47 protein-coding genes, 1 tRNA gene and 4 pseudogenes (2 of these 52 running past the window's edge) are annotated in these 57210 nt (G+C 72.3%); 25 read left to right on the forward strand and 27 right to left on the reverse strand.

Annotation, left to right across the window (positions count from 1 at the left end):
• Positions 1–939, forward strand: partial view of an MBL fold metallo-hydrolase gene (locus AB0950_RS06955; RefSeq protein ID WP_366777982.1) — the 3' portion only. It extends 282 nt beyond the left edge of the window; the window shows 939 of its 1221 coding nt (coding positions 283–1221); the start codon falls outside the window, past its left edge; the stop codon is at positions 937–939.
• A gap of 8 nt (positions 940–947) precedes the next feature.
• Here the strand turns inward: AB0950_RS06955 and AB0950_RS06960 are convergent, their stop codons facing one another.
• On the reverse strand, positions 948–1559 hold the full coding sequence (locus AB0950_RS06960; RefSeq protein WP_366777983.1) for a VTT domain-containing protein: 612 nt from the start codon (positions 1557–1559) through the stop codon (positions 948–950).
• The gene (locus AB0950_RS06965; protein ID WP_366778173.1) at positions 1556–2329 is read right to left on the reverse strand and encodes an MBL fold metallo-hydrolase; all 774 of its coding nucleotides are present in this window, start codon (positions 2327–2329) and stop codon (positions 1556–1558) included. Before AB0950_RS06965 ends, AB0950_RS06960 begins: the two co-directional genes overlap by 4 nt.
• An 84-nt stretch (positions 2330–2413) precedes the next feature.
• Here AB0950_RS06965 and AB0950_RS06970 point away from each other — a divergent pair, with 84 nt between their 5' ends.
• The 3 genes from AB0950_RS06970 to AB0950_RS06980 all read left to right on the forward strand — a co-directional run bounded on the left by AB0950_RS06970 (position 2414) and on the right by AB0950_RS06980 (position 5882).
• A complete protein-coding gene (locus AB0950_RS06970; RefSeq protein ID WP_330336916.1) occupies positions 2414–2851 on the forward strand; it encodes a hypothetical protein in 438 nt (145 codons plus the stop codon).
• A gap of 163 nt (positions 2852–3014) precedes the next feature.
• Positions 3015–5288: a phage holin family protein gene (locus AB0950_RS06975; RefSeq protein ID WP_366777984.1), complete on the forward strand. Its 2274-nt coding sequence runs from the start codon at positions 3015–3017 to the stop codon at positions 5286–5288.
• A 168-nt stretch (positions 5289–5456) separates the two neighbouring features.
• Positions 5457–5882 carry an OsmC family protein gene (locus AB0950_RS06980; RefSeq protein WP_360155733.1) on the forward strand — a complete coding sequence of 142 codons (426 nt, stop codon included), beginning with the start codon at positions 5457–5459 and terminating at the stop codon, positions 5880–5882.
• A 719-nt stretch (positions 5883–6601) separates the two neighbouring features.
• Here the strand turns inward: AB0950_RS06980 and AB0950_RS06985 are convergent.
• From AB0950_RS06985 to AB0950_RS07005, 5 genes are all read right to left on the reverse strand, one after another.
• The gene (locus tag AB0950_RS06985; protein WP_360155736.1) at positions 6602–7006 is read right to left on the reverse strand and encodes a hypothetical protein; all 405 of its coding nucleotides are present in this window, start codon (positions 7004–7006) and stop codon (positions 6602–6604) included.
• Positions 7003–8709 carry a right-handed parallel beta-helix repeat-containing protein gene (locus AB0950_RS06990; RefSeq protein WP_366777985.1) on the reverse strand — a complete coding sequence of 569 codons (1707 nt, stop codon included), beginning with the start codon at positions 8707–8709 and terminating at the stop codon, positions 7003–7005. Before AB0950_RS06990 ends, AB0950_RS06985 begins: the two co-directional genes overlap by 4 nt.
• Before the next feature lie 108 nt (positions 8710–8817).
• On the reverse strand, positions 8818–9627 hold the full coding sequence (locus AB0950_RS06995; RefSeq protein WP_366777986.1) for an SAM-dependent methyltransferase: 810 nt from the start codon (positions 9625–9627) through the stop codon (positions 8818–8820).
• 118 nt (positions 9628–9745) lie between these two features.
• Positions 9746–10609: a helix-turn-helix transcriptional regulator gene (locus AB0950_RS07000; RefSeq protein WP_360155745.1), complete on the reverse strand. Its 864-nt coding sequence runs from the start codon at positions 10607–10609 to the stop codon at positions 9746–9748.
• Between the two features lie 122 nt (positions 10610–10731).
• Positions 10732–11559 (reverse strand): helix-turn-helix transcriptional regulator, encoded by an 828-nt coding sequence (locus AB0950_RS07005; RefSeq protein ID WP_360155748.1) that lies wholly within the window; start codon positions 11557–11559, stop codon positions 10732–10734.
• A gap of 77 nt (positions 11560–11636) precedes the next feature.
• Here AB0950_RS07005 and AB0950_RS07010 point away from each other — a divergent pair.
• The 3 genes and pseudogenes from AB0950_RS07010 to AB0950_RS07020 form a co-directional block, all read left to right on the forward strand.
• Positions 11637–11723 (forward strand): annotated as a pseudogene (locus tag AB0950_RS07010) (ADP-ribosylglycohydrolase family protein); the annotation flags it as partial.
• 182 nt (positions 11724–11905) lie between these two features.
• On the forward strand, positions 11906–12214 hold the full coding sequence (locus AB0950_RS07015) for a 4a-hydroxytetrahydrobiopterin dehydratase (RefSeq protein WP_360155751.1): 309 nt from the start codon (positions 11906–11908) through the stop codon (positions 12212–12214).
• 5 nt (positions 12215–12219) lie between these two features.
• Positions 12220–12984, forward strand: coding sequence for a class I SAM-dependent methyltransferase (locus tag AB0950_RS07020; protein WP_366777987.1), 765 nt, complete (start codon positions 12220–12222; stop codon positions 12982–12984).
• 89 nt (positions 12985–13073) lie between these two features.
• Here the strand turns inward: AB0950_RS07020 and AB0950_RS07025 are convergent, their stop codons facing one another.
• Positions 13074–15992, reverse strand: a complete 2919-nt coding sequence (locus AB0950_RS07025) for a glycoside hydrolase family 48 protein (RefSeq protein ID WP_366777988.1) — start codon at positions 15990–15992, stop codon at positions 13074–13076.
• A 275-nt stretch (positions 15993–16267) separates the two neighbouring features.
• Between AB0950_RS07025 and AB0950_RS07030 the strand changes: the two genes are divergently transcribed.
• Positions 16268–17743 (forward strand): cellulase family glycosylhydrolase, encoded by a 1476-nt coding sequence (locus tag AB0950_RS07030; protein ID WP_366777989.1) that lies wholly within the window; start codon positions 16268–16270, stop codon positions 17741–17743.
• Between the two features lie 31 nt (positions 17744–17774).
• On the forward strand, positions 17775–19520 hold the full coding sequence (locus AB0950_RS07035; protein ID WP_360155764.1) for a glycoside hydrolase family 6 protein: 1746 nt from the start codon (positions 17775–17777) through the stop codon (positions 19518–19520).
• Between the two features lie 37 nt (positions 19521–19557).
• On the opposite strand, the gene AB0950_RS07040 is transcribed toward AB0950_RS07035, so the two are convergent.
• Positions 19558–20322, reverse strand: a complete 765-nt coding sequence (locus AB0950_RS07040; RefSeq protein WP_360573305.1) for a phytanoyl-CoA dioxygenase family protein — start codon at positions 20320–20322, stop codon at positions 19558–19560.
• Between the two features lie 126 nt (positions 20323–20448).
• Between AB0950_RS07040 and AB0950_RS07045 the strand changes: the two genes are divergently transcribed.
• Together AB0950_RS07045 and AB0950_RS07050 are read left to right on the forward strand one after the other, a co-directional pair.
• Positions 20449–21351, forward strand: a complete 903-nt coding sequence (locus tag AB0950_RS07045) for a class I SAM-dependent methyltransferase (protein ID WP_366777990.1) — start codon at positions 20449–20451, stop codon at positions 21349–21351.
• Positions 21352–21462: 111 nt separating this feature from the next.
• Positions 21463–22164 (forward strand): SDR family oxidoreductase, encoded by a 702-nt coding sequence (locus tag AB0950_RS07050; RefSeq protein WP_366777991.1) that lies wholly within the window; start codon positions 21463–21465, stop codon positions 22162–22164.
• A gap of 13 nt (positions 22165–22177) precedes the next feature.
• Here the strand turns inward: AB0950_RS07050 and AB0950_RS07055 are convergent, their stop codons facing one another.
• Entirely contained in the window at positions 22178–22885 is a 708-nt protein-coding gene (locus AB0950_RS07055) for a glycoside hydrolase family 75 protein (RefSeq protein ID WP_360155776.1), read from the reverse strand.
• A gap of 210 nt (positions 22886–23095) precedes the next feature.
• On the opposite strand from AB0950_RS07055, the gene AB0950_RS07060 reads away from it, so the two are divergent.
• Positions 23096–23707 (forward strand): hypothetical protein, encoded by a 612-nt coding sequence (locus tag AB0950_RS07060; protein WP_360155779.1) that lies wholly within the window; start codon positions 23096–23098, stop codon positions 23705–23707.
• 75 nt (positions 23708–23782) lie between these two features.
• Here AB0950_RS07060 and AB0950_RS07065 read toward each other — a convergent pair whose 3' ends face one another.
• Positions 23783–24619, reverse strand: a complete 837-nt coding sequence (locus AB0950_RS07065) for an aldo/keto reductase (RefSeq protein WP_360155782.1) — start codon at positions 24617–24619, stop codon at positions 23783–23785.
• 92 nt (positions 24620–24711) lie between these two features.
• Entirely contained in the window at positions 24712–26538 is a 1827-nt protein-coding gene (locus AB0950_RS07070; RefSeq protein ID WP_360155785.1) for a long-chain fatty acid--CoA ligase, read from the reverse strand.
• A 504-nt stretch (positions 26539–27042) separates the two neighbouring features.
• Between AB0950_RS07070 and AB0950_RS07075 the strand changes: the two are divergent.
• A pseudogene (locus AB0950_RS07075) lies at positions 27043–27218 on the forward strand (AsnC family protein); the annotation flags it as partial.
• A 98-nt stretch (positions 27219–27316) separates the two neighbouring features.
• Here AB0950_RS07075 and AB0950_RS07080 read toward each other — a convergent pair.
• Positions 27317–28186 (reverse strand): LysR substrate-binding domain-containing protein, encoded by an 870-nt coding sequence (locus tag AB0950_RS07080; protein WP_360573297.1) that lies wholly within the window; start codon positions 28184–28186, stop codon positions 27317–27319.
• A 139-nt stretch (positions 28187–28325) separates the two neighbouring features.
• On the opposite strand from AB0950_RS07080, the gene AB0950_RS07085 reads away from it, so the two are divergent.
• Positions 28326–29369, forward strand: a complete 1044-nt coding sequence (locus AB0950_RS07085; RefSeq protein WP_366777993.1) for a bile acid:sodium symporter family protein — start codon at positions 28326–28328, stop codon at positions 29367–29369.
• Here AB0950_RS07085 and AB0950_RS07090 read toward each other — a convergent pair.
• Together AB0950_RS07090 and AB0950_RS07095 are read right to left on the reverse strand one after the other, a co-directional pair.
• Positions 29319–31196: a sialidase family protein gene (locus tag AB0950_RS07090; protein ID WP_366777994.1), complete on the reverse strand. Its 1878-nt coding sequence runs from the start codon at positions 31194–31196 to the stop codon at positions 29319–29321. The genes AB0950_RS07085 and AB0950_RS07090 overlap by 51 nt on opposite strands.
• 133 nt (positions 31197–31329) lie before the next feature.
• A complete protein-coding gene (locus AB0950_RS07095; protein ID WP_366777996.1) occupies positions 31330–32247 on the reverse strand; it encodes a zinc-binding dehydrogenase in 918 nt (305 codons plus the stop codon).
• A 182-nt stretch (positions 32248–32429) separates the two neighbouring features.
• On the opposite strand from AB0950_RS07095, the gene AB0950_RS07100 reads away from it, so the two are divergent.
• On the forward strand, positions 32430–32867 hold the full coding sequence (locus tag AB0950_RS07100) for a MarR family transcriptional regulator (protein ID WP_360155800.1): 438 nt from the start codon (positions 32430–32432) through the stop codon (positions 32865–32867).
• A gap of 19 nt (positions 32868–32886) precedes the next feature.
• The gene (locus AB0950_RS07105) at positions 32887–33414 is read left to right on the forward strand and encodes an isochorismatase family protein (protein WP_366777997.1); all 528 of its coding nucleotides are present in this window, start codon (positions 32887–32889) and stop codon (positions 33412–33414) included.
• A 4-nt stretch (positions 33415–33418) separates the two neighbouring features.
• Here the strand turns inward: AB0950_RS07105 and AB0950_RS07110 are convergent, their stop codons facing one another.
• Positions 33419–34138, reverse strand: coding sequence for an SDR family oxidoreductase (locus AB0950_RS07110; RefSeq protein WP_360155806.1), 720 nt, complete (start codon positions 34136–34138; stop codon positions 33419–33421).
• 123 nt (positions 34139–34261) lie between these two features.
• On the opposite strand from AB0950_RS07110, the gene AB0950_RS07115 reads away from it, so the two are divergent.
• Positions 34262–35077 carry a LysR substrate-binding domain-containing protein gene (locus tag AB0950_RS07115; protein ID WP_366777998.1) on the forward strand — a complete coding sequence of 272 codons (816 nt, stop codon included), beginning with the start codon at positions 34262–34264 and terminating at the stop codon, positions 35075–35077.
• A 72-nt stretch (positions 35078–35149) separates the two neighbouring features.
• On the opposite strand, the gene fdhD is transcribed toward AB0950_RS07115, so the two are convergent.
• From fdhD to AB0950_RS07140, 5 genes are read right to left on the reverse strand one after another with little or no spacing between them, the layout of a single operon-like run.
• A complete protein-coding gene (gene fdhD, locus AB0950_RS07120) occupies positions 35150–35998 on the reverse strand; it encodes a formate dehydrogenase accessory sulfurtransferase FdhD (RefSeq protein ID WP_366777999.1) in 849 nt (282 codons plus the stop codon).
• A gap of 7 nt (positions 35999–36005) precedes the next feature.
• Entirely contained in the window at positions 36006–36866 is an 861-nt protein-coding gene (locus tag AB0950_RS07125; RefSeq protein WP_360155815.1) for a 2Fe-2S iron-sulfur cluster-binding protein, read from the reverse strand.
• The gene (locus AB0950_RS07130; RefSeq protein WP_360155958.1) at positions 36863–38680 is read right to left on the reverse strand and encodes an NADH-ubiquinone oxidoreductase-F iron-sulfur binding region domain-containing protein; all 1818 of its coding nucleotides are present in this window, start codon (positions 38678–38680) and stop codon (positions 36863–36865) included. The genes AB0950_RS07125 and AB0950_RS07130 overlap by 4 nt, the downstream gene beginning before the upstream one ends.
• A gap of 5 nt (positions 38681–38685) precedes the next feature.
• Positions 38686–40605 carry a molybdopterin-dependent oxidoreductase gene (locus tag AB0950_RS07135; protein ID WP_366778174.1) on the reverse strand — a complete coding sequence of 640 codons (1920 nt, stop codon included), beginning with the start codon at positions 40603–40605 and terminating at the stop codon, positions 38686–38688.
• A gap of 23 nt (positions 40606–40628) precedes the next feature.
• Positions 40629–41600: a 2-dehydropantoate 2-reductase gene (locus AB0950_RS07140; protein WP_360155818.1), complete on the reverse strand. Its 972-nt coding sequence runs from the start codon at positions 41598–41600 to the stop codon at positions 40629–40631.
• Between the two features lie 308 nt (positions 41601–41908).
• Here AB0950_RS07140 and AB0950_RS07145 point away from each other — a divergent pair, with 308 nt between their 5' ends.
• Both AB0950_RS07145 and AB0950_RS07150 read left to right on the forward strand, forming a co-directional pair.
• Positions 41909–42856: a beta-ketoacyl-ACP synthase III gene (locus AB0950_RS07145; protein ID WP_360155821.1), complete on the forward strand. Its 948-nt coding sequence runs from the start codon at positions 41909–41911 to the stop codon at positions 42854–42856.
• A 186-nt stretch (positions 42857–43042) separates the two neighbouring features.
• Positions 43043–43720 (forward strand): GntR family transcriptional regulator, encoded by a 678-nt coding sequence (locus AB0950_RS07150; RefSeq protein WP_366778000.1) that lies wholly within the window; start codon positions 43043–43045, stop codon positions 43718–43720.
• Positions 43721–43825: 105 nt separating this feature from the next.
• Here the strand turns inward: AB0950_RS07150 and AB0950_RS07155 are convergent, their stop codons facing one another.
• From AB0950_RS07155 to AB0950_RS07175, 5 genes are all read right to left on the reverse strand, one after another.
• Positions 43826–45238, reverse strand: coding sequence for an OFA family MFS transporter (locus tag AB0950_RS07155; protein WP_360155827.1), 1413 nt, complete (start codon positions 45236–45238; stop codon positions 43826–43828).
• A 1-nt stretch (position 45239) separates the two neighbouring features.
• Positions 45240–46604: an MFS transporter gene (locus AB0950_RS07160; protein ID WP_360155830.1), complete on the reverse strand. Its 1365-nt coding sequence runs from the start codon at positions 46602–46604 to the stop codon at positions 45240–45242.
• Between the two features lie 538 nt (positions 46605–47142).
• Complete coding sequence (locus tag AB0950_RS07165; RefSeq protein WP_360573277.1) at positions 47143–49275, reverse strand: acetate--CoA ligase family protein; 2133 nt, start codon at positions 49273–49275, stop codon at positions 47143–47145.
• Positions 49276–49279: 4 nt separating this feature from the next.
• Complete coding sequence (frc, locus tag AB0950_RS07170; RefSeq protein WP_366778001.1) at positions 49280–50509, reverse strand: formyl-CoA transferase; 1230 nt, start codon at positions 50507–50509, stop codon at positions 49280–49282.
• Positions 50510–50521: 12 nt separating this feature from the next.
• Positions 50522–52204 carry a thiamine pyrophosphate-binding protein gene (locus AB0950_RS07175; RefSeq protein ID WP_366778002.1) on the reverse strand — a complete coding sequence of 561 codons (1683 nt, stop codon included), beginning with the start codon at positions 52202–52204 and terminating at the stop codon, positions 50522–50524.
• Positions 52205–52489: 285 nt separating this feature from the next.
• On the opposite strand from AB0950_RS07175, the pseudogene sucC reads away from it, so the two are divergent.
• From sucC to AB0950_RS07200, 5 genes and pseudogenes are all read left to right on the forward strand, one after another.
• Positions 52490–53626, forward strand: a pseudogene (sucC, locus tag AB0950_RS07180) (ADP-forming succinate--CoA ligase subunit beta); the annotation flags it as partial.
• A gap of 12 nt (positions 53627–53638) precedes the next feature.
• Entirely contained in the window at positions 53639–54520 is an 882-nt protein-coding gene (gene sucD / locus AB0950_RS07185; protein WP_366778003.1) for a succinate--CoA ligase subunit alpha, read from the forward strand.
• Positions 54521–54642: 122 nt separating this feature from the next.
• On the forward strand, positions 54643–56223 hold the full coding sequence (locus tag AB0950_RS07190; protein WP_366778004.1) for an aldehyde dehydrogenase family protein: 1581 nt from the start codon (positions 54643–54645) through the stop codon (positions 56221–56223).
• A gap of 174 nt (positions 56224–56397) precedes the next feature.
• Positions 56398–56482 (forward strand) — tRNA-Leu (locus AB0950_RS07195).
• Between the two features lie 70 nt (positions 56483–56552).
• Entirely contained in the window at positions 56553–56783 is a 231-nt protein-coding gene (locus AB0950_RS07200; protein ID WP_366778005.1) for a hypothetical protein, read from the forward strand.
• Here the strand turns inward: AB0950_RS07200 and AB0950_RS07205 are convergent.
• Positions 56761–57064: pseudogene (locus AB0950_RS07205) on the reverse strand (transposase family protein); the annotation flags it as partial. The gene AB0950_RS07200 and the pseudogene AB0950_RS07205 overlap by 23 nt on opposite strands.
• Between AB0950_RS07205 and AB0950_RS07210 the strand changes: the two are divergent.
• A protein-coding gene (locus AB0950_RS07210) for a DUF6531 domain-containing protein (RefSeq protein ID WP_366778006.1) crosses the window boundary here: on the forward strand, positions 57038–57210 show its 5' portion. It continues 574 nt past the right edge of the window; the window shows 173 of its 747 coding nt (coding positions 1–173); its start codon is at positions 57038–57040; the stop codon falls past the right edge of the window. The pseudogene AB0950_RS07205 and the gene AB0950_RS07210 overlap by 27 nt on opposite strands.

Here is a 57210-nt window from a genome sequence, read left to right on the forward strand (position 1 = left end):
GTCTGGCCGCGCACCTTCCACGACCGGCTCACCGCCCCCCTGCCCGGTCTCAAGGCCCTCGCCCGCTTCGCCCGCGAGGGCGCCGTACGCCCCGGCGCGGCGGGCCTGGCCGACATCCCCCGGCTCCCGTGCGCACCCGCCCCGCTGCCCCGCGTCGACGCCCGCACCCTCGCCGTCACCTGGGCCGGACACGCCAGCTGGGTCGTGCGGATCGGCGGCCTCACCGTCCTCACCGACCCGGTCTGGTCCCGCCGCATCCTCGGCACCCCGGCCCGCATCACCCCCGTGGGCGTGCCCTGGTCCTCCCTGCCCCGCATCGACGCCGTCGTCATCAGCCACAACCACTACGACCACCTCGACGCGCCCACCCTGCGTCAACTCCCGCGCGACACCCCGGTGTTCGTGCCGGCCGGCCTCGGCCGCTGGTTCCGCCGCCGCCGCTTCACCTGCGTCACCGAGCTGGACTGGTGGGAGGGCGCCGAACTGTCCGGCGTCCGCTTCGACTTCGTGCCCGCCCACCACTGGTCCAAGCGCACCCTCACCGACACCTGCCACAGCCTGTGGGGCGGCTGGGTCCTCACCGACGCCGACGGACAGCGCCTCTACTTCGCGGGCGACACCGGCTACGGCCACTGGTTCTCCCGGATCGGCCGCCGCTATCCCGGCATCGACGTCGCCCTCATGCCCATCGGCGCCTACGACCCCCGCTGGTGGCTCAGCGACGTCCACTGCGACCCTGAGGAGGCCGTCCAGGCCACCCTCGACCTCGGCGCCCGCCGCATGGCCCCCATGCACTGGGGCACCTTCATCCTCTCGGCGGAACCCGTCCTGGAACCGCTCACCAGGGTCCGGGCCGCTTGGGAGAAGGCGGGGCTGGAGCGGGAGGACCTGTGGGACCTGCCGGTCGGTGCGTCACGGGTGCTGGAGGCGTCGGGCTGAGGCGCCTGCTACCGAAACCGCCGCACCACACCCGGCATCGCGCTGACCAGAACGGTCAGCGCCACCGCCACCACGACCCCCTCCCACGGCTCCCTGAACAACGACCCGCCCAGCACCCCGATGACCTGATACGTGGCCGCCCAGGCCAGACACGCGGGCAGGTTGCCGCGCGAAAACCTCCTGAGCGGCCAATCCGCCATCAGGCAGGCCAGCATGACCGGTATACGGCCGGCCGGCACCAGCCGGGACAGCACGAGCACCGCGACCCCGTGCTCGGCCAGCTTCCCCCGCGCCTGCGCGAGCCGTTCCTCCGGCGCCCGGGACCGTATCGCCTCCAGCCACCGCGAGCCGTTGCGGGACCGCATGCCGCGCCGCCCCAGCCAGTACAGCGCCGCATCCCCCAGGAACGCCGCCAGCGACGCCGTCACGAACACCAGCACCAGCGAAAGGGGCGCCGTCTGATGGAACGCCACCACCGCCGCCGAACTCACCAGCGCGCCGGTCGGCACCACCGGCACCAGCGCGCCGATCAGCACCAGCAGGAACAGCGACGGATAGCCCACCGCCTGCCGCGTGGACTCGGTCGTCGCCGCTCTCGACGCTTCGGCGAGCCAGGTCACCGCGCGACCTCCAGCCGCACGCTCTGACCGTGCCCCAGCTTGTGCACCGCCACCCCGGGCGCCGCCATCGCCGCCAGCCGCACGAACTCGTCGCCCGGCGCATGGAACTCGTGCGGCCGTACCGCGTCCATCCCGATCGGCCAGTACGTCCCGTAGTGCACCGGCACCGCCGCCCGCGGCGCCAGCCGCGCCAGCGCCCGCGCCGCCCGCCCCGCGTCCAGATGCCCCGCGCCGAGATACGGCCCCCAGCCGCCCACCGGCAGCAACGCCACGTCCACCGGCCCGACCCGCTCCGCCATCGCGTCGAACAGCCCGGTGTCCCCGGCGAAATACGTCCGCGCCTCGCCCTCCATGACGAAGCCGAGCGCGGGGGAGCGGTGCGGGCCCACCGGCAGCCGCCGCCCGTCGTGCAGCGCGGGCACCACCCGCACCAGCAGCTCGCCGATCCGCACCTCGTCCCCGGGCGTCACCTCGGTCAACGGCAGCTGCCGCAGCCGGCGCAGACCCGGCACCGCCCGTGGTGCGCCCCGGGGCACGAGCAGGCGCGTGCCCGGGGCCAGCTCCGCGAGCGAGGGCAGATGCAGATGGTCGGCGTGCAGATGCGAGACCAGCACCACGTCCGCCACCCGGGCCCCGGCCGGCGGCAGGGCGCCCCGGCGCCGCCGCAGATGCGCCAGCCGGCGCGCGAACAGGGGATCGGTGAGCACCCGTATGTTCCCGTCCCGCACCGTGCAGGTGGCGTGACCCCACCAGGTGATCTCCACCGGCACCCTCTTCGCCTCCTTCACGCGACTCCCCGAAGCCTACGGGCAGGAGTAGGGTCGGCGGCGAAACCCGGAGGTGAGGGGGACGCCATGGGACAGACGCGGGGTACGTCCCACACGCCCGCATCCGCGCCGGTGCGGGTCATCGCCATCGCCAGCCTGGCCCCCCTGGAGGAACTGGAGGCCGACCCCTTCCTCGTCGACTCCCGCAGCCAGCACGCCATGTGCGCCCGCTGGGCCGCCGAACGCGGATACGTCATCGCCCGGGAACTCCTCGTCGGCGGACTGCGCTTCGACCACGGCGCCCTGTGGGACGGCGTCCGGCCCGGCGTGGACGTCTTCGTCGCGCCCAGCATGCGCGTGCTGCGACGGGCCCTGTCCTCGGTGGAGGCGTTCACCGCCGAGTGCGCGCGGCGCGGCGTGCGGGTGGAGACCGTCGGGCGGGCAGAGCCGTCGTACGACGCGCAGATGAAGGCCCGGGTGCACCGCCGGCTGTCCATGCCGACGGCCGGCTACGACGGCCGCTGACACCCCGGCCGAACCGTCCGCCCGGCCGCTCACGCCGGGTACGGCCCCGGGTGTGCCGTGTCCGGTATGACAAGGTGGATCCCGGCCAGGTGGGCCGGCGAAGCCGGAGAGGGGCCGTTTCGCCGCAGGGGCGACAAGGGCCGGGACGTGAGGTGGACAAGGCGTGCGAGGGGTGCGGTGGCGGCGGGTCGCCGGTCAGTTCGGACGGAGCATCGCCGTATGGGCGGTGTCCACCCTCACCATGCTGGCACTGGCCGCCGTCCTCCCCGACTTCCGGCTCCAGTCCGCCGACGGCGACAGCGCCACCCGCATCGCCATCACCGCCGGGTGCGGCGCAGGTGCCTTCGGCGTGCTGTCGGCCGTGGTCTGGCCGCTGCTGGTCAGGCTCCTGCTGCTGGTGCCCGCCCTCGTGCTCGGCCTGCTGGTCTTCTTCCTCAACGGCTCCCTGCTGCTGCTCGCCCTGCGCATCAACCCCTCCGGCCACGGCGAGGCCGCCCCCGAGACCGCCGTCATCGTGGCCGCGGTGATGTCCGCCGTGGCGTCGGCCACCGGCGCCGCCCTCGCCGTACGCGACGACGAGGCCTACCGGCGCCGGCTGCACCGCCTCGCCGCGCGCCGCCGCAGATCCGACCCGCCCTGCCCCAGCACGCCCGGCCTGGTCTTCGTCCAACTCGACGGCGTCGGCCACGACGTGCTCCTGGACGCGGTCCGCAAGGGTCTGATGCCGACGGTCGCCCGCTGGCTGTCGACCGGCGACGGCGTACGGTCCACCGGCGACGGCATACGGTCGACGGGCGACCGGTCCAACGGGGACGGCATACGGCCGACGGGCGAGCTGCGCACCGTCGACGGCATACAGTCGGCGGACGACCTGCCGAACGTCGACGGCATACGGTCCACCGGCGACAGTCCGCCGCCGACCCACCGCCTCACCCCCTGGCGCACCGACTGGTCCAGCCAGACCGGTGCCAGCCAGCTCGGCATCCTGCACGGCAGCACCTTCGACGTCCCGGCGTTCCGCTGGTACGAGAAGGACCGCGGGGAGGTGATGGTGTGCAACCGGCCGACGAGCGCGGCCGAGTTGCAGCGCCGCGCCATCCTGCGCACGGGCAGCGGCGGGCTGCTCACCGTGGACGGCGCCAGCCGCGGCAACCTCTTCAGCGGCGGCGCCGGCGAACAGGCCCTCGTGCTGTCCATCGCCGCCCGCCGCCGGGGCCGGGAGAACCGTTCCCGCGCCGGTTACTTCGCCTACTTCTCCGACCCTGCCAACGCCGTACGCACCGCGCTGTCGTTCGTCGCCGAGGTGGCCCGCGAGATCGGCCAGTCCGTCCGCGCCCGGATCCGCGGACAGCGCCCCCGGGTGAGCCGCGGCGGCCTGTATCCGCTGGTCCGCGCCTTCGCCACCGTCGTCGAACGGGACGTCGTCGTCGCGGCGGTGATGGGCGACATGCTCGCCGGCCGCACCGCCGTCTACGCGGACCTCGTCGCCTACGACGAGGTCGCCCACCACTCCGGTCCCTGCAGCCGGGACGCCGGGAAGGTGCTGCAGCGCCTCGACCGCTGCCTCGCCCTGCTGGAGCGGGTCGCCGAACACGCCCCCCGGCCGTACCGCGTCGTCGTCCTCTCCGACCACGGGCAGAGCCCCGGCGAGACGTTCCGCTCCCGCTACGGCCTCACCCTCGCCGACCTGGTGCGGGCCGGCTGCGGACTGCACGTGCCGCGCCGCGCCGAACGCACGCGCAGCGGCGCCGAGGCACGGGCCGCCGTCCGGGCCGCGCTGCGCCGGCCCGTGGAGGAGAAGGGCGAGCAGCAGCGCCCCGCCCGCCGCTCCGAGCCGATCGTGCTGGCCTCCGGCAACCTGGGCCTGGTCTCCTTCCCGGACGTGCCGCACCGCATGACCAAGGAGGAGATCGACGCCCGCCACCCCGCCCTGCTCACCACCCTCGCCAACCACCCCGGCGTCGGCTTCGTGCTGGTGGCGAGCGAGGAGCACGACGGCGTGGTGCTGGGCCCGCACGGCGCCGAGATCCCGCTCGCCAAGCTCGACGACCAGCCCGGCCCGCTGGCCCGCTTCGGGCCCGGCGCCGCCGACGCGGTCCGCCGCACCCACTCCTTCCCGCACACCGCCGACATCATGGTGAACTCCGCCTTCGACCCCGCCGACGGCGAGGTCCTCGCCTTCGAGGAGCAGATCGGCTTGCACGGCGGTCTCGGCGGCGCCCAGTCGCAGCCGTTCCTGCTCTCACCGCTGGAGCTGTCCGCACCGGCCGCCGGCGAGGCGGAACTGACCGGCGCCGAGCGGGTGCACCGGGTACTGCGCCGCTGGCTGGACGAGCTGAACGGCCACCAGGTGCCGCTGACCGACGACACGGAGGACGGCGACACCGAGCCCGCCGACACCGAGACCCGCGGCACGGAGGACGAGCGGGCCGCCTGAGAACCGGCCGCGCCCGCCCGGCCGGACGCCCCCGAGCCGGCGACGTGCCGCGTTCACCGCGCGTGGGCCCGTCTTCGGAGTGCGACGAGCCCGGATGTGATCGGATAGGGGCACGGAAAACCCCGTTACGGACCTCACGTCACGGGATCCCACGAGAAAGGAACCACCGTGGCCACCACGCGCACCGCGCACACCGTCTGGGAAGGCAACCTGCTCGAGGGCAACGGCGTCGTCACGTTCGACTCCTCCGGCATCGCGCAGCAGCCGGTCACGTGGGCCTCGCGCTCCCAGGACGCGAACGGCAGGACCAGCCCCGAGGAGCTGATCGCCGGCGCCCACTCCAGCTGCTTCTCCATGGCCCTCTCGCACGCCCTGGCCGGCGCCGGCACGCCGCCCACCCGGCTGGAGACCAAGGCCGACGTGACCTTCCAGCCGGGCGAGGGCATTACCGGCATCCACCTCACCGTGCGCGGCGAGGTGCCGGGCCTGGACGCGGACGGCTTCGCCGCCGCCGCCGAGGACGCCAAGAAGAACTGCCCGGTCAGCCAGGCCCTGTCCGGCACGACCATCACGCTGACGGCCGAGCTGGCCTGACGCCCCGTACGACCCCGGATGCCGCGCCCCGCTGCGGGGCGCGGCATCGCCGTTCCGGGAGCGCCGACGACGCACCCACCGGCGGGGGAGACACCGCCCGCAGGGGGCGCACCCAGGCACTGGGCCCGGCAGCTCCCACCCTCGGTCGCTCGCAGCACCCGCCGGTGAAGAAGACACCGCCCCGGGGGGCGCTCCCCGCGCAGCGGCCCGGAGTCTCCCCGTCCTCGGTCGCTCGCAGCACCCGAGAGCGACGAAGACACCGCCCCGGGGGGGAGAGAGAGACCCCGGCGCGGCAGCCGGGGAACTCTCGCCCACGTGCGCTCACAGCACCCGCCGCCGAAGAAGACACCGCCCCGGAGGGATCCCCGCGCGGCAGCCGGGGAACTCTCGCCCACGTGCGCTCACAGCACCCGCCGCCGAAGAAGACACCGCCCCGGAGGGATCCCCGCGCGGCGGCCGGGGAATTCCCGCCCACGTGCGCTCACAGCACCCGCCGGTGAGGAAGACACCGCCCGGGGGCACTCCCCGCGCAGCGGCCCCGAATCTCGCCCCACGTGCGCTCACAGCACCCGCCGGCGAAGAAGACACCGCCCCGGCGGGACCCCCGCGCAGCGGTCTGGGAACTCTCGCCCTCGGGCGCTCACAGCCCCCATGGCGACGAAGACACCGCCCTCAGGCTGCACCCCCGGAGGCGGCCCGGAACTCCCGCCCACGGGCGCTCACATGAGGGCGGTGAGGTTTCTGATTGCCTGGTGCGCCCAGTCCTGTGCGCCGGCCTCCACTCCGGCCGCGGCGCCCGTGGCGACCGTGGCCAGCGCGCCCTTGAGGCCGTTCAGGGCCCGGCGCAGCCGGCCCGGCTCGGGGGCGTCGGGGCCGGCGGCCTCGGCGAGCACCTCCGCGGCCGCGGCCTCGGCGTCCGCCCGGTCCTGCTCGGAGAGGCCGGCACGCGGCAGTTCCCGCAGCAGGTCGCGCACGAACTGCGTGAGTTCCTCGAAACCGGGCCCGGCGATGTCGTGGCGCTGGTTCTGGGTGACCGTCTCGTTGTTCCAGGCCAACTGGCTGCCGGAGACCGGACCGTGGAACACCGGCCCTCCGGGGACGTCCTGTCGCTCGGGATCGGTCATGTGCCGGCTCCGTCCTGTGTGGTCTGCCGCTGGATGACGTGGCTGTTGCCGAAGGCGATCTGGGAGTGCTGGATCGCGCCGGTGAAGACCGGGGCGTTGTAGTGGTTGACGACGGTCGTCGGGGCAGGGGCCGGCTCGGGGGCGTGCTCCTCGACCCGCAGTGAGGAGTCGAGCGAGATCAGGGCGACCCGGCCGTTGTGCTGGACGGCAACGCCGCCCGGCGCCCCCGTCACGCTGCAGTCCACCAGCCGGCCGGCGCTCATGCCCTGCACCGACACGGCGACCTTCCCGCAGCCGGTGAAACGGGTTCCGGTGACATCGAGGTACGCGGAGTCCATGGCGCCGAGGCCGGGTCCCCCGGGTCCGGTGACGACGAGGTTCCGCGCGGACAGCGTCGATTTACCGATGGCGAGCAGCCCCATGCCCATCTGGGCGACCTGGCAGTCGTGCAGGTGCAGCGTGGCCTCCTCGACGGCGGAGAAGCCCACGATGCCGTGCTGCGCGGTCACCTGGCGCACCGTGGCCCGCGACTGACCGCCGCAGGCCACCGACCCCATGTGGCAGTCGTCGAACCGCCCGCCGGTCAGCTCCGCCGTGGTGGAGGTGTCGCCCAGCGTCTCCAGGCCCGCCGCGCAGCGTTCGGCGCGTACGTCCTCGAAGACGGCCTTGGCCCCCTCCCGCACCCGCAGGGCGACATTGGTCAGGTCCCGGACGGTGATCCGCGAGAAGCGGCCCCGCGCCTGCTCGACGAGGGCGATCCCGACGTTGCCCCCGGCGATCCGGCAGCCGGTGACCGTCGGCGCGCCGCCCCGGGTCGCGAACACCGACACCGCCCCGGCGTCGAGGACCTCGCAGTCCTCGAAGGTGCCCCGCCCCCCGTCCGGCACGTTGATGCCGGTGTCCCGGCAGCCGGTGAACACGCAGTCGCGGACCACCGGATCGCTGCCGGTCGTCACCGCGACCCCGTGTTCGGCGTCGCTCACCCGGCAGCCCCGCATCAGCCCCCGGGACTGCTCGATGAACAGCACGCCCTCGCCGTGTACGGCGCTGATCACGCAGTCGGCGACGGTCAGTTCGGCGCGGGTGTCCGCGCACACGGCCGCCCGGCCGGTGCCGGTCAGCTCGCACCCCGTCAGCTCGGCCCAGGCGTCGCTGACCCGCACCCCGTGGATCCGGCTCGCCTCGATCCGGCTGCCGCGCACCGTGACCCGGCCGCCCTCGATCACCGCGAGCGCGTTGTCGGCGGCGTCCGTGAACCTGCACCGCTCCACCGTGCCGGTGGCGCCCGCGAACAGCACCCGGCCGTAAGCGAAGTGACTGCCGGTCAGGACGGCCGCGCAGTCCCGCCGGGCGTGCAGGCACACCCCGCCGTGGGCCCGGACCTCCACCTGGTCCAGCACCAGGGCGCCGGCGTGCGCGTCCACGACGTCGGCGTCCCGTCCGATCAGCCGCAGCCCGCGCACCGTCACCGACCCGGCGGCGTCCAGCACCGTGCCCCGGGCCGGGTTCAGCACCACGGAACCGGGTTCCCCGCGCGCGACCAGCTCGATCTCGCCGCGGACGACCAGGCGCTCCGGGTAACTGCCCGGCTCGATCTCCACCCGCGCCGGGCCGGGCCGCTTGCCGGCGGCGCGCAGCGCGGACCCGATGTCGCCATGGGCGCCCCACCGTCCGCCCGGAGCGACCACGTACCGCCTCACCATGTCCGCATTCCCCCGCCGTGCTCACCGGTGGCACCGTCCGCTCGCGCCGACCGATGCTACCGGAGCCCCGGCGGCCCCGCCCGGACGCGGGTGCGGACGACGTACGGCTCAGCGCTTGACCGCCACGCCCGCGTAGACGGGTACGACCCCTTCCGCCTGGGCCGCCACGTCCACCGGCTCCGGGCGCCAGCCGTACACCGGGATGACGCCGGGGCCCAGCAGGTCGAGGCCGGTGAAGAAGCGGGAGAACTCCGGGAGCGTACGGGGGTGGAAGGGCGTGCCGCTGCTGCGGAACAGCTCGGCGGCCCGGGCCACGCCCTCGGGGCTCAGATCCTGCGTGACCTGGGACAGGATCAGGAAGCTGCCGGGGGCGAGCGCGTCGACGTACCGCTCGACCAGCCCGTACACGTCGTCCTCCCGCTCCCCGAGGTAATGGGTCAGCGCGACCAGGGACAGCGCGACGGGCCGGGCGAAGTCGAGGGTCTCACCGGCCAGTCGCAGGATGGTGCCGGGGTCGCGGACGTCGGCGTGGAGGTAGTCCGTGCCGCCCTCGTCGGTGCCGCGCAGCAGCGCCTCGGCGTGCCGCAGCACGATCGGGTCGGTGTCCGCGTACACCACCCTGGACTCCGCGGCCACGCCCTGCGCCACCTGGTGCAGGTTGGGCTCGGTCGGGATGCCGGCGCCGATGTCCAGGAACTGCCGTACCCCGGCCTCGGCCGCCGTGCGCACGGCCCGGTGCATGAACCGCCGGTTGGCGCGCGCCCCGCGCACCACCGTGTCGTCCGCGGCGAGGATCCTGCGCGCCAGTTCCTCGTCCACCGGGTAGTTGTCCTTGCCGCCCAGCCACCAGTCGTACACCCGGGCGGGGTGCGGACGGCTGGTGTCGATCGGCGCGGGCGTGACATCGCGAGCGGTCATACGTGCTGTTCCCCCTGAGGTCGGTGCGGACGTGCGGGCACTGAGGCCGTGCTGTCACATCGCCGTGCTGTCACATGGCCGTGCTGCGACAAAGCCGTCCTGTCACAAGGCCGTTCTGTCACAAGGTCTTCCGGAACTCCCGCAGCAGGGTGTGCGTGCGCTGGGTCGAGGCGGCGCGGGCCGTCATGTGGTCCAGCACCTCCAGGTGCGCGGCCACTTCACGGCGGGAGTCCAGATACAGGGCGCCGGTCAGGTACTCGGTGAACACCATGTCCGGCAGCTCCGGCTCGGCGAACCGGAAGAGCGTGAAGGGCGCGTACGTCCCCGGATGCGGGCCGGCCGCGAACTCGGCGATCTGCAGCGTGACCCGGTCCCGCTCGGCGTACTCCAGCAGCCGGTCCACCTGCGCGCGCATCACGCCGGCGCGCATGCTCACCGGGCGCCGGAGCACCGTCTCGTCCATGATCACCCACAGGTGGGGCGGGTCGTCCCGGTCCAGCAGCCGCTGCCGTTCCATGCGCAGCGACACATGCCGTTCCACGGACTCCGGCGAGGCCTGCCCGACCGTCCCCGCCTGCAGCACCGCGCGCGCGTAGTCCTCGGTCTGCAGCAGACCGGGGACGAAGTGCGGCTCGTAGGAGCGGATGATCCGGGCGGCGCCCTCCAGGCTCACGTACAGGCTGAACCAGTCGGGGAGCACGTCGTGGAACCGCTGCCACCAGCCCGGCTGGTTGGCCTCCTCGGCCAGCCGCACGAACGCGGCGGCCTCCTCCTCGGGCACCCCGTAGGTGTCCAGCAGCACCTGCACGTAGGGGATCTTCAGCGCGACCTCGGCCATCTCCATCCGCCGCACGGTCGCCGACGCCACCCTGAGGACCTGGGCGGCCTCCTCCCTGCTGAGGTTCGCCGCCTCACGCAGTTCCTGCAGCCGTTTCCCGAGCACCACCTGGCCCACCGTGGGCGCAGCCCGCCGCTCACTCACGCCACGCCCTCCCCACGCGCCGAAGTACCCCGGCAGTCTGCCATGCGATCCCGTTTCGCACACCGGTCCGGGGCGATCCGGGCGGGCGCGGAAAGAAGCCGGGCGGTGGCCATCGGATACGGTCAACCGGCCAGCGTGTGAAGGTACTTGGCGGTGGCCGGGTCGGCGGGCAGGAACGTCTCGATGGCGAGTTCGGCGACCGTGACGTCCATCGGGGTGTTGAAGGTGGAGATCGACGACACGAACGACAGGACGCGGCCGTCGTGCTCGATGCGCAGCGGCAGCGCGAAGTACGGCACGGGCTCGGCCGGTTCGCCGCCCGGCGGGTCCTCGGGCACCGGATAGGCGGCCACCTCCTCGTACAGGGCGCGCAGCTGGTCCGAGCGCTGCAGCGCGATCTGCCGCTCCATCTGCGTCAGCAGATGCCCGCGCCACTCGCGCAGATTGCGGATGCGCGGCGCGAGGCCCTGCGGATGCAGGGTCAGCCGCATCGCGTTGGGCGGCGACAGCAGGGTCTCCGGCACGCCGTCCAGCAGCATCGCGATGCCCCGGTTCGCGGCGACGACCGTGTAACCGGCGTCGACCACCAGCGCCGGATAGGGCTCGTAGCCCTGGATGAGGCGTTCCATGCCGTCGCGCAAGGCGTCCAGCGCCGGGTCGTCCAGCGGGGTCTCCGGATAGCGCGGGGCGTAACCGGCCGCCAGCAGAAGGGAGTTGCGCTCGCGCACGGGGACGTCCAGATGCTCGGCGAGCCGCAGCACCATCTCCTCGCTGGGCCGGGACCGGCCGGTCTCGATGAAGCTGATGTGCCGGGCCGAGGAGTCCGCGCGCAGCGCCAGTTCCAGCTGGGAGACGCGGCGCCGCTCCCGCCAGGCGCGCAGCAGCGGGCCGACGCCCTTGTCGGACGGGGCGGAGCAGGAGGCGGCTTTGCCGGTCGCGACCATGGTCATGGAGACGACCGTAGTCGAGGAGCGCATGCACGTACGGGCCGTGGGACAGGGACGGCGCGGCGCAGCACCGCGCCAGGGTGCGCGGCTGCCTGCTGGGCGGGGCGATCGGCGACGCGCTCGGCTGTCCCGCCGAGTTCGACACCATCGACCGGATCCGCGCCGCCCAGCCGCACGAGTGGGTCCAGCGGGTCGAGGGCCGGGCCAGGATCGCCGTGCTCGCCGACGACCTCGGGGCGGTGCGGGTCCGCGGGTGGTTCTTCGGTCCGGCGTGAGTCGGCCCGAGCCGTCCCGGTACGGCTGTGGCACGCTGGGAGTCCGTGCCGTACCACCGGGAAGGAGCGCGGCCATGGCCGTCGAACCGCTGTCGCAGAAGGAGATCGAGGACCGGCTCGCCGAGCTGCCCGGCTGGTCGGTCGACGACGCCGGCCGGCTCGCCCGCTCCTACCGCCTCGGCTCGCACGTCGCGGCCGCCGCGCTGGTCATGCACATCGCCGCCGTCCAGGACGAGCTGGACCACCACTCCGACCTCGCCCTCGGCTACAACACCGTCTCCCTCACCGTGCACACGCACAGCGCCGGGGGCGCCCTCACCGAGAAGGATTTCACGCTCGCCCGCAGGGTGGAGGACGTCGCCCCAGGTCACGGCGCACACTGAGGGGCGTGCTCGACTACGACAGGGAAGCCGACACCTACGACGCGTCCCGGGGCGGCGAGGCCCGCGCCGCGGCGGCCGCACGGGCCGTCCTCGACCTGATACCCGACACCCCGGGCCGTCTCCTCGACGTCGCCTGCGGCACCGGCATCGTCACCCGCCGTCTGGCCGCCGGCCGCCCCGCGCTGCGGGTGACGGGCGCCGACCTCGCCGCCGCCATGGCCCGAAGGGCGGGCGCGCGACTGCCGGGCGCGGTCGTACGGGCCGACAGCCGCCGCCTGCCGTTCGGCACCGGCACCTTCCACGCGGTCACCAGCGTCTGGCTGCTGCACCTGCTGGACCCCGAGGACGTCCGCGCCGTCGTCGCCGAGTGCGCCCGGGTGCTGCGGCCCGGCGGCATCTACGTCACCACCGTCGACAAGGCCGCCGCCCACGACGTCGGCAGCGACATCGACGCCGTCCTCGCCTCCCGCCCCCGCCGCCCCGCCCGCGACGAGACCGCCACCGTCACGGCACACGCCGTCCGGCACGGGCTCCGGCCGGCCGGGCAGGCCTCGTTCCGCGGCGTCGGCCAGGGCCGCAGCCCCCGCACCACCATCGCCGACCTGCGCCGCGGCTGGTTCACCCAGCTGCCACCGGGCGAGCCGCGCACCGAGGAGTTCGCCGCGCGCCTGTCCCGCCTCCCCGACCAGGACCGCCCCCGCCCGGACCCGGTGTTCGCGCTGCGCGCGTTCCGCAAACCGGTCACGGAGCACGAGCCGTACAGGCCGTAGGCCGGGGGAAATGTACGACGACCGGGCGGCCCCCCTGTGCGGGTGGGGGCCGCCCGGCGGCGGTACACGGAGCCCTGGCGGGGCTGGGGCTATTCGAGAAGCTCCGCGTACGAACCCATGGCCAGGGCGATGTCCGCCTGGGCCCAGAACCGGTGGTACGTGAAGACGGGCGCGGCGCCGCCCGCGAGGTAGGACTCGATCTTCGACCACGCCGGGTCGTTCTTGTAGAAGGAGCGGATCGAGCTGAACGTGGCCGAGGAGTCGATCTTGTCGCCGTTCGGCATGGTGCCGCTCCAGCCGCTCGGCACGTACACGCTGTCGCCGAACCGGCTGTAGTCGCTGCGGGTCTCGGGAACGGCGACGCCCAGGCTGTCCTGGTAGTTGTCCCACATGCCGTCCAGCAGCGCCTTCGCCGTGGACTTCGCCGTCGCGTCACCGGACTTGGCGCCGTAGTACGTGAGCGTCTTGGCGTACGCGGCCGCCACACCGACGTCGTCGGTGTAGTCGGCGACGGTGACATGGAGCCCGCTGTTGGAACCGGGACTCGACGGGTTCCAGGTGTCGGGCCGGCCGGACCACTGGAGGGTGGAGGGGATCCGGTAGGTGCCGTCCGGGTTGACCGTGGTCTTGGACAGCGCCCACTTCACCCACTTGTCGAGGACCGCCTTCGCCGTGGCGTTCCCGGTCTGCTGGTAGTACTCGGCGACCCGCTCCATCGACCAGGCCTGGAAGCCGAACCACTGGTTGGACGGCGGGTCGTGGTAGACCGGCGCCTCGTCGTAGTACATGCCGTAGAAGGTCGGCGTGCCGGCCGGCGGAGTGGCGTACCGGCCCTGCCAGCTGTTGGTCGCGCCGCCCGCGATCGCGCCCTCGGACGACTGCAGCCACTGGTAGAACTCCAGCTGCCGCTGCAGGGACTTGCCCCAGTCCGAAGCACCGGTCGCCGACTTGGGCTCCAGGTCCGGGTAGCTGCTCAGCGCGTACGCGGCCAGGGGGTTCTGGTAGCCGCCGTGGACATGGCTGGAGCCGATCCGCCAGGCCCAGCCGGCGGATGTGTCGGTGGCGCCGCCCCAGGCGTAGTACCAGGAGAGCAGATAGTGCGAGGCGTCCTTGCCGGTGCCGGCCGGGCAGGCAGAGGGACCCACGCAGGTGCCGATCTTCTTGAAGTACTTGTCGTACATCGCGTACCGCAGGTAGTCGCCCATCTTCGCGGCCTTGGCCACGGTCGCGGAGACATCGCCGCCCTTGCCCTGCTGCTTGGCCCACACGTCCGCCCAGTACGCCGCCTGCACCGCGCGGGCGTCCGCGTCCGGGGCGTCGGTGTACTTCCACTGCTTGGCGTAGGAGCTGTCGCCGGTGAACAGGTCCAGGTAGCCGTTCCTGCCGCCGTACTTGAAGGCGTCGCAGGTCGGCTGCGGGATCGTCTCCCACACCGATTCCTGCGGGCCGCGCTGGAAGGTGTTCAGGTACGACGGGCCGCTCGCCGTCGGGCCGCCCTCACAGGTGCCGCCCGGCGTGTCGCCGTAGCCGTAGACGTTGTCGACGTCCTCGATCCAGTGCATGCCGTAGACGTCGTCCGTGCCGTACGCGCTCTTCAGCTCACCGGCGATCGGGTCCGAGCCCACGGACACCGAGGTGTCCAGCTTCGCCGGGTACTGGTCCGGGGTGTCCTCCTCGGGCGCGTAGGTCGCCGGCTTGGAGGCGTTGTAGAAGGAGTTCGTCGGCTGGTCGGCGTGGGTGGGGATCATGTACTTCTCCATCAGGGCCCACGCGCCGTTGAACTTCGACCAGTCGCCGGTGACCTTGCCGTACATCGCCTGCAGCCACAGCAGGTAGCTGTACGCCTCCGAGGTCGTCTCGTGGCCGTAGTCCGGGGCCTCCACGATCAGCGTCTCCACCGAGTGGTACGGGATGCCCTGCGGGGAGAAGTAGCCGTTCGCCGGGTCGGTGATCTTCCCGTACAGGTCCAGGAAACGGGCGTCGTACGCCTTCGACGCGGCCAGCTCGGTGACCGTGACCGTGGCCTTGGTGTAGCCGGTGGCCGAGGCGGTGAAGGTCGCGCTGCCGGTACCGGAGGAGTCCGCGGTGACGGTCACCGACTGTGCGGTGTCCCAGTTCGACGGCGTGAAGGTGAGCGAGGAGCCGCCGGTGACGGACAGACCGGTGGTGCCGTCCGTGCGGGCCACGCTCACCGTCACGTTCGCGCTCGGCTGCTTCGACAACTTCACGCCGAACGTGCCCGACTTGCCCTGCTGGACGCCCAGTTGGGTGGGTGACGCCACCACCGCGGGACCGGAGGCGACCGTGATGCCCACCGGCGTGGACTCGGCGGAGGCGCCCAGGCTGTCGTACGCCTTCGCCACCAGCGAATGACTGCCCACGGTCAAATCGGAGACGGAGAGCGTGAAGGGCGAGCTCGTGTCCGTCCCCAGCAGCGTGGTGTCGTCGTAGAACTCCACCTTGCCGATCGTCGCGTTGTCGGCGGCCGCGGCCGTGGCCGCGAGCTGCACCGCCTCCCCCTGGCTGTAGACGGCGCCCGCGCTCGGGCTGGTCAGCACCGTCACCGGAGGCTGGTGCGCGCCGGTGCAGGCCGTGCCGTTGACGGTGAAGGCGGCGGGTGCGGTGTTGGTGCCGCTGTAGCTGAACTGCGCGCCGGTGGAGACGGCGGCCCCGGCGGCGATGGTGCCGTTGTACGAGGCGTTCTTCACGGTGATGGTCCGGCCCGACTGGGACCAGCTGCCGTTCCAGCCGTTGGAGAGCGTCTGGTTGCCGGTGTAGGCGTAAGCGAGCGTCCAGCCGTCGATGGCGGCCGTGCCGCGGTTGGTGAGGGTCAGCTCGGCGGTGAAACCGCTGCCCCAGTCGTTGGTCTTGTAGTCGACGCTGCACTGCACGGACGCCGCGTGCGCGGTCGTCGCACCGGTGGCGAGCATCGACAGGGGCAGGGCCAGCGCCGCCGCGACGGCGGTCCACCAGCGCCGCACGGCTCTGCGTCTGCGTCCGGGATCCATGTGCTGGTTCCTCCTCGGTGGGGGTGCTGCTCGGGAGGGAGTCCTCGGGAGAGGTCAAGGCTTGAACCAGTGGGAGCGCTCCCATAGTGGGGACGACCCTGTGAGCGGTCAAGGTGCTTGAAGAGTCGAAAAGATTCGACCTGGGCCGTCGCGGAAAAGTCGGTAACTCCCCTGTGCAAGACGGCTACTTGGCGCTACCTTCCTTCGCACCAGTGGGAGCGGTTCCAGTCAGTCGACGCGCCTGTCACGGCGCGCCCAACTGCAAGGAGTCGCTCATGCGACACCCCCCGCGTTCAGTACTTTTAGCCGCCGCCGGTGCGGTCGCGCTCGTCGGGAGCGCGGTCGTACCGGTCGTGTCGGCGCAGGGAGCCACGCCCGCGTGCACGGTGCAGTACGCCGTCGCCAACCAGTGGGCCGGCGGCTTCCAGGGCTCGGTGACCATCACCAACAACCAGTCCACGCTCAGCAATTGGTCGCTCACCTTCGACTTCGCCGACGGCCAGAAGGTGACCCAGGGCTGGAACGCCAAGTGGTCCCAGTCCGGCACCACCGTGACCGCAGGGAACGAGAGCTACAACTCCTCCCTCGGCGCCGGCGCGAGCGTCACCACCGGCTTTCTCGGCTCCTGGTCGGGGTCCAACGCCGCGCCGACCGCGTTCAAGCTCAACGGCACGACCTGCAACACCGACGCCGAGCCGACCCCGCCGCCCACCACACCGCCCCCGTCGGGCAGCGGCACCGCACCCGCGCTGCACGTCTCCGGCAACAAGCTCGTGGACGCCGGCGGCACCGCCCACCGCCTGCTCGGCGTCAACCGCTCCGGCGGCGAGTTCATGTGCGTCCAGGGCTACGGCATCTGGGACGGCCCCGTCACCGACGCGGCGATCGCGGCGATCGCCGACTGGAAGGCCAACGCCGTGCGCATCCCCCTCAACGAGGAGTGCTGGCTGGGACTTTCCAATATCAAACCCGAGTACGGCGGCGCCAACTACATCAACGCCGTCAAGGAGCTGGTGGCCCGCGTCGAGGCGCACGGCATGACCCCGGTCCTCGACCTGCACTGGACCTACGGGCAGTACACCGGCAACTCGGCCGGCTGCTCCGACGTGCACGCCACCTGCCAGAAGCCGATGCCCGACATGCAGTACAGCCCGTCGTTCTGGGCGTCGGTGGCGAGCACCTTCAAGGACGACCCGGCGCCGGTGTTCGACCTGTTCAACGAGCCCTATCCGGACCGGGCGACCTCCAGCGCGACCGACGCCTGGAGGTGCTGGCGGGACGGCGGGACCTGCCCCGGGATCTCCTACGAGGTCGCCGGCATGCAGGACCTCGTGGACGCCGTCCGCGGCGCCGGCGCCAAGAACGTCGTCATGGCGGGCGGCCTGGCGTACTCCAACGACCTCAGCCAGTGGAGCACGTACAAGCCGTCCGATCCCACGGGGAATCTCGCCGCCGCCTACCACGTGTACAACTTCAACTCCTGCGCCGGCGAGAGCTGCTGGAACTCCACGCTCGCCCCGGTCGCGGCCCAGGCGCCGCTGGTCGCCGGGGAGATCGGCGAGAACACCTGCGCGCACTCGTTCGTCGACCAGGTCATGAAGTGGTTCGACGACCGGAACCTGTCCTACCTGGGCTGGACCTGGAACACCTGGGACTGCTCCTCCGGGCCGTCCCTGATCTCCGCCTACGACGGCACACCCACCGCCTACGGCGCCGGGCTGCGCGACCACCTGCGCGCCCTCAATCCCTAGATCCGCCGGACGACAGAAGGAACCCGCACTCATGAGCCGTACCAGAACATCACTGCTCGCCGCCCTGGCACTGGTCGCAGGGGCCTCCGGGACGGCGCTCAGCACCGGCCCGGCCTCCGCCGCTGCCTCAGCCGTCCCCTGCACCGTGGACTACAAGGTGCAGACCCAGTGGGACACCGGTTTCACCGCCGCCGTCACCATCACCAACAACGCGGCCGCCAAGTCGAGCTGGTCGCTGAAGTGGGCGTACGCCGGCAACCAGAAGGTCACCAGCGGCTGGAACGCGCAGATCAGCCAGAGCGGCACCGCCGTCACCGCCACCAACGCCAGTTACAACGGCACGCTGGCGACCGGCGGTTCGATCAGCTTCGGCTTCAACGCCTCCTACAGCGGCGCCAACGCCGTGCCCAGCACGTTCACCCTCGACGGCGTCACCTGCAACGTCGACGACGGCGGCGGCTCCGGTGGCGGCGGCACGGGCGGCGGTGGCACCGGCGGTGGCGGCACGGGCGGCGGCACCGGCAGCAAGGTCGACAACCCCTACGTCGGGGCCAAGGTCTATGTGAACCCCGAGTGGTCGGCCCACGCCGCCGCCGAACCGGGCGGCAGCCGCATCTCCAACCAGCCCACCGCCGTCTGGCTCGACCGGATCGCCACCATCAACGGCGTGGGCGGCGGCATGGGCCTGCGCGACCACCTGAACGAGGCCCTGAAGCAGAAGGGCTCCGGCGACCTCGTCGTCCAGCTGGTCATCTACGACCTCCCCGGCCGCGACTGCGCCGCCCTCGCCTCCAACGGCGAACTCGGCCCCGACGACATCGACACGTACAAGACCGACTACATCGACCCGATCGCCTCGATCCTGTCCGACCCGGCCTACGCCTCCCTCAGGATCGCCACCGTCATCGAACCCGACTCGCTGCCCAATCTGGTCACCAACGCCGGCGGCACCAACACCAGCACCGCCAACTGCCAGACCATGAAGGCGAACGGCAACTACGAGAAGGGCGTCAGCTACGCCCTGGACAAGCTCGGCGCCATCCCGAACGTCTACAACTACATCGACGCCGGCCACCACGGCTGGCTCGGCTGGGACACCAACCTCGGCCCGTCCGTCCAGGAGTTCTACAAGGTCGCCACGACCAACGGCGCCAGTGTGAACGACGTCACCGGCTTCATCGTCAACACCGCCAACTACAGCCCCACCAAGGAGCCGTACTTCAAGGTCGGCGACACGGTCAACGGCACCACCGTGCGCCAGTCGAAGTGGGTGGACTGGAACCAGTACGTGGACGAGCAGTCGTACGCCCTCGGGCTGCGGGACAAGCTCGTCGCGGCCGGGTTCGACTCCGGTCTCGGCATGCTGATCGACACCTCCCGCAACGGCTGGGGCGGCTCCGCCCGGCCCACCGGCCCCGGCCCGCTGACCTCCGTCGACGACTACGTCAACGGCAGCCGCATCGACCGGCGCATCCACGTCGGCAACTGGTGCAACCAGAGCGGCGCCGGCCTCGGCGAACGCCCGACCGCGGCCCCGGCCGCCGGGATCGACGCCTACGTGTGGGTCAAGCCGCCGGGGGAGTCGGACGGGTCCAGCACCGCCATCTCCAACGACGAGGGCAAGGGCTTCGACCAGATGTGCGACCCGACGTACGGCGGCAACGCCCGCAACGGCAACAACCCCACCGGCGCCCTGCCGAACGCGCCGCTGGCCGGGCACTGGTTCTCCGCCCAGTTCCAGCAGCTGATGCAGAACGCCTACCCGCCGCTGTCGTGACCTGCTGACGCGGTGAACGTCCGCCGGGGCCCCGGTGTCAGCGCCCGAGGCCCCGGCGGATCACCAGCTCCACCGGGGAGTACGCCCCGTCGGCCCGCTCCAGCGCGCAGGGCGCCGCCGGATACAGCGGCGGCTGTGCCATGAAGCGGGGCCGGGTGCCGTGGTGCGGCTGGGCCGCGTGCACCAGGAAGGGGTGGCAGAGGTAGACGTCGCCGGGGCGGCCGGTGGCGTGGGCGAGCGGGCGGTGGGCCGAGGCCCGCTCCAGCCGGGGGCCGAGCTCCAGGATGGACGCCCCCGCCTCGCCGTACGGCGCCAGCAGCGCGGGCACGTCCAGTGGGGAGCCGACCCGGATCCGCGTCGGGGCGTCGGCCTCGGTGACCTCGCTGAAGAGGAACAGCATCAGCAGCGCACGGTCCCGCGAGCGCAGATTGGCGAAGTACCGGCTCTCGCCCTCCGGCAGATAGCTGCCTTCGATGTGCCAGCCCGCGTCGTCCGGCTCCTCGGTGTGCGGAAAGCGCAGCGGGAACGAGCCCAGCGAATGCCGCGGCACCCACCGGCCCGCACCGACGAGCAGATCGAACGCCTCATGCAGGACAGGGGAGTTGACCGCCTCGTCGAACGGCTCCTGGGCCATGTCCCCGACCCACACCACCGGGTCCTTCCAGCTGCCGGGGTCGTCCGGGGCGTAACCGGTCTCCCGCCACAGCAGCCCGGCGCACTCCCGCGCGACCGCCGCCGGGACAGCGCCCTCGATCTTCACGAAGCCGTCGGTGAGGAAACGGTGCACCAGTTCGTCGTCCACGGCACCCGATGCTGGCCTCCTCCCCGCTCCCGCGCATCCCGTTTTTTTGCGGCACCGGCAACGAAAGTGGCACCGGGCCCGTGCGCCGTCGCACCCTGGCCGCACCCGAGCGAGAGGCTGACCACCATGGCGCACGACCACCACGCCCACCCCGGGCACGACGCCCGGCACGGGCACGCCCACGGCGACGACATCGACTGGGCCGTGATGGCCGCGACGCTGGAGGCGGAGGCCGAGGTGTTCGCGCCCGCGTACGCGCGCGCCCTGGCCTGGCTGGGCAAGGAGGTGACCGAGCCCGGTCTGGTCGTGGACGCGGGCAGTGGCCCCGGGGTGATCTCCTGCCTGATGGCCGAGACGTTCCCCGGCGCCCGGGTGGTCGCCGCCGACGGCTCCGAGCCGCTCCTCGAGCGCGCCCGGGACCGGGCCGCCCGCCAGGGCGTCGCCGACCGCTTCGACACGCTCGCCGGCGACCTGCCGGATTCCCTCGCCGAGTTGGACTACCCGGCGGACCTGCTGTGGGCCAGCCGCAGCCTGCACCACCTCGGCGACCAGAGGGCCGCGCTCGCCGCGTTCGGCGCCCGGCTCGCCCCCGGCGGCACGCTGGCCATCCTGGAGGGCGGCCTGCCCTCCCGCTATCTGCCCCGCGACATCGGCTTCGGCCGCCCCGGACTGCAGGCCCGCCTCGACGCCGCCCAGGAGGAACGCTTCGCCCGGATGCGCGCCGAACTGCCCGGCGCGGTCGCCGAGACCGAGGACTGGCCTGCCCTGCTGACCGCGGCCGGCCTGAAGCACACGGGCACCCGCAGCTTCCTCTGCGACATTCCCGCCCCCGTGCCGAACCGGGCCCGCGCCTTCGTCGTCACCGCGCTGACCCGCTTCCGGGACGTCCTCACCGACACCCTCGACGCCGACGACATCACGACCCTCGACCGCCTCCTCGACCCCACCGACCCCCGCAGCGTCCACCGACGCCCGGACGTCTTCGTCCTGACGGCCCACACGGTGCACCGGGCGGTGCGGCCGGTCTGAGCGACGGGGGCGCCGCAGTCGCGGGCACCTGCCGTCGGCGGCCGCGCTTGACTTCGAGAGCGCTCCAAGTGATGGACTCCCCGTCTCACCGAGACACAGGGGGACCTCACCATGAACGACTCTCCGGTCGCACTCGTCACCGGCGGCGCCACCGGCATCGGCGCCGCCGTGACCCGGCAGCTGCTCGCCGCCGGGAGCCGGGTCACCGTCACCGGCCGTACTCAGTCCCGGCTGCGGGACTTCGCCGAAGCGCTCGGGAATCCCGAGGAGTTGCTGACGGTCGCCGGGAACGCGGCGGTGTTCGGCGATGTGCAGGATGCCGTCGACCGGACGCTCGAGACGTACGGCCGGCTGGACACGGTCGTCGCCAACGCCGGTTTCGCCACCCATGACACCGTCGCCGACGGCGATCCGGCCGGCTGGTCCGAGATGGTGCTCACCAACGTCCTCGGTCCCGCCCTGCTCATCCGGGCCTCCGTCGAGGCGCTGAAGGAGTCCCGCGGCCGGATCGTCCTCGTCGGCAGCGTCGCCGGGTTCGTGAACACGCCCGGCAACCTCTACGGCGCCACCAAGTGGGCGGTCACCGGGCTCGCCGAGAACACCCGGCGCCAGGTCACGGAGTTCGGGATCGGTGTGACGCTGGTCGCCCCCGGCCGGGTGGAGACCCCGTTCTGGGACGGCCTGGGCAGCCTGCCCCCGGGGCGCCTGCTGACCGCCGGTCAGATCGCCGACTCGGTGGTCTGGGCGATCCGGCAGCCGGCCGGGGTCGACGTCAACACCGTGGTCGTACGTCCGCTGGGGCAGCCCAACTGACGTACGCAGCCGGTCAGTTGTTCGCGATGAACTGCCTGGCCAGCTGGTCCCCCAGGGAGACCGCGGCGCTGTGGCTCTCGATGGGGGAGACCTTGGAGTTCTTGAACAGGATGTAGGTCACGCCGGAGTCGGCCCCGCCGGTCTCGGGGTCGGGGTCGATGCCGAGCGCCTTGGCGGTGGCGTACGACGCCTCGCCGATGATCTTCGTGGGGCCGGTGTCGCCGACGACGGCGTACTCCACCTTGTTGTCGTAGATGACCGCGACCACGCCGCCGCCCTTGATGCCGGCGCTCGAGTAGTTCCAGATGCTGCTGGAGCTGGGCACCACCACGTACGGGAGCGACTCCGCCTTCAGCGGCTTGCCGTCGGACTGGTGGAAGGCGGTGTCGTCCTGGTACCAGGGGTCGCGGTTCTCGTTGCAGTTCGTGGTGCGCTGGCCGTCGCAGTCGATGTCCATGTCGGCCTTCCAGAACACCGCGCCGTTCTTGCCGCACACGGGGACGGTGGCCGACGTCTCGTCGTCCGTCTTGTACTTGCCGTTCGATATCTGCGAACACGTCGTGACCTTGGCGAGCAGGTCGGCCGCGCTGACCGAGCCCTCCTGGGCGGAGGCCGGTGCGGTGCGGGCCGCCGAGCCGGCGGAGGCGTGCGCGGGCAGCACTCCCGCGGCGAGCACTGCGGCCCCGGAGGCCGCGGCGAAGGTCAGGGTTCGAAGGCGCACTGTGGGGGCCCTTCTGTTAGGAAAGTTTCCTTACCGTGTGCCGTACACCGTGGACCCGTGTGCATGTCCGCGTCAACCCTTCGGCTGCCCACTCCCGAAACCTCTGCGCATTGCGGTGATTTGTGACCGTGGCAAGACTGGAAAAAACCACTTTTCCGGATATATCAGCCACCGTCGGCCGCACGGTCGCGGTTCCGGGAGGCGAGGCGCATGTTCGTACGCACGGTGTACGCGACCGGCGATCCGGCACGGCTGGGCCTGGCCGTCGGGGCCCTGAACACCCGCGGGCACGACCTGCTGGAGGAGCGGCCCGGCTACCGGGGTGCGGGCGTCTTCGTCGACCGCGAGCTGGGCAAACTGCTCACGGTCAGCTGGTGGGAGTCGGCTCAGGCGCGCCGCAACAGCGACGAGGTGATGAGCGTGCGGCGGCCGGAACTGCTGCAGCCCTTCGCCGGGACCGTCGCCGTCGAGAACTTCGAGGCCGCCGTCCTGCACGCCGGGCGCGGGCCCCTCACCGGCGGCGGGCTGCGGCTCACCCGGTTCGAGTGCGACCCCGCCGACGCGGACCTCGCCGCCGACACCTTCCACGCCGGTGTGCTGCCCCGGCTGGAGGTGCTGCCCGGATTCGCCGGCGCGGCCCTGTTCCTCGACCGCGAACGCGGCCGCGGCATGACCGGCGTCCTCTTCGCCGACCGCCCCTCGCTCACCGCGAGCCGCGCCCGGCAGGCCGCGGTACGGCGCGAGAGCGCGGCCAAGGCGCACGCCACGGTGGTCACCCTGGAGGAGTTCGAGGTCCTGCACGCGGACGTACGGGGCGACTGACCGGCCCGAAACGGCGTACGGCCGTCCGTCCCGCTGTGCCGCGGGGCGGACGGCCGCAGTGCGTGGGCGCCGGCGTCAGCCCATGTCGAACGTGGCCGGGTCCGGGCCCAGGCGCCGGTCCTCGTTGAGCGCGCTGATCGCCGCGAGGTCCTCGTCGTCCAGGCTGAAGTCGAACACCTCGATGTTCTCCTTGATCCGCGACGGCGTCACGGACTTCGGGATCACGACGTTGCCGAGCTGGACGTGCCAGCGCAGCACGACCTGGGCCGGCGTACGGCCGTGCTTCTGCGCGATGGCGACGATCGCCGGCACCTCCAGCAGGCCCTTGCCCTGGCCCAGCGGCGACCAGGCCTCGGTCGCGATGCCCTGCTCGGCGTGGAACTCGCGGGCGGCGTGCTGCTGCAGATGCGGGTGCAGCTCGATCTGGTCGACCGCCGGGATGACGGAGGTCTCGGCGATCAGCCGCTCCAGGTGCTCGTTGAGGAAGTTCGACACGCCGATGGCACGGACCCGGCCGTCGGAGAGCAGCTTCTCGAGCGCCTTGTAGGTGTCGACGTAGGCGTCACGGGCCGGCAGCGGCCAGTGGATCAGGTACAGGTCGATGTAGTCCAGGCCCAGCCGCGCCAGCGACGCGTCGAACGCGCGCAGCGCGGCGTCGTACCCGTGGTCGGCGTTCCAGAGCTTGGTGGTGACGAAGAGGTCCTCGCGGGGCAGGCCGGAGGCGGCGATGGCCCTGCCGGTGCCCTCTTCGTTGCCGTAGATGGCCGCGGTGTCGATGCTGCGGTACCCGGCCTCCAGCGCCAGGGCGACGGTCCGCTCGGCCTCGTCGTCCGGCACCTGCCAGACGCCGTAGCCCAGCTGGGGCATCTCGATGCCGTTGTTGAGGATGATCGGGGGGACCTTGCTGCTCACGAGCCTCTTGATCCTTCGGTTGTCGACAGCTGGTACTCCCATGGTCAACGATCACGGGCCGCGCCGCATTCCTGACGCGCGCCGGCGATGTCTCAGGTCCGGTAGAGGGCCTCGACCTCGTTGGCGTACGCCTTCTCGATCGCCTTCCGCTTCAGTTTCAACGACGGGGTGAGCAGGCCGTGCTCCTCGGTGAACGGCTGCGCGAGGATGCGGAAGGTGCGGATCGACTCGGCCTGGGAGACAAGGGTGTTCGCGGCGACCACCGCCCGCCGCACCTCCGTCTCCAGGTCCGGGTCGCGCACCAGCTGGGCCGGGCTCATGCTGGGCTTCCCGCGCATCTGCAGCCAGTGCTCGACGGCCTCCAGGTCGAGGGTGACCAGGGCCGCGATGTAGGGGCGGTCGTTGCCGACGACGATGCACTGGTTGATCAGCGGGTGCTCGCGCACCCGCTCCTCCAGCACCCCGGGGGAGACGCTCTTGCCGCCGGAGGTCACCAGGATCTCCTTCTTGCGGCCGGTGATGGTCAGATAGCCGTCCTCGTCGAGCGAGCCGAGGTCGCCGGTGGCCAGCCAGCCGTCGTGCAGGGACTGGTCGGTGGCCTTGGGGTTGTTCAGGTAGCCCTGGAAGACGTGCCCGCCGTACAGCCAGACCTCCCCGTCGTCGGCGATGTGCACGGTCGTCCCGGGGATGGCCTGGCCGACGGTGCCGAAGCGGGTGCGCTCGGGCGGGTTGGCGGTGGCCGCGGCGGTCGACTCGGTCAGGCCGTAGCCCTCGAAGATCTGCACCCCCGCGCCCGCGAAGAACAGCCCCAGCCGGCGGTCCATCGCCGAGCCGCCGGACATCGCGTTGCGGATACGGCCGCCCATCGCGGCGCGGACCTTGGCGTACACGAGCTTGTCGAAGATCTGGTGCTGCATGCGCAGGCCCGCCGACGGTCCGGGCCCGATGCCCCACGCCTTGGCCTCCACGGCCTCCGCGTACTTCACCGCGATGTCGACCGCCTTCTCGAAGGGCCCCGCCTTGCCCTCCTTCTCCGCCTTGCGTCTCGCCGCGTTGAACACCTTCTCGAAGATGTACGGCACCGCGAGGATGAACGTCGGCTTGAACGCCTGCAGGTCCGGCAGCAGGGCGGCGGCGTTCAGCTGCGGCTGGTGCCCGAAGCGGACCCGGCCGCGGATCGCGGCGACCTCCACCATCCGCCCGAAGACATGCGCGAGCGGCAGGAACAGCAGCGTGGACGCCTCGTCGCCCTTCTTGGAGTGGAACACCGGCTCCCAGCGGCCGATCATGGTGTCCGCCTCGAACATGAAGTTCCCGTGCGAGAGGACACAGCCCTTGGGGCGGCCGGTGGTGCCCGAGGTGTAGATGACGGTGGCGGTCGACTCCGGGGTGACCGCCTGCCGGTGCCGGTGCACCACGTCGTCGTCCAGATGCGCCCCGGCGTCGTACAACTCCTGCACACAGCCCGAGTCCAGCTGCCACAGCTGGCGCAGCTGGGGGAGGCGGTCGATGACGGTGGCGATGGTCATCGCGTGGTCCTCGTGCTCCACGATCGCCGCGGACACCTCGGCGTCGTACAGCATCCAGAAACACTGCTCGGCCGAGGACGTGGGGTAGACCGGCACCACCTGGGCGCCGATCGACCACAGGGCGAAGTCGAACAGGGTCCACTCGTAGCGGGTGCGGGACATGATGGCGACGCGGTCGCCGAAGCGGATGCCGCGGGCGAGCAGGCCCTTGGCGAGCGCCATGACCTCGTCGCGGAACTCGGCGGCGGTCACGTCGCGCCACCGGCCGGCGGCGTCCTTGCGGCCGAGGGCGACGTGCGTCGGGTCCGTCCGGGCATGCTCGAAGACCACATCGGCCAGACCGCCCACCGGCGGTGCCGACGTGAGCGGCGGGTTGGTGAACTCGCGCAAACCTCGCTCCCCGATCCTCGCTGCATGGTCACGCCCGTGGTGCTCGGCACAGCGCGGTGAAAGCTACCCCACGCCGTCACGGGGCGGGAGAGGGTAGGAAACCGCATAAACATCACGTTTCCCCAGGGCAGTGACCGGAAAATGCCCGTACAAGGGGAGGGGCCGGACACAATACTGACGGGTCAGTAAGTTTCGGTGGCGTAATCTCCACCGAATCTGTACGCGGCGATTACGGCGCACACCGTCCTCATCCCCGCATATGCGGCGGGCACCGGGGCCGGGAGGACGCGCGCTGCACGGCAGGCGCCGGGACGGGGAAGGTGCGCAGGCGGGGGGCGGCGCCGGGAGGTCCCCGGGTCCGCCCCGGCTGGGGGTCGGGTCTTGCGTTTCCAGGGCCGCCCCGCCGGGGGGTGGGCCGGGCGTTTCCGGTGTTGCCCCGCTGGGGGTCGGGCCGTGTGTTCCCATCCCAGGGCCGCCCCGCCGGGGCCGGGCCGTGTGTTCCCGACGGCCGGCCCGTGCAACCTGCTCGTCACCGCGCTGGCCCGCAACGCCGCCGGTCTGGATGCCTAGGTGAGGGCCCCCTCGGCCGGCTGGAAGGAGTCCAGCACGTGGAGGCCACGCCGTTCCTGCGCCGCGTCAAAGGACTGACGTACCCGCACCCGTACCCGGCACCCCGCTGACAGCGTGCCGGGAGAGAGCAGCCGCCCGCCGCCGTAGGCACCCGTCGCCCGCGAGCCTCAGTCGCCCCTCCGCCGCAGCCGCTCCCCGCCCGCGAGCCTCAGTCGCCCCTCCGCCGCAGCCGCTCCCCGCCCGCGAGGACCGCTGCCGCGAGGGCGTTCGCGGCCTCCTCCGCCGTGCCCCGGGGGCGGCCGTGGACGAGAACGAAGTCGACCTTGCCCAGGTCCGGCAGGCCGTAGCGGTCGGGCAGCCGGAACAGTCCCGGAGGAATCAGGTGCCGGGAGTGGGCCATCACGCCGAGCCCGGCGCGGGCCGCCGCGATCAGGCCGTTCAGGCTGCCGCTGGTGCACACGATCCGCCAGTCGCGGCCCTCGCGCTCCAGCACGTCGAGCGCGCGGGCCCGGGTGATGCCGGGCGGCGGGTACACGATCAGCGGCACGGGCCGGTCCGCGTCCAGGCGCAGCCGCTCGGCGCCGATCCAGACGAGATCGTCGCGCCAGACCAGTTCGCCGCGGGGATCCTCCGGGCGCCGCTTGGCCAGCACCAGGTCCAGCTTCCCGGCGGCCAGCTGCTCGTACAGGGTGCCGGACAGCTCCACGGTCAGCTCCAGGTCGACCTCCGGATGGTCGTAGCGGAAGCTCTCGAGGATCTCCGGCAGCCGGGTGAGCACGAAGTCCTCCGACGCGCCGAACCGCAGCCGGCCGCGCACCCGGGTGCCGGTGAAGAACGCCGTCGCCTGCTCGTGGACCTGCAGGATCCGGCGGGCGAAGCCCAGCATCGCCTCGCCGTCCCCGGTCAGCTCCACCGCGTGGGTGTCCCGGGTGAACAGCTGCCGTCCGGTCGCGTCCTCCAGGCGGCGGACATGCTGGCTGACCGTGGACTGGCGCAGCCCCAGCCGGCGCGCGGCCTGCGTGAAGCTCAGCGTCTGGGCCACCGCGAGGAAGGTGCGCAGCTGCGTGGGGTCGTACACGTCCGCCAGCCTATCGGTAATCGCGGAACATGATGACAGTCAGAGTGGTATACGGGATTCCCGAACAGCGGTCCGAGGGGGATCATGGAGGGGGGCCTTTCGGCCCCGGACCGAACGACCCCCACTGCATCGGAGCACCGTGAAACGCCTGCACTGGCCGACTTGGATGCCGGTCGACCCGTACATCGTGCTGCTGCTCGGGACGGTGGGCCTCGCGGCACTCTTCCCGGCGCACGGCACCGCCGCCCACGCCGCCTCCGGGGCCTCCACGGCCGCGATCGCCTTCCTGTTCTTCCTCTACGGCGCCCGGCTCTCGACCCGCGAGGCGCTGGACGGACTGCGCCACTGGCGGCTCCACGTCACCGTGCTGGTCTGCACGTTCGTGCTCTTCCCGGTCTTCGGGCTGGCCGCCCGCGCCCTGGTGCCGGTGCTGCTGACCCAGCCGCTCTACCAGGGCCTGCTGTTCCTGACGCTGGTGCCGTCCACGATCCAGTCGTCCATTGCGTTCACCTCGATCGCGCGCGGAAACGTGCCGGCGGCGATCTGCGCGGGTTCCTTCTCCTCCCTCGTCGGCATCGTCCTGACCCCGCTGCTGGCGGCCGGACTGCTGGGCAACAGCGGCGGCGGCTTCTCCGCCGACTCCCTGGTCAAGATCGTGCTCCAGCTGCTGGTGCCGTTCCTCGCGGGCCAGGTGCTGCGGCGCTGGATCGGGGGGTTCGTCGCCCGGCACAAGAAGATCCTCGGGCTCGTCGACCGCGGCTCGATCCTGCTGGTCGTCTACACCGCCTTCAGCGAGGGCATGATCCGCGGCGTCTGGCACCAGGTCAGCGCCGCCCGGCTCGGCGGGCTGCTCGCCGTCGAGGCCGTGCTGCTGGCCGTGATGCTCGCCCTGACCTGGTACGGCGGCAAGGCGCTCGGCTTCGGCCGGGAGGACCGGATCGCCATCCAGTTCGCCGGCTCGAAGAAGTCCCTCGCCTCCGGGCTGCCCATGGCGAGCGTCCTGTTCGGCGCCCACGCCTCCCTCGCCGTGCTGCCGCTGATGCTGTTCCACCAGATGCAGCTGATGGTGTGCGCGGTCATCGCCAAGCGGCGGGCCCGGGACCTTGAGCAGGCCCCGGGCGCCGGCCGCCGGTCAGCCGCTCACGTGGTCCAGGGGCAGCCACAGCACCGTGTCCTTCGGTGACCTGAGCGCCTTCGGGTCCGACGCCTCCGCGTCGGTCAGGGCCCGGTCCCAGACGTGCACCTCGTCGATCTCGCCGGTGAAGAACGCCCGGCTGTCCATCCGCTGACCGACGTGCACGCCGAAGGGCGAGTTACGGCTGACCGAACCCGGTATGTCGGCGACGGACGACTGCATACCGTCGACGGACAGCGACAGCCGGCCCCCACCCCGCCGCAGCACCAGGTGATGCCACCGGCCGTCGTTGTATGCGGTATCCGTGCGCACGTACGCGGTCTGCGGCGCCACCGCCCCGTCGCGCACGGTGATCAGCCCCTGGATGCGGTTGTTCGCCGGCTCCCCGCGCACCCACACCTGCGGCTGCGTGGTGCCGACCCCGCCCATCCACAGCAGCGGCTGCTCCCCGTTCGTGGCCGTGTACCGGAACCACAGCGACGCGGTGAAGTCCTTGGCGCCCAGCGGGAGCGTGGAGCGGAACGGCAGGCGTACGGCGTCGTCGGTGCCGTCGAACCGCAGCGCGCCGCCGAAGACCCCGTCCGTCTCCTCGGCGCCGCCGAGCACCGCGGCCGGGCGGGCGCGCGGGGCGAGGTCGGCGGTGACCGGGTCGGGGCCGCGGCGCGGGGCGAGCCAGTCCTCGGTGAAGCGGGCGAAGCGGATCTCGTCGCGGGCGTCCACCGCGCCGCCCTCGTAGATCAGGCCCACCGTGTCCGGGTCGGCGCGCACCAGGTCGGAGTAGCCGGACCAGTCCGTGGTGACGACCGTGCCGCGGTCGACGCTGTCCCAGGTGCGGCCGCCGTCGTAGGAGGAGCGGATCATCATCGTGCGCCGCCGGTCGGGGTCGGCGGGGCAGGCCAGCAGCAGGCGGTCGCCGAGACGCAGCATCGAGCCCTGGACCTGCGGGGCGTACAGGTCGGGCAGGTCGTGGAAGGGCGCGGTGAAGCCGGTGCCGCCGTCGCGGCTGACCGCCTGGGTGCGGTGGCCGAGATCGGTGCCGTCCTGCTCCCGGCCGCTGACCAAAATGGAGCCGTCGCCGCGCTCGGCGAGGGTCAGTTCGGACGGCTTCTGCCGGAAGGTGCCGTCGTCGGCGATGGGCCAGGTGTCGGTGGCGCCGATCCGCCAGTGGCCGCCGTGGTCGTCGCTGACGATCAGCGCCGCGTGGTTGGCGGTGACCCGGCTTCCGTCCCAGGTCTCGGCGTTGACCCCGAAGACCAGCCGGCCCGCGTAGCGGCCCCTGGTGAGCTGGATGCCGTGCACCGGCCCGGTCGCGTACCAGGAGTTCCAGTCGGTGGGCAGGATCTCCGGGCTCAGATCGCGCGGCGCGGACCAGGTCCGGCCGTCGTCGTCGCTGTACTGCAGGTGCGGGCTGCGGTCGCAGGGGACCGGGCAACTGGCGCTGTCCGTGCGGCCGGTGTTGTACGTCTCGGCGAGCCAGATCCGGCCCGTCGCGCGGTCCACGACCGGCGCCGGGTTGCCGTGGGTGTCGCCGCCGCCGTCGTTGACGACCTGCAGCGGGCCCCAGGTGCGGCCGCCGTCGGTGGAGCGCTTGACCACGATGTCGATGTCGGCGGCGTCGCCGCAGTTGAGGACCCGGCCCTCGGCGAACGCCAGCAGCGTGCCGTCGGCCGTCCGCTGAATCGCGGGGATGCGGAAGCAGGCGTAGCCGGGGTCCTGGGAGGCCTTGAACAGAACCTGCTGGTCGAACTCGGGGGCGGCTGCGGGGGATTGCGCGTGTGCGGGGTGGGGGGTTGCGAGCGGCACCAGGAGCAGTGCCGCCGTGCTGAGGGCGGTGGCGAGTACGGCTCTGAGGCGGGCGCGTGGACCTGACGGCATGGTGCGACCTTGCCCTTCGTCGGCCGGACATCTGGACATGCGGACATCCCATGTCCAACGTGCGCACTGTCGACGGTAGTTGGGGCCGGGGCGCCCCACAAGAAGCGTGCAGCGCACAGAACCCGCGAAGCGCCTACGGGCGCAGCACCACCTTGCCGAGGTTGGCCCGCCGCTCGATCACCTCGTGCGCCTTCGCGGCGTCCTCGAGCGCGAACTCGGCGTGCACGGCGGGCTTCACGGCGCCCTCGGCGAACAGGCGCCACAGCTCCCGGCGCCAGCGCTCGTACAGGTCGGGCCGGCCGCGGGCGATCAGGGCCATCTGGAACCCGGTCACCGACTTGGCGCCCACCAGCAGGTCGTACGCCCGGACGGTGCCGCCGCCCGAGCTGTAGGCGACGAGCCGGCCGTGCGGGGCCAGGGCGGCGAGGGCGGGGGTGAGCAGGTCGCCGCCGACGGCATCCAGGACACAGTCGACGGGATCCCCCCAACTGTCGTCGCCATACTGAATACAGTCGTCCGCGCCGAGCGAGCGGACGAACTCCGCCTTCCCCGGATCCGACACGGCCCCCACCACCCGTCCGGCGCCCCGCACCCGCGCCAGCTGCACGGCCAGATGCCCGACCCCGCTCGCCGCCGCCGTGACGAGCACCGACTCGCCCGGCGCCGCGCGCGCCGTCTCCAGCACGCCGTACGCCACCAGGCCGCCGCGCACCAGCGCGACCGCGTCCACGGCGCTCGCGCCGTCCGGTATCGGGGAGGCCATGGCCTCGTGCAGCACGGCGAAGTCGGCGTACCCGTGCCCGAAGCACAGTCCGGTCACCCGCTCGCCCACCCGGAAGCGGGTGACACCCTCACCGGCCGCCACCACCTCGCCGGCGATCTCTCCGCCCAGCGCGATCGGCTCGGCGGCCTCGGTGACCTTGCGGACCACGGGCAGGGTGACGCCGACCGCGGCGCAGCGCACCAGCAGCTCACCGGGGCCGGGCTCCGGCACGGGGGCCTCCTCCAGGAACAGCGGGCCGCCGGTGGACTCGTACCGGACGCGACGCATCGCACACACCTCCACGCCGGGCACGCCCGGCATCTCCTCACGGCCGGGCGCCCCGGCGACCTCTCCACAGCCAGGCAGGCCCGGCCTCTCGACCGTTGGGAATCCCCACGAATTCGTTGGGAGTCCCAACGGTAGCGGAGATTCATTGGGAACTCCAACGTTTTCTCGGATAGGCTCCCGCCATGGCCGAAGCACCCCTGTCCGCGATCCGCTCCCTGCCCAGCTGGCTCCTCGGCCGCGCCGCCGCCCGCGGCCGCGCCCTGGTCGCCGGCGCCCTCGCGGCCGAAGGGCAGAAGATGTGGCACCACGTGGTCCTCTCCGCCGTCCGCGACCTGCAGCCCGTCGCCCAGGCCGACCTCGGCCGCAGCGTGGGCCTCGACCCCAAGGACCTGGTCGGCGTCCTCAACGACCTGCAGTCCGCCGGCCACGTGCTGCGCGCACCCGACCCCCGTGACCGGCGCAAGAACGCGGTGACCCTCACCCACGACGGCGCCCGTCTCCTCGCCCGCTGCGAGAAGGCCGCCCGCGCCGCCAACGACGAGCTGCTCGCCCCGCTGTCGACCGCCGAACGCGATCAGTTCATGGGCCTGTTGATCCGGATTTCCGGCACGGACGGCTGACGGCGGCTAACGTTCCGTCATGAGCGCAGATCCCGTCCTCGACCCGCAGCGCACCGCCCTGGTCCTGATCGACCTGATGGAACGCATCGTCGCGCTGCCCCTGGAACCCCGCAAAGGCACCGAAGTGCTGGCCGCCGCCGAAGAGCTGGCCGGTGTCTTCCGCGCCGCCGGGGCGCCCGTCGTCCTCGTCCGGGTCGAACGCCCCTCGGTCGCCGAACAGCCGCCCGGCAGCGGGCTCGTGCCCGGCCTCGCCCGGCCCGGCGACCTGGAGGTGGTCAAGCGGACCATCGGCGCCTTCCAGGGCACCGGCCTGGACGAGCGGCTGCGCGAACGCGGCGTCACCACCCTGGTGTTCGGCGGCATCGCCACCAACCTCGGCGTCGAGTCCACCGCCCGAGCCGCCGCCGACCTCGGCTACGACCTCGTCTTCGTCGAGGACGCCATGGCCGCCTTCACCGCCGCCGAGCACGAGGCGTCCGTGCGGCTGGACTTCCCCCGCCTCGGCACGGTCGTGACCGCCGCCGGCGTACGCCTCACACCCGCCTGAGCCCTCACACGAGGGTCCCGCCACCGTCCACGACCACCACCGCACCGGTGCTGTAACCCGCCCGCATCAGATACAGGTACGCCTCCGCCACATCCGCCGGCTCGCCGACCCGCCCCACCGGCAGCGACTCGGCGGACGACCGGAACAGCCCCTCCCGGTCCGCCTCCGGCAGCTCCCGCCACAGCTCGGTGCGCACCACCCCGGGCGACACCACGTTCACCCTGAGTGGCGCCAGCTCCACGGCCAGCGCCCGGGTCAGCGACTCCATCGCCCCGCACAGCGCCGACGCGGCGCTCGACCCCGGCATCGGCCTGCGCCCCGCCGTGCCCGTGGTCAGGACGACCGACCCGCCCGGCCGGATCGACCCGGCGCCGTGCTTCACCGCCGTGTACGCGCCCCACAGCCGCGTGTCCAGGAACTGCCGGGCCCGTGCGACATCCGCGTCGGCCACCGCCTCCAGCAGCAGCGACTCACCGGCGGTGTAGACCAGGTGGTCGTACGCGCCGATCCGCTCGAAGAAGCCGCGGACCGCGTCCTCGTCCGTGGCGTCCAGCAGCTGCCCCTCGGCGCTGTCCGGCAGCCGCTTCAGCGCCGCGTCCACACTCTCCTGCCGGCGCGAGGCCACCACCACCTCGGCGCCCTCCCGCGCCGCGCCCTCGGCGACCGCGAGCCCGATGCCCGACGTACCCCCGATGACGACGATCCGCTGTCCCTGCAGGCTCATGCCGTTCCCCTTTTTTCGTGCTTGCCCGACGGGATCCAGCCTGCGCCGACCCCCGGCCCGCCGTCCAAGACCTCTTTCGGCACCGGCGATACCCTGGAGGCATCGCCGACGAGAGGGGCGGCCATGGACCTCGACCTGCGGAAGGTGCGGTACTTCACGGCGGTCGCCGAACTGCTGCACTTCGGGCGTGCCGCCGAGCGCCTGCACATCGCGCAGCCCGTGCTGAGCCGTCAGATCCGGTCGCTGGAGAAGGACTTGGGCGCGCCGCTCTTCGAACGGGACAGTCACGGGGTCGCGTTGACACCGGCCGGACGCCAACTCCTCGACGACGCGGGACATCTCCTCGCCGCCGCCGACGCGAGCCGGCGCAGGGTACGGCGGGCCGCGCGGGGCCCGCGCCGGCTCGTCGTCGGCTTCCGGGCCGGTGTGGTGGTCACCCCCGCCCTGCGCGCCTTCGGCGCCGCCCATCCGGACATCGACGTCCAGACCCGTCGGGTGGAATGGGACGACCAGGCGCGGCTGATCCTCGACGGGACCGTCGACCTCGCCTATGTGCGCCGGCCCGTCGACGAGCGCGGCCTCACCCTGATGCCGCTGTTCACCGAGGCCAGGGTGGCCATGCTGCCCGCGGACCACCGGCTGGCCGGCAAACCCGAGCTGGCCCTGTCCGACCTGGACGGCGAGACCTGGTTGCGCTACGCCGACCCGGCGCCCGACGACGTACCGATCCGCTCGGTCGAGGAGAAGTTCGAGCGGGTGGCGGCGGGCACGGGCATCACCCTGGTCCCGGTGTCGATCGCCGAGCAGTACTCCCGCCCGGACATCACCTACGTGCCCGTGCCGGACGCCGAACCCGACCAGGTGTACCTCGCCTGGGAGGCGGGCCGCCGCTCACCGATGATCGCCGCGTTCGCGGAAGCGGCGGGGTCGCTCGGCTGAGGCGGGGCCCGGCGGCGCAGGGGGCGCTCCCCGCCGGCCGGGGCCCCGCCGCCGTGCCGCGGGGAGGCCTCGTCAGCCCTGGGCGGCCGCCTCCCGCAGGGCGATGCGGTCCTCGCCCGCGTACACGTTCATCGAGCTGCCCCGCAGGAAACCCACCAGGGTCAGCCCGCTCTCCGCAGCCAGGTCCACCGCCAGCGACGAGGGCGCCGACACCGCCGCCAGCACCGGGATGCCCGCCATCACCGCCTTCTGCGCCAGCTCGAACGACGCCCGGCCGGAGACCAGGAGGATCGTCCGCGACAGCGGCAGCCGACCGCTCTGCAGCGCACGCCCGACCAGTTTGTCGACCGCGTTGTGCCGGCCCACGTCCTCCCGTACGTCCAGCAGCTCGCCCTCCTCGTCGAACAGGGCCGCCGCGTGCAGGCCGCCGGTGCGGTCGAACACCTGCTGGGCCGCCCGCAGCCGGTCGGGGAGGCCCGCCAGCAGCTCAGGGGTGACCCGGACCGGGGGAGTGTCGGCGATCGGGAAGCGGGCGGTCGTGCGTACGGCGTCCAGGCTGGCCTTGCCGCACAGGCCGCACGAGGAGGAGGTGTAGACGTTCCGTTCCAGGGTGAAGTCGGGCAGGGTCACGTCCGGCGCGGTCGTCACGTCGACCATGTTGTAGGTGTTGGACCCGTCCGCCGTCGCCCCCGCGCAGTAGACGATGTTGCGCACCTCGTCCGCGGCGGCCAGGACGCCCTCGCTCACCAGGAACCCGGCCGCCAGCGCGAAGTCGTCGCCGGGGGTGCGCATGGTGATGGCGAGCGGTTTTCCGTTCAGCCGGATCTCCAGGGGTTCCTCGGCGACGAGCGTGTCCGGCCGGGAGGAGAGCGCCCCGTCGCGGATCCGGAGGACCTTGCGTCGTTCCGTGACTCGTCCCATGTCCTGATCAGCCCCGGTTCTGTACGTGCTGGTAGCCGAAACGGCCCTTGATGCAGAGATTGCCGTGGGTCACCGGATTGTCGTGCGGCGAGGTGACCTTCACGATCTCATTGTCCTGCACATGGAGCGTGAGGGTGCAGCCCACTCCGCAGTACGCGCACACCGTCGACGTCTCCGTCTGCCGGGACTCGTCCCAGGTGCCCGCCGCCCGCATGTCGTACTCCGTCTTGGGCACGAGTGCCCCCGTCGGGCACACCTCGACGCAGTTCCCGCAGTACACGCACGCCGAGTCGGGCAGCGGCGCGTCGTGCTCCACGGCGATCCGGGCGTCGAAACCGCGCCCGGCCACCGAGATCGCGAAGCTGTTCTGCCACTGCTCGCCGCAGGCGTCGACGCACTTGTAGCACAGGATGCACTTGGCGTAGTCCCGCACGTACAGCTCGTTGTCGACCCTCGGCTCCTCGTTCACGCGCGCTGCGTCGAGGCCGAACCGGTCCGGCTTCGCCTCGTACTCCTTGATCCACTCGGCCACCCTCGGCGTGGTCGACAAGTCGACCGAGGAGGCGAGGAGCTCCAGGACGATCTTCCGGCTGTGCCGGGCGCGCTCGGTGTCCGTGTGCACCACCATCCCCGGCTCGGCCGTGCGCGAGCAGGCCGGCACCAGCGTGCGGGAGCCCTCGACCTCCACCACGCACACCCGGCAGGCGTTCTTCGGGCGCAGCGTGTCCCCCTGGCACAGGGTCGGGATGTCCTTGCCCGCCGTCCGGCAGGCGTCCAGGATCGTCGAGCCCTCCGGCACCCGGACCGGCTGGCCGTCGACGGTGAACTCCAGCATCCGGCGCGGGATGCCGAGCGGTGTGACGGTCATGCGTACGCCCCCAGACGGTCGATGGCGGATTCCACGGCGTTCCACGCGGTCTGCCCCAGACCGCAGATCGAGGCGTCCCGCATGGCCCGGCCGACCTCCCGCAGCAGGGCGATGTCGTCGCCGGCGGCGGCGCCGGTGCGCTCGGCGATCCGGCGCAGCGCCTCCTCCTGCCGGACGGTCCCGACCCGGCACGGCACGCACTGCCCGCAGGACTCCTCCCGGAAGAACTCGGCGATCCTGAGCAGCAGCCGGGGCAGCGGCACACCGGCGTCGAAGGCCATCACCACACCGGAGCCGAGTGTGGCGCCCGCCTCCCGGGTGCCTTCGAAGGTCAGCGGGATGTCCAGCTCGTCGGGCCGTACGAAGGAGCCCGCCGCGCCGCCGAGCAGCACCGCGCGCAGGCCCTGCCGCACCCCGGCCAGCCGCAGCAGTTCACCGAGCGTGGCGCCGAACGGCAGCTCGTACACGCCGGGCCGCTCCACACTGCCGGAGACGCAGAACAGCTTCGGCCCGGTGGAGCGCTCGGTGCCGATCGCCGCGTACGCCGGGGCGCCCATCGTCAGGACCGGCAGGACGTTGACCAGCGTCTCCACGTTGTTCTCGGCCGTCGGCCTGCCGAACAGCCCCTTCTCCACCGGGAACGGCGGCTTGGAGCGCGGCTCGCCCCGGTAGCCCTCGATGGAGTTGAACAGGGCCGTCTCCTCCCCGCAGATGTACGCCCCCGCGCCCCGCCGGATCTCGATGTCGAAGGCGTAGCCCTGGCCCAGGATGTCGTCCCCGAGCAGGCCACGCGCGCGTGCCTGCGCGATCGCGTGCTCCATGCGGTGCAGCGCGCGCGGGTACTCGCCGCGCAGATAGAGGTAGCCCCGGTGGGCGCCGGTCGCGTACGCCGCGATGGTCATCGCCTCGACCAGCGCGTACGGATCGCCCTCCATGAGCACGCGGTCCTTGAAGGTGCCCGGCTCGGACTCGTCGGCGTTGCAGACGAGGTAGTGCGGGTGGTCGGGCTGGGACGCCGTGGCCTGCCACTTGCGGCCGGTGGGGAACGCGGCCCCGCCCCGGCCGACCAGACCCGAGTCGGTGACCTCGCGGATCACTCCGGCGGGCCCCAGTTCGAAGGCCCGGCGCAGGGCCGTGTACCCGCCGTGCGCGCGGTAGTCGTCCAGGGAGGCCGGGTCGACGACGCCCACGCGGCTGAGCAGGACGAGGCGGTCCTGACCGGCCTGGGGCACGGCCATGGCGGCCGGCGGCTCCTCGGGCGCCGAGTCGGGCGCGTCCGCCGCGCGTACGGCCTCGTCCACGGTCGCCGGCGCCGCCACCGCCGTACGCACCGGATCCCCCGCCCTGACGGCGAGGGCGGCCGGGGCGCGCTCGCACAGGCCCAGGCAGGGGCTGCGCTCGACGCTCACCCCGCTGCCGGCGCGTTCCTCGATGTCCGCGCACAGGTCCCCGGCCCCGGCGGCCGTGCAGGCCAGGTCGGTGCACACGTGCAGCACGGTCGCCGGGCGCGGCCTGACGGAGAACATGGCGTAGAAGGTGGCGACCCCGTACGCCTCGGCCGGCGGCACGGTCAGCCGGCGGCACAGATAGCCGAGGCCGCCCTCGCTGATCCAGCCGACCCGGTCGTTCAGGGCGTGCAGCCCCGGCAGCAGCAGATCGCGCCGGTCCCGGGCCGCCCGGCCGCCGCGCGCCCACCTGAGGTCGGCGTCCGAGCGGTCGGCGCCCTCCCAGGAGGACTCCGGCGGGCCCAGCAGGGCGTCCACCGCGGCGCGTTCCTCGTCCGTCGGCTTGCCGTCGCCGAAGTGCAGGTCCACTCGGGTCACCTCACGTAGGTCACTGCGGGCAGCTTCTCGATGCGGATCGCCGACGCCTTGAACTCCGCCGTCCCCGCGATCGGGCAGTTCGCCTCGATCGTCAGCCGGTTGGTGTCCACCTCGTCGGGAAAGTGCATGGTCATGAAGGCCAGGCCGGGCCGCAGCGCGGGATCGATCCACACCGGCGCCACCACCGCCCCGCGCCGCGAGACGACCCGCACCTCCTCGCCGACCACGACGCCGTGCCGCTCGGCGTCCTCCGGGCACAGCTCGACGTACTCGCCGCGGCGCAGCGGAGAGGCGAAACCCCCGCTCTGCACACCGGTGTTGTACGAGTCCAGGCGGCGCCCGGTGGTCAGCCGGATCGGGTACTCCTCGTCGGTGAGGTCCACCGGCGGATCGTGCTGCACCAGTCCGAACGGCGCGAGCCGGCCCCGCCGTTCCGGGTCGTCCTCCCACAACCGGCCGTGCAGGTACGTCGGTTCGAGCCGGTCGGGGCTCGGGCAGGGCCACTGGATGCCCCGGTGCTCCTCCAGCCGCCGGTACGTCATCCCGTAGTGGTCCGGGGACACCGACCGCAGCTCGTTCCAGACCGCCTCGGCGTCCGGGTACTTCCAGTCGTGGCCCAGCCGGGCCGCCAGCGCGCAGATGATGTCGATGTCGTCGCGGGCCTCGCCGGGCGGGGCGACGGCCCGCCGCACCCGCTGCACCCGGCGCTCGCTGTTGGTGGTCGTGCCCTCGGTCTCCGCCCACCCGGCGGTCGCCGGCAGCACCACGTCCGCCAGCTCGGCCGTCCTGGTCAGGAAGATGTCCTGCACGACGAGGAAGTCCAGCGCCCTCAGCCGCCGAACGGCCTGCTCGCTGTCGGCCTCCGACTGCGCCGGGTTCTCCCCGACGCAGTACACGGCCCGCACGCCGCCGTCCTCCATCGCCTCGAACATCTCGGTCAGGTTCAGGCCGTAGTGCGGCTCGATGACGGTGTCCCACGCCGACTCGAATTTCAGCCGTACGTCCGGGTCGAGGATGTCCTGGAAGCCGGGCAGCCGGTTGGGGATCGCGCCCATGTCGCCGCCGCCCTGCACGTTGTTCTGCCCGCGCAGCGGCTGCAGCCCGGAGCCGTAGCGGCCGACGTGGCCGGTGAGCAGGGCCAGGTTGATCAGCGCGCGCACGTTGTCGGTGCCGTTGTGGTGCTCGGTGATGCCGAGCGTCCAGCACAGCTGGGCGCGCTCGGCGCGGGCGTACGCGTGCGCCAGCTCCCGTATGGCGCGGGCCGGCACGCCGGTCACCTTCTCGGTGAGCGACAGCGTCCACGGCTCGACCAGTTCGCGGTACTCCTCGAAGCCGGTGGTCGCCCGCTCGACGAACGCCTCGTTGGCCAGCCCCGCGTGGATGATCTCGCGGCCGATCGCGTGCGCCATCGGGATGTCGGTGCCGACGTTCAGCCCGAGCCAGCTCTCCGCCCACTCGGCGGTGGACGTGCGCCGCGGGTCGACCGCATACAGCCGACCGCCGTTGCGTATGCCCTTCAGCACGTGCTGGAAGAAGATCGGGTGCGCGAAACGGGCGTTGGACCCCCACATCACGATGACGTCGGTGTGCTCGATCTCCTCGTACGACGACGTGCCGCCGCCCGAACCGAACGCCGCCGACAGGCCCGCCACGCTCGGCGCGTGACAGGTGCGGTTGCAGGAGTCGACGTTGTTTGTGCCCATGACGACCCGGGCGAACTTCTGCGCCACGTAGTTCATCTCGTTGGTGGCGCGGGCGCAGGAGAACATCCCGAACGCGCCCCGGTTGCGCGCCAGGCCCCGGGCCGCCCGGTCCAGCGCCTCCTCCCAGCTCGCCCGCCTCAGCGGTTCGTCGCGACCGTCCCGGACCAGCGGGTGGGTCAGCCGCGTGTAGGTCTTCGGCTGCCGTTTCCTCATGCGGCGCTCCTCAGGCACGTTCCTCATGCGGCGCTCCTCAGTGCGAGCAGGTCCGAGATGGCGTGCACGGTGCGCAGGGTGGGCACCTCGACGCCGGTGATCTCCGCGAGTTCGACGACGGCCGCGAGCAGCACGTCCAGTTCCAGCGGCTTGCCGCGCTCCAGGTCCTGGAGGGTGGAGGTGCGGTGGTCGCCGACGCGTTCGGCGCCCGCGAGGCGGCGTTCGACGGAGACGCCGACCGTGCAGCCGAGGGCCTCGGCGACCGCCAGCGTCTCGCGCATCATCGTCTCGATGACCCGGCGGGTGCCGCCGTGCCGGCACATCTGCCGCATGGTGGCGCGGGCCAGGGCGCTGATCGGGTTGAAGGAGATGTTCCCGAGCAGCTTGACCCAGATGTCCGCGCGCAGCTCCTTCTCCACCGGGCACTTGAGCCCGCCGGTCTGCATCGCCTCGCTGAAGTCCAGACAGCGCGCGGAGACGCTGCGGTCGGGCTCGCCGATGGAGAACCGGGTGCCTTCCAGGTGCCGTACGACACCGGGGGAGCGCAGTTCGGTGGCGGCGTAGACGACACAGCCGACGGCCCGCTCGGGGGCGAGGACCCGGCTGACCGCACCGTGCGGGTCGACGCTTTCGAGGCGGTGGCCGTCGTAGGGGCCGCCGTGCCGGTGGAAGTACCACCAGGGGATGCCGTTCTGCGCGGCGACCACGGCGGTGCGCTCGTGCAGCAGCGGTGCGATCAGCGGCCCGCACGCCGCGTACGCGTTGGCCTTCAGGCCGAGGAAGACGTAGTCCGCCGGACCGATCTCGCTCGGGTCGTCGGTGGCGTGGGGGTGCGCGGTGAAGTCCCCGCGCGGGCTGAGCACGCGCACTCCGTGCTGCCTCATGGCCGCCAGATGCGGTCCACGGGCGATGAGATGCACATCGGCGCCGGCGCGGTGGAGCGCGGCGCCGACGTAGGCACCGATGGCGCCGGCGCCGAGAACTGCCACTTTCACGGGAGCACTCCGTTCGGTTGAGGGATACCGCGGAGGAGAGGAGAGGGGGCGGCCCGGGTAGGCGGGCCCGGAGAAGAACGTCGGCTGAATCCTGTCGACGAAATATTGTCTACAGTATGGAGATTGGGTCGACAAGGGTCTGCGCGAAAGTCCGTGAGCGCACGGCCGAAGCGCTCGGACGTCCACACGCCTGACCGGAGCCGACAATCCCGGCGCCCGATTCCTGTGGCTTCGGCTGCCGTCGTACCGGTGGGTCACTGATCACACTGGTGGATCCCGCTACCACGGCAACGAGGGGAATCCCCGCCATGAACGGCTCGCGCATCGCCGCCATCGGCCACTACCAGCCCGCCCGGGTGCTCACCAACGAGGACCTGGCCGGCATGGTCGACACCAGCGACGAGTGGATCCGCAGCCGCGTCGGCATCCGGACCCGGCACATCGCGGGCCCCGACGAGCCGGTCGACGAACTCGCCGCGCACGCCGCGGCCAAGGCCCTGGCCGGCGCCGGTCTGACCCCCGGCGACATCGACCTGGTCCTCGTCGCCACCTCCACGGCGGTCGACCGCTCCCCGAACACCGCCGCCCGCGTCGCGGCCCGCCTCGGCGTCCCGCGGCCCGCCGCGATGGACGTCAACGTGGTGTGCGCCGGGTTCACGCACGCCCTGGCCACGGCCGACCACACCGTCCGGGCCGGCGCGGCGCGGCGTGCGCTGGTCATCGGCGCCGACAAGATGTCCGACGTCACCGACTGGAGCGACCGCACCACCTGCGTCCTGGTCGGCGACGGGGCGGGCGCCGCCGTCGTCGAGACGTGTCCGCCGGGGCAGGAGCCGGGGATCGGGCCGGTGCTGTGGGGGTCGGTACCGGAGATGGGGCACGCGGTGCGGATCGAGGGCACCCCGCCGCGGTTCGCGCAGGAGGGGCAGAGCGTCTACCGCTGGGCCACCACCCAGCTTCCCGCCATCGCCCGCGGCGCCTGCGACAGGGCCGGCGTGGCGCCCGAGGAACTCGCCGGGGTCGTCCTGCACCAGGCCAACCTGCGCATCATCGAACCGCTCGCCGAGAAGCTCGGCGCCGTCAACGCGGTGATCGCCCGCGATGTCACCGAATCCGGCAACACCTCCGCCGCCAGCATCCCGCTCGCCTTCTCCAAGCTTGTCGAACAGGGAGCGCTCAGCGCCGGCGACCCGGTGCTGCTGTTCGGCTTCGGCGGCAACCTGTCGTACGCCGGGCAGGTCGTACGCTGCCCGTGACGCGGCGGACGGGCGGAGTGCCGCTGACGCGAACAGGCCTGGCATGGTGGTCCGTATTTTGTGCGCCGTATTTTGTGCGCTGGATTTTGAGCGCAGGATTTTGTGCACCGTAGACTGTAGACAAAAGACAATCCATACTGGGCGTCCAGCGTGAACACGCCAGACCTGCCCAGGAGGGGGACCGCGATGTTGTCGACCGGACTGCCGCAGGGGGCCGTGCCCAAGCTGGAACGCCCCGGACCGCTGCGCGAGCGCGTCTACGAGGCACTGCTGGAGCTCATCACCACCCGCGCGCTGCAGCCCGGCCAGCACCTGGTCGAGAGCGAACTCGCCGGACACCTGGGCGTCTCCCGGCAGCCGGTGCGCGAGGCGCTGCAGCGGCTCAACACCGAGGGCTGGGTCGATCTGCGGCCCGCGCAGGGGGCGTTCGTGCACGAGCCGACGGCCCAGGAGGCCGATCAGCTGCTCACGGTCCGCACCCTGCTGGAGGCGGAGGCCGCCCGGCTGGCCGCCGCCGACGCCACCGCCGAGAAGATCGGTGCGCTGGTGGAGCTGTGCGCCGAGGGCGAGAGGGCCGTCGCCGCCGACGACGTCGACCGCGCCGTCGCCCTCAACGCCGCCTTCCACGCCAAGATCATGGAGCTGGCGGGCAACGCGGTCCTCGCCGAACTGGCCGCCCAGGTCGACCGCCGGGTCCGCTGGTACTACACCCCGGTGGCCCGGCAGCGCGGGCGCCAGTCGTGGATCGAGCACCGGGAGCTGATTGCCGCCATCGCCGACCGCAACGAGGAGCGGGCCGCCAACCTGATGCGCATCCACACCGAACACACCCGCCGCTCCTACCACGAGCGCGGCGGCGCCTGACGGCCGCGCGCGCACAGCAGGCACGCGGTGTTCCCCTTCCGGCGAACCGCGAATGGTTCGCCAGAAGGGGAACACGCAGGGAGCTCAGGGACCCCAGGGCCCTGCTCAGGCCGTCGGCTGTGTACTCGGCGCCGTGACGGCCTTGCCGTCGGCCGTGTCCCGGCCGGGCTGGCGCAGCAGCAGCGCGATCGCCGCCGCGACCATCGACACCCCGCCGGCCAGCGCGTAGGCGCCGTCGTAGCCCCAGGCGCCGACCACCATGGAGCCCAGGCCGCCGCCGAACAGACCGCTGACCAGCTTGCCGCTGTACACCAGGCCGTAGTTGGTGGCGTTGTAGTTCTCGCCGAAGTAGTCCGGGGTCAGCGCCGCGAACATCGGGTAGAACGCGCCGCCGCCGAAGCCGGAGACGAAGGCGAAGAACAGGAACAGCCACTCGTTCTTGATGTCACCGGCCCAGATGACGCCGAACTGGGCCAGACCCAGCACCACGATGACGAACACCAGCGACGTCTTGCGGCCCCACAGGTCCGACAGCCAGCCGACGACGGCCCGCCCGACGCCGTTGACGACCGCCATGACGCCCATCGAGGACGCCGCGACCAGCGGGCCGAAACCGATCTCCTTGGCGTAGTCGACCTGGAAGGAGATCCCGAAGATCGACACACCGGCGGTCAGGACGATGCTGAGCCACATCAGCGGCAGCATGCCGGACCTGATGGCCTCCTTCGGCGTGAACTGCCGTACCGCGGGCGGGTTCTTGGCCAGGCTCGCGGCGCTCTTGCTGTTGCCCGCGAACGACAGCGGGTCGACGTCGGCCGGCCACCAGTTCTTCGGCGGGTCCTTGAAGAACCAGGCGCACACCGCGACGACGATCAGCACGTACACGCCGATCAGGTCGAGCACCTCGTTGTAGTTGCCGGTGTCGAAGGCGTAGTTGAAGATGAAGATGAAGGGCAGCGAGCCGTAGGCGAAGCCGCCGTTGACGAAGCCGGTCTTCGCGCCGCGCCGCTCCGGGAACCACTTGCCGACCATGTTGATGCAGGTCGCGTAGATCAGCCCGGAGCCGACACCGCCGACGACACCGAAACCGAGGATCGCCAGGAACACGTTGTCCAGGTGGGACAGCGCCAGGAAGCCCAGCAGACACATCGCGGCGCCGACGTACATCGCGCGGCGCGCGGTGAGGATGCCCCGCTCGCGCAGCCAGCCCGCCGGGAAGGCGATGCCGGCCTGGAAGAACACCCAGACGCTGAGGATCCAGAAGGTGTTGGACTGGGTCCAGCCGTGCGCCTCGGACAGGGTGTCCTCGGCGGAGCCGTAGGCGTACTCCGAGACGCTGATGGCCATCATCGCTATCCATGGCAGGTACACCATGAGCCTGCGCGAGTGGCCGAGGATGTCGCGGTCCGTCTCGCCGATGCGGTAGACCCGCCCCCGGGAGTCGGTGACTTCGCGGTACGAGCGGTTCGCCGCGCCGGGATCGGCCGGTGTCTTCCGTGTTGCCGGATCAGCCGTCATGTCAGGCCATCTCCTCGCCGAGTGGGTGGGGATTGGGGACGATGCGCCGGACGCTCTGACTGCCCGGCGCTCTGAGGAACAGCGCCACTACGGCGCAGGCGAGCCCGGTGCAGCCCGCCAGGACGAACGCGGTGTGCGGGAACCGGGCGGCGTACCCGGCGCCGCCCGTGCCGCAGGCCGCGGCGACCGGCAGGAGCCAGGCGCCGGTGAGCAGTCCGTGGACGCTCGGAAGGTGGTTCTCACCGAAGTGGTCCGCGGCCAGCGCGGTGCCCAGCACCGGCACCGCGATGCCGGCGGCCGCCGTGGCCGCCGCGCAGCCGAGGAGCAGCGCACCGCTCCCCGCGCGGACCGCGACCAGGGCGCCGAACTGCGCGGCGCCCAGCAGCGCACAGGCCGCGATCAGCGTGCCGCGCCGACCCGACCGGTCCGACAGGGCACCGGCCGGGACCGCCGCGGCGCCGCCCGCCACGGCCACCGCCCGCAGCGACTCCGCGGAGACGCCCGGCCGCCCGCCGTACCGCGCCTGCACGACCATGCCGAGCACCGCGGCCCCGGCCGCGCCGAGCAGGCACAGCCACAGCAGCCACAACGCCGGGCTGCGCGCGGCCTGGTGAAGGGTGTGATGGCGTACGGCGGGCGGGTTCTTCTCGAGGGCGCGGCGGGCGGCGGGGTCCGCCGGCACGGACAGCGGGCCGGGACCGGGCGGCCACCAGTTCCGCGGCGGATCCCGGAAGAACAGCCCGGCCCCCGCCATCACCAGGGACGCCGCGCCGCCCGCCACCGCGAGCAGCACCCGCGGGTCGGCGTCCACGACCGGACGGAAGAGAAACGGTACGGCCCCGAGGGCGAGCCCGCTCGCCACCAACGCCGTGGGGCCGCCCCGGCGTTCGGGCCACCAGCGGCCCGGCAGCGTCAGACAGGTCGCGTGCACCAGCCCGGCCCCGGCGCCGGCGCACACCGCGAACACCAGCCGGGCGAGGGTCTGTTGCGGGGCCAGCGCGAGCACGAGGTACCCGGCGAGGGTGCCGAGCGCCCCGGCCGCCATGGCCCGACGGGCGGGGAGCCGGCCGCTCTCCCGCAGCCGCCCGGCCGGAACGGCGACGGCCGCCTGGACGAGCGCCCACAGTACGGCCGGCCAGTACAGGTCCCCGCCCCACCGGTGCGCGGCACGGAGACCGGCCTGCGCAGCGAAGAACGCGTACGCGGCCCAGCCGATGCCCGCCATGCCCGCCCAGGGCAGAACGGCCATCCAGATCCGGCCACGGCCCAGCAGATCGGCGTCGCTCTCACCGACCCGGTACACGCGGCCCCTGCGGTCCCTCACCTCCCTGCACAGCACGGAGGCCGGGGGATCGATGGTCACCATCGCGATGTGCACCCCTTGCGTCGAAAGTTCTGGCCAGCGCCCCCTGTCCATTGCCTTTCGTGCGCGCGCGGGTCCCGGGACCGGCCGACGCGCACCGCCCGCCGGCCCCTCTCCGTCACTCAGCCCATGAACCACCCCCAGCAGTCGGCCGCAGCCGTGCGTGCCCCCGCCGTCACAACAGCCCCGCCGCCTGCGCCCACCGGGCGGTGTTGCGCCCGGGGGACACCCCCCGGACCGTCGGCCGCTGGCGTGCGTGCTCCCGCCGTCACGGCAGCCGCGCCGCCCGTGCTCACCGGGCGGTGCGCCCGGGGGACGACCCCCGGATCCCCGGTCGCAGCCGTGCGTGCCCTCGCCGTCACAGCAGCCCCGCCGCCCGTGCTCACCGGGCGGTGTTGCGCCCGGGGGACACCCCCCGGACCGTCGGCCGCTGGCGTGCGTGCTCCCGCCGTCACGGCAGCCGCGCCGCCCGTGCTCACCGGGCGGTGCGCCCGGGGGACGACCCCCGGATCCCCGGTCGCAGCCGTGCGTGCCTCCGCCGTCACAGCAGCCCCGCCGCTCGCGCCCAGCGGTACTTCGCGCCCAGTACGGCCACCGGCTTCTCGGTCGTGTACGGGTAGGCCACGACCCCGCGCTCGAACAGGTACTGGCAGGCCTCCTCGACTTCCACATCGCCCGCCAGGGACGCCACGACCGGTTTCTCGATCCCGCGCTCGCGGAACTCGGCGACCACACGCGCCGTCAGCTCCGCGAAGACCATCGGCGGGGTGACGATGGTGTGCCAGTAGCCGAGCACCAGCGCATGGATCCGCGGGTCCTGAAGACCCAGCCGGATCGTCGCCTCGTACGTCGACGGCGGCTCGCCCCCGGTGATGTCGACCGGGTTGCCGGCCGCGCCGAACGGCGGGATGAACCGGCGGAACGCCTCGTCCAGGTCGGGCGGGATCTCCATCAGCGACAGCCCGTTGTCGGTCACCGCGTCCGACAGCAGCACCCCGCTGCCGCCCGCACCGGTGATGATCACGACGTTGTCGCCCTTCGGGGCGGGCAGCACCGGCAGGGCGCGGGCGTACTCCAGCATGTCGTTCAGGCCCGGCGCCCGGATGACCCCCGCCTGCCTGAGGATGTCGTCGTACACCGCGTCGTCGCCCGCGAGCGCGCCCGTGTGCGAGCCGGCCGCCTTCGCGCCCGCCGCCGTACGGCCCGCCTTGAGCACCACCACCGGCTTCTTCGGCACGGTCGCCCGCGCCGCCGCCACGAACGCCCGCCCGTCCTTGAGGTCTTCCAGGTGCATGGCGATGCACTCGGTGTGCGGGTCCTCGCCGAACCAGGTCAGCAGGTCGTCCTCGTCCAGGTCCGACTTGTTGCCGAGGCCGACGATCGCCGACACACCCGTCTTCGTGGTGCGGGCGAAGCCGAGGATCGCCATGCCGATGCCGCCGGACTGCGAGGTCAGCGCCACACCGCCCTTGACGTCGTACGGCGTGCAGAACGTGGCGCACAGGTCCTGCCAGGTGGAGTAGTAGCCGTAGATGTTCGGGCCGAGCAGGCGGACGCCGTGCCGCTCGGCGATCTCCACGATCTCCGCCTGGAGTTCGTGCTCGCCGGTCTCCGCGAAGCCGGACGGGATGAGCACGGCGTTGGGGATCTTCTTCCGTCCCACCTCCTCCAGCGCGGCGGCCACGAACCTGGCGGGAATGGCGAACACGGCCACATCCACCTCACCGGGAACGTCCGTGACACTCTTGTACGCCTTGCGGCCCAGGATGTCATCGGCCTTGGGGTTCACCGGATGGATCTCCCCGGAGAAACCGCCGTCGACGAGGTTGCGCATCACCGAGTTGCCGATCTTCCCCGCCTCGTTGGAGGCGCCGATGACGGCGACCGAGGACGGCTGCATCAGCCGGCGCATGGACGCGAGGATCTCCTCGCGCGTGTACGTCTTCCGCGGCACCGGCTGCTTCTCGGCGAGGATGACCCGGATGTCGGCGGCGACGGCGCTGTCGGGCGTCGCGATCACCGGGTTGAGGTCCACCTCGGCGATCTCCGGGAAGTCCGCGACGAGTTGGGACACCCGCCGGATCTGCTCGGCCACCGCCCACCGGTCCACGCCGGCCTGCCCGCGCACCCCGCGCAGGATCTCCGCCGAGCGGATGGAGTCCAGCATCGTCAGCGCCTCGTCGGCCGTGACCGGCGCCAGCCGGAACGTCACGTCCTTCAGCACCTCGACCAGCACCCCGCCGAGCCCGAACGCCACCACCTTCCCGAACGTCGGGTCGGTGACCGCGCCGACGATGACCTCCTGCCCCTTCGGCAGCAGCTCCTGCACCTGCACGCCCTCGATCCGGGCCCCGGCGTCGTAGGCGCGGGCGTTGCCGATGATGCGGCAGAACGCCGCCCGGACGTCCGCCGCGCCCTCCACGCCCACCACGACACCGCCGGCGTCGGTCTTGTGCAGGATGTCCGGCGAGACGATCTTCATCACCACCGGCCCGCCGAACCGTGCCGCCGCGGCCACCGCCTCGTCCACGTCCCTCGCCAGCGCCTCACCCGGTACGGCGATCCCGTACGCGTCGGCGATCACCTTGCCCTCGGGCGCGGTGAGCGCGGTACGGCCCTCGGCGCGCACGGCGTCGAGGAGGGCCCGCACCTTCAGCTCGCGGTCCTCCGCCATCACGTCAGATCACCCCGTTCGACTTGAGCAGGCGCAACTCCTCGTCACCGAGGCCGAGTTCGCCTACGTAGACCTCTTCGTTGTGCTCGCCCAGCAGGGGTGAACTGGTCACCTCCACGGGCGAGTCGGACAGCTTCAGCGGGCTGCCGACCGTGACGAACTCGCCGCGCTCGGGGTGCGGGACCCGCACCACCATCTCGTTGGCGGCGAGCGAGGGATCCTCGATGATCTCCTTGGTGGACAGGATCGGCCCGCACGGGATGCCGTGCCCGTTCAGCCTCTCCAGCACCTCCCACTTGGGGAGGGTGGACGACCACTCCTCGATCAGCTGGAACATCTTGTTCAGCTTCGGCAGCCGGGCCTCGGGGGTCGCCCACTCGGGGTCGTCGGCGAGTTCCGGCCGGCCGATCAGCTCGGTGATCGGCTTCCAGCCGACCGGCTGGACGATGACGTACACGTAGTCGTTCGGGCCGCCCGGAGCGCACCTGACCGCCCAGCCGGGCTGGCCGCCGCCGGAGGCGTTGCCGGAGCGCGGCACCTCGTGGCCGAAGTCCTCGTTGGGGTACTCCGCGAGCGGCCCGTGCGCCAGGCGCTGCTGGTCGCGCAGCTTCACCCGGCACAGATTGAGCACCGCGTGCTGCATGGCGACGTTGACGCGCTGACCGCGCCCGGTGCGCTCCCGCTGGAACAGTGCCGCCAGTATCCCGGCCACTGTATGCACTCCCGTGCCCGAGTCACCGATCTGCGCGCCCGTCGCCAGCGGCGGCCCGTCCTCGAAACCGGTGGTCGCCATCGACCCGCCCATGGCCTGCGCGACGACCTCGTACGCCTTGAAACCGGTGTACGGCCCCTCGCCGAAGCCCTTGATCGACGCGTACACGATCCGCGGGTTGATCTCCTGGATGCGCTCCCAGGTGAACCCCATCCGGTCGATCGCGCCCGGCCCGAAGTTCTCGACCATGACGTCGCTGCGCCGGATCAGCTCGGTCAGGATCTCCTTGCCGCGCTCTGTCTTGGTGTTGAGGGTGATGCTGCGCTTGTTGCAGTTCAGCATCGTGAAGTAGAGGGAGTCGACGTCCGGCAGGTCGCGCAGCTGCCTGCGCGTGATGTCCCCGGCCGGCGCCTCCAGCTTGATGACGTCGGCGCCGAGCCAGGCCAGCAGCTGGGTCGCGGAGGGCCCGGACTGGACGTGCGTCATGTCCAGCACGCGGATGCCGTCAAGAGCCTTGGTCATGACTGGCGCTCCTCACTTGTACATGGTCTGGTTCATGGTTCCGGGGGCGTACGCGTCCGGGTCGACCCAGACGTTGATCAGCGACGGCTTGCCCGACTCGCGGGCCCGGCGCAGCGCGGGGCCGATGTCGGCGGGGTCGCGGACCTCCTCGCCGTAACCGCCCAGCATCTGCGCGAACTTGTCGTACGGCACGTCGCCGAGGGTGTTGCCGACCCGCTCGCGCTCCTTGCCGTACTTGGCGGCCTGGCCGTAACGGATCTGGTTCATCGAGGAGTTGTTGCCGACGATGCCGACGAACGGCAGGTCGTAGCGGACCAGCGTCTCGAAGTCCCAGCCGGTCAGCGAGAAGGCGCCGTCCCCGAAGAGCGCGACGACCTCCTTGTCCGGGCGGGCCTGCTTGGCGGCGAGCACGAAGGGGACTCCGACGCCGAGCGTGCCGAGCGGGCCCGGGTCCATCCAGTGGCCGGGCGACTTGGGCTGGACGACCTGCCCGGAGAAGGTGACGATGTCGCCGCCGTCGCCGATGTAGACGGAGTCCTCGGTGAGGAAGTCGTTGATCTCGCTGACCAGCCGGTACGGGTGGATGGGCGAGGCGTCCGAGCGCAGCTGCGGCAGCCGCTTGTCGAGCGCGCTCCGCTCGGCGGCCCGCAGCTCCTCCAGCCACTCCTTGCGCTTGGCGGCCCCGCCGTTGATCCGTCCCGAGGCCGCCTCGGTGACGGACTTCAGGATCAGCCCGGCGTCGCCGACGATCCCGAGGTCGATGTCGCGGTTCTTGCCCACCGTCCGGTAGTCCAGGTCGATCTGCACGACCGTCGCGTCGGGGGAGAGGCGCTTGCCGTAGCCCATGCGGAAGTCGAACGGCGTGCCGACGATCACGATGACGTCCGCGTTCGAGAAGGCGTACCGGCGGGAGAGCTGGAAGTGGTGCGGGTCGCCGGGCGGAAGGGTGCCGCGTCCGGCGCCGTTCATGTACGCCGGGACGTTGAGGGCGCGCACCAGCTCGACGGCGGCCTCGGTGCCCCGGGTCGTCCACACCTGGCTGCCCAGCAGGATCGCCGGCTTCTCGGCGTGCACCAGCAGGTCGGCGAGCTTCTCGACCGCCTCGGGGTCGCCGGCCGAGCGGGTGGAGGCGCGGTAGGCGCCGGGCCGGGGGACCCGCGCCCGGTCCGCCGGCACCTTCGCGTCCAGGACGTCGCGCGGGATCTCCAGGAAGGAGGGGCCGGGCGCGCCGTGGTAGCACTCGCGGAACGCCATCGACACCATGTCGGCGGCGCGGGCGGTGTCCGGGACCGTCGCCGCGAACTTGGTGATCGGCGCCATCATGTCGACGTGCGGCAGGTCCTGCAGGGACCCCATCTTGTGCTGGGTGAGCGCCCCTTGGCCGCCGATCAGCAGCATGGGGGACTCCGCGCGGAAGGCGTTGGCGACCCCGGTGACGGCGTCGGTCGTGCCGGGTCCGGCGGTGACCACCGCGCAGCCCGGCCTGCCGGTGATCCGGGCGTAGCCGTCGGCGGCGTGCGCGGCGACCTGCTCGTGGCGGACGTCGACGACTTCTATGCCCTCGTCGACGCAGCCGTCGTAGATGTCGATGATGTGGCCGCCGCACAGGGTGTAGATGCGGTCGACCCCCTCGGCCTTCAGCGCCTTGGCAACGAGATGACCACCGGAGATCACGTCCTGGGTGTCGTCGGGCATGGCGGAGTCCTGTCCCTTTCGTAGGGGGTTGGGCGGCTCGCGGTGTCCTGTATGCGCACTACGGCATGCGGTGTGCACGGAACGGCATGCTGTATGCGGTAGATTGCATACAGTCGACGAATACTGTATGAAGCTTGTTATCCCCCATCCCGGTGGGTGGTGTCCAGGGGGCGTACACACTTTTCGGTCGCCGGCATCCGGCCAACTCTCCGTCACCGGTCCGGCGGTGACCCACCGACACCAGCGCAGGCGTCACGGGAGCCGTGACGACCTGCCAGACAGGAGCCGCACATGGACCTGTACGAACACCAGGCACGGCAGCTCTTCGAGGAACACGGCATCGCCGTGCCCCGGGCCGAGATCACCGACTCGCCGCAGCAGGCCCGCGAGATCGCCCGCCGGCTCGGCGGCCGGGCCGTCGTCAAGGCCCAGGTGAAGACCGGCGGTCGGGGGAAGGCGGGCGGGGTCAGACTCGCCGCCGACCCCGCCGCGGCCGAACTGACGGCACGCCGGATCCTGGGCATGGACATCAACGGCCACCGCGTCGGCACGGTCATGCTGGCCGAACCGGTCGACATCGCCGAGGAGTTCTACGTCTCCTACGTCCTCGACCGCGCGTCCGGCGGCTTCCTCGCCATCGCCTCCGCCCAGGGCGGCATGGAGATCGAGGAGGTCGCCGCGACCCGGCCGGAGGCGGTGGCGCGGATCCCCGTCGACCGGGCCGAGGGCGTCACCTCCGCCAAGGCCGGGGAGATCGCGAACGCGGCCGGGCTGCCGGCGCGGACCGCCGACGTCCTCGTACGGCTGTGGCAGGTGCTCGTCCGCGAGGACGCGCTGCTCGTCGAGGTCAACCCGCTGGTCCGCACCGCCCAGGGGCGGATCCTCGCGCTCGACGGCAAGGTCACCCTGGACGACAACGCCCGTTTCCGGCAGGCACGCTGGGGTGCGCAGGACGAGGACCACCGGGACCCGCTGGAGGCGACCGCCGCCGAGCGCGGCCTCACCTACGTCAAGCTCGACGGCGAGGTCGGGATCATCGGCAACGGCGCGGGCCTGGTCATGTCCACCCTGGACGTCGTCGCCGGCTGCGGCGCCCGCCCCGCCAACTTCCTCGACATCGGCGGCGGCGCCTCCGCCCAGGTGATGGCCGACGGACTGTCGGTGATCCTCTCCGACCCGGCCGTGAAGTCCGTGTTCGTCAACGTCTTCGGCGGAATCACCGCCTGCGACGCGGTCGCCGACGGGATCGTCGCCGCGGTCGACCGCGTCCGCCTCACCAAACCGCTCGTCGTCCGCCTCGACGGCAACAACGCCGCACGCGGACGCGCGATCCTCGGCGAGCGCGCCCATCCGCTCGTCGAACAGGCCACCAGCATGGACGGCGCCGCCCGCCGGGCCGCCGAACTCGCCCGCACCGCCTGAGGAGCTCGGGACATGGCGATCTATGTGACCAAGGAGAGCAAGGTCCTCGTCCAGGGCATGACCGGCGCCGAGGGCATGAAGCACACCCGGCGCATGCTCGCGGCCGGCACGGACGTGGTCGGCGGGGTCAACCCGCGCAAGGCCGGGCAGAGCGTCGACTTCGACGGACAGGCCGTACCCGTCTTCGGCTCGGTCGCCGACGGCATGCGCGCGACCGGAGCCGATGTCACCGTCGTCTTCGTGCCGCCCGCGTTCGCCAAGGCCGCCGTCATGGAGGCCGCCGACGCCCGCATCCCCCTCGCCGTCGTCATCACCGAGGGCATCCCCGTCCACGACACCGTCGCCTTCACCGCGCACGCGCGCCGCACCGGCACCCGGATCATCGGGCCCAACTGCCCCGGACTGATCACCCCCGGCCAGTCCGACGCGGGCATCATCCCCGCCGACATCACCAAGCCTGGCCCGATCGGCCTGGTCTCCAAGTCGGGCACACTGACGTACCAGCTCATGCACGAGCTGCGCGACATCGGCTTCTCCACTTGCGTCGGCATCGGCGGCGACCCCGTCATCGGCACCAGCCACATCGACTGCCTCGCCGCCTTCCAGGACGACCCCGACACCGAACTCGTCGTCCTCATCGGGGAGATCGGCGGCGACGCCGAGGAGCGCGCCGCCGCCCACATCCGTGACCACGTCACCAAACCGGTCGTCGGCTACATCGCCGGTTTCACCGCGCCCGAGGGCCGCACCATGGGCCACGCCGGAGCGATCGTCTCCGGCTCCGCCGGCACCGCCCGCGCCAAGCAGCAGGCGCTGGAGGCGGCCGGAGTCCGCGTCGGTCGCACCCCCACCGAGACGGCGCGGCTGGTCCTGGACACCCTGCGCACCGGCTGACACCGGAAGGACAGACCTCCTGGCCGACCGTTGCCGCCAGTGCGGCACCACCGCTGACTGCAACGCGCCCCCAGCCCCGAAACCACCCCGCCCCGACCGTGCACCGAGAGCGGAGCCGACGCATGCCACCCACCCTCACCCCGACCCCGCCGCCGACCCCCGCGACCGCCGCCACCCTCCTGAAACCCGGCACGGCCTACCCCGACGCCTGGCGGCGCTGTCTCGCCGCCGCGCCCGAGGCCTTCCGGGACGACCGCGTCCTCACCCTCTGGGGCGCCGCCTGGCGGCCCGACGGCCGTACGGTCCCGGCGACCACCCCGGTCGACGGCACCCCGATCACCGGCGCCCCACGACTCGACGGCGACACCGCCCAGCGGGCCGTACGCGCCGCCCTCGACCAGCACCGCGCCTGGCGGCACGTCCCGCTGTCCGAGCGGCGGGCGCGCATCGCCGCCACCCTGGACGCGCTCGCCGCCCACCGCGACCTGCTCGCCCTGCTGCTCGTCTGGGAGATCGGCAAGCCGTGGCGGCTCGCCCTCGCGGACGTGGACCGGGCGATCGACGGCGTGCGCTGGTACGTCGAGGGCATCGATGGCATGCTCGCCGGCCGGACCCCGCTGGACGGACCGGTCTCCAACATCGCGAGCTGGAACTATCCGATGAGCGTGCTCGTGCACGCCGCCCTCGTCCAGGCGCTGGCGGGCAACGCCGTGATCGCCAAGACCCCGACCGACGGCGGCGTGGCCTGCCTCACCCTCGCCATGGCGCTGGCCGCCCGCGAAGGGGTGCCGGTCACGCTCGTCGGCGGCAGCGGCCGTGAGCTGAACCAGGCGCTGGTGCGAGCGCCGGAGATCGGCTGCGTGTCCTTCGTCGGCGGCCGCGACACCGGCGCCGACGTGGCCACCGCGGTCGCCGGCCTGGGCAAACCGCACATCCTGGAACAGGAGGGCCTGAACACCTGGGGCATCTGGGACTTCTCCGGCTGGGAGCGGCTGACCGCCGTGATCCCCAAGCTCTTCGACTACGGCAAGCAGCGCTGTACCGCCTACCCGCGCTTCGTCGTGCAGCGCTCCCTGTTCGACGCGTTCCTCGCGGCCTACCTGCCCGGGGTCCGCTCCGTCCGCGTGGGCCACCCGCTCGCCGTCGCGGACCCGGCCGACCCGCCGCCCGAGCTGGACTTCGGCCCACTGATCAACGCGGCCAAGGCCAAGGAGCTCACCGACCAGGTCGCCGAGGCCGTCGACCGGGGCGCCGTACCGCTGTACCGCGGCGAACCCGACGGCACGCGGTTCCTGCCCGGTCAGGACACCTCCGCCTACGTCCACCCGGTCACCCTGCTGAACCCGCCGCCGTCCTCTCCGCTGCACCACGCGGAACCCTTCGGCCCCGTCGACACGATCGTCCTGGTCGACACCGAGGCCGAGCTGCTGGCCGCCATGAACGCGTCCAACGGCGCGCTGGTCGCCACCCTCTCCACCGACGACCGGGCCGCCTACGACCGGCTCGCCCCGCAGATCCGCGCCTTCAAGACCGGGCACGGCGTCCCCCGCTCCCGAGGCGACCGCGAGGAACTGTTCGGCGGCTTCGGCGCCTCCTGGCGCGGCGCCTTCGTCGGCGGCGACCTCCTCGTACGCGCCGTGACGCAGGGCCCGGCCGGGGAGCGGCTGCCCGGGAACTTCCCGGAGTACCAGCTCATGCCGTGACCTCACGGCACGCACACGTGATCTCGCCATCCGTACACCCCACCGGCGGGGCGGCCCGGCACCCTGCGGGCCGCCACCCACGGACGGAATACGCAGGTGAAACGCACTCCGAAACCTTGGTATTGTTGTCCCTGTCGCCACGGGGAACCGCCCCCGCAAGGCGACACACACCTAGTCCGGGTGGCGGAATGGCAGACGCGCTAGCTTGAGGTGCTAGTGCCCTTTATCGGGCGTGGGGGTTCAAGTCCCCCCTCGGACACAACGATTGACGATACGGTGACGAGGGCCTCGACCTTACGGTCGCGGTCCTCGTTGCGTGTTCGTAGCTGATGGTGCATGCGCAGGGCGTCGTAGAGCGGGCTTTTCTTCTCGACGGCGGCAGTCTGGATGCGCTGTGCAATATCTCCAAGACTCTCAGTGATCTGCCGGATCTGTTGCGCGTCGAGCGGAATTGCTTCTTCCACGGCGTGTTGCGCGTCGCGCTTCTTATGCGCCGCGTCCTCGTCCTGCTGGGCCTCGTTGATCCGCTGAGGTCTTTCAGTGCTGCCACCCCAGAGTGAGGACGGCCGCAGAGATTGACGAGATTCGATTCGGGCTGCACGGGATCGGCGGAAGATGCGCCAGGACTTCAAGCGTGCGACGCCGCCCAGTGCGCGGTTGACGGTTTGCTGGGTCGGCGTGAGATCACGGCCCGGCGGGCGTCTGAGGGGTGTCGTCACCCACGGGAGCAACTCCCATGCGGTCGGCGAGGATGGGAACGCCCCTAGCGCTCGCAGATCCGGATGATCCGGTGGGCGCGGGCCGCAGTGAGATCGTGCGCGCGGCCGGGCATCGTCGGCGAGCCGGCCTCCCCCTGATCTTCGAACGCACCCACCTCTCCTCCCACCGGGCCGGTGTCACCTTCGGCCCGACATGGATGTGCCTACTGGACGAGTGCGTGCAGATCGACGCCGAGGGTGTCGTGTTCGCCGCCGCCGACGGCATGCG

The organism is Streptomyces sp. NPDC007189, assembly GCF_040703635.1.
In the GTDB taxonomy this organism is placed as follows: Bacteria; Actinomycetota; Actinomycetes; order Streptomycetales; family Streptomycetaceae; genus Streptomyces.

What these genes read in the sequence shown, in the direction of transcription:
- AB0950_RS07095 (WP_366777996.1), bottom strand. Translation starts at nt 32,247, where the DNA reads ATGCGTCGCGTCCGGTACGAGTCCACCGGCGGCCCGCTGTTCCTGGAG.
- AB0950_RS07005 (WP_360155748.1), bottom strand. Translation starts at nt 11,559, where the DNA reads ATGACCATGGTCGCGACCGGCAAAGCCGCCTCCTGCTCCGCCCCGTCC.
- AB0950_RS07190 (WP_366778004.1), top strand. Translation starts at nt 54,643, where the DNA reads ATGCCACCCACCCTCACCCCGACCCCGCCGCCGACCCCCGCGACCGCC.
- frc (WP_366778001.1), bottom strand. Translation starts at nt 50,509, where the DNA reads ATGACCAAGGCTCTTGACGGCATCCGCGTGCTGGACATGACGCACGTC.
- AB0950_RS07165 (WP_360573277.1), bottom strand. Translation starts at nt 49,275, where the DNA reads ATGGCGGAGGACCGCGAGCTGAAGGTGCGGGCCCTCCTCGACGCCGTG.
- AB0950_RS07050 (WP_366777991.1), top strand. Translation starts at nt 21,463, where the DNA reads ATGAACGACTCTCCGGTCGCACTCGTCACCGGCGGCGCCACCGGCATC.
- AB0950_RS07105 (WP_366777997.1), top strand. Translation starts at nt 32,887, where the DNA reads ATGAGCGCAGATCCCGTCCTCGACCCGCAGCGCACCGCCCTGGTCCTG.
- AB0950_RS07035 (WP_360155764.1), top strand. Translation starts at nt 17,775, where the DNA reads ATGAGCCGTACCAGAACATCACTGCTCGCCGCCCTGGCACTGGTCGCA.
- fdhD (WP_366777999.1), bottom strand. Translation starts at nt 35,998, where the DNA reads ATGGGACGAGTCACGGAACGACGCAAGGTCCTCCGGATCCGCGACGGG.
- AB0950_RS07135 (WP_366778174.1), bottom strand. Translation starts at nt 40,605, where the DNA reads ATGAGGAAACGGCAGCCGAAGACCTACACGCGGCTGACCCACCCGCTG.
- AB0950_RS07175 (WP_366778002.1), bottom strand. Translation starts at nt 52,204, where the DNA reads ATGCCCGACGACACCCAGGACGTGATCTCCGGTGGTCATCTCGTTGCC.
- AB0950_RS07030 (WP_366777989.1), top strand. Translation starts at nt 16,268, where the DNA reads ATGCGACACCCCCCGCGTTCAGTACTTTTAGCCGCCGCCGGTGCGGTC.
- AB0950_RS06985 (WP_360155736.1), bottom strand. Translation starts at nt 7,006, where the DNA reads ATGACCGATCCCGAGCGACAGGACGTCCCCGGAGGGCCGGTGTTCCAC.
- AB0950_RS07045 (WP_366777990.1), top strand. Translation starts at nt 20,449, where the DNA reads ATGGCGCACGACCACCACGCCCACCCCGGGCACGACGCCCGGCACGGG.
- AB0950_RS07015 (WP_360155751.1), top strand. Translation starts at nt 11,906, where the DNA reads ATGGCCGTCGAACCGCTGTCGCAGAAGGAGATCGAGGACCGGCTCGCC.
- AB0950_RS07160 (WP_360155830.1), bottom strand. Translation starts at nt 46,604, where the DNA reads ATGGTGACCATCGATCCCCCGGCCTCCGTGCTGTGCAGGGAGGTGAGG.
- AB0950_RS07110 (WP_360155806.1), bottom strand. Translation starts at nt 34,138, where the DNA reads ATGAGCCTGCAGGGACAGCGGATCGTCGTCATCGGGGGTACGTCGGGC.
- AB0950_RS06995 (WP_366777986.1), bottom strand. Translation starts at nt 9,627, where the DNA reads ATGACCGCTCGCGATGTCACGCCCGCGCCGATCGACACCAGCCGTCCG.
- AB0950_RS07155 (WP_360155827.1), bottom strand. Translation starts at nt 45,238, where the DNA reads ATGACGGCTGATCCGGCAACACGGAAGACACCGGCCGATCCCGGCGCG.
- AB0950_RS07200 (WP_366778005.1), top strand. Translation starts at nt 56,553, where the DNA reads ATGGTGCATGCGCAGGGCGTCGTAGAGCGGGCTTTTCTTCTCGACGGC.
- AB0950_RS06970 (WP_330336916.1), top strand. Translation starts at nt 2,414, where the DNA reads ATGGGACAGACGCGGGGTACGTCCCACACGCCCGCATCCGCGCCGGTG.
- AB0950_RS07115 (WP_366777998.1), top strand. Translation starts at nt 34,262, where the DNA reads ATGGACCTCGACCTGCGGAAGGTGCGGTACTTCACGGCGGTCGCCGAA.
- AB0950_RS07125 (WP_360155815.1), bottom strand. Translation starts at nt 36,866, where the DNA reads ATGACCGTCACACCGCTCGGCATCCCGCGCCGGATGCTGGAGTTCACC.
- AB0950_RS07100 (WP_360155800.1), top strand. Translation starts at nt 32,430, where the DNA reads ATGGCCGAAGCACCCCTGTCCGCGATCCGCTCCCTGCCCAGCTGGCTC.
- AB0950_RS07150 (WP_366778000.1), top strand. Translation starts at nt 43,043, where the DNA reads ATGTTGTCGACCGGACTGCCGCAGGGGGCCGTGCCCAAGCTGGAACGC.
- AB0950_RS06990 (WP_366777985.1), bottom strand. Translation starts at nt 8,709, where the DNA reads ATGGTGAGGCGGTACGTGGTCGCTCCGGGCGGACGGTGGGGCGCCCAT.
- AB0950_RS07090 (WP_366777994.1), bottom strand. Translation starts at nt 31,196, where the DNA reads ATGCCGTCAGGTCCACGCGCCCGCCTCAGAGCCGTACTCGCCACCGCC.
- AB0950_RS07060 (WP_360155779.1), top strand. Translation starts at nt 23,096, where the DNA reads ATGTTCGTACGCACGGTGTACGCGACCGGCGATCCGGCACGGCTGGGC.
- AB0950_RS07025 (WP_366777988.1), bottom strand. Translation starts at nt 15,992, where the DNA reads ATGGATCCCGGACGCAGACGCAGAGCCGTGCGGCGCTGGTGGACCGCC.
- sucD (WP_366778003.1), top strand. Translation starts at nt 53,639, where the DNA reads ATGGCGATCTATGTGACCAAGGAGAGCAAGGTCCTCGTCCAGGGCATG.
- AB0950_RS07145 (WP_360155821.1), top strand. Translation starts at nt 41,909, where the DNA reads ATGAACGGCTCGCGCATCGCCGCCATCGGCCACTACCAGCCCGCCCGG.